At 70.1% G+C, this 57671-nt stretch carries 39 protein-coding genes and 4 pseudogenes (1 of these 43 cut by a window edge); 12 read left to right on the forward strand and 31 right to left on the reverse strand.

Going from position 1 to position 57671, the window contains the following annotated elements:
* Positions 1-40: 40 nt before the first annotated feature.
* From rpsR to rpmB, 4 genes are read right to left on the reverse strand one after another with little or no spacing between them, the layout of a single operon-like run.
* Entirely contained in the window at positions 41-289 is a 249-nt protein-coding gene (gene rpsR, locus ACXIZN_RS13750; RefSeq protein ID WP_126732084.1) for a 30S ribosomal protein S18, read from the reverse strand.
* Complete coding sequence (gene rpsN / locus ACXIZN_RS13755) at positions 286-591, reverse strand: 30S ribosomal protein S14 (protein WP_457954783.1); 306 nt, start codon at positions 589-591, stop codon at positions 286-288. The genes rpsR and rpsN overlap by 4 nt, the downstream gene beginning before the upstream one ends.
* Entirely contained in the window at positions 591-758 is a 168-nt protein-coding gene (gene rpmG / locus ACXIZN_RS13760; protein ID WP_016334057.1) for a 50S ribosomal protein L33, read from the reverse strand. The genes rpsN and rpmG overlap by 1 nt, the downstream gene beginning before the upstream one ends.
* Positions 758-994, reverse strand: a complete 237-nt coding sequence (gene rpmB / locus ACXIZN_RS13765; RefSeq protein ID WP_005149951.1) for a 50S ribosomal protein L28 — start codon at positions 992-994, stop codon at positions 758-760. Before rpmB ends, rpmG begins: the two co-directional genes overlap by 1 nt.
* Positions 995-1078: 84 nt before the next feature.
* Here rpmB and mrf point away from each other — a divergent pair, with 84 nt between their 5' ends.
* The 4 genes and pseudogenes from mrf (at position 1079) to ACXIZN_RS13785 (ending at position 3813) form a co-directional block, all read left to right on the forward strand.
* Positions 1079-2332 (forward strand): ribosome hibernation factor-recruiting GTPase MRF, encoded by a 1254-nt coding sequence (gene mrf / locus ACXIZN_RS13770; protein WP_457954785.1) that lies wholly within the window; start codon positions 1079-1081, stop codon positions 2330-2332.
* Positions 2329-2586 (forward strand): type B 50S ribosomal protein L31, encoded by a 258-nt coding sequence (locus ACXIZN_RS13775; protein ID WP_034306403.1) that lies wholly within the window; start codon positions 2329-2331, stop codon positions 2584-2586. The genes mrf and ACXIZN_RS13775 overlap by 4 nt, the downstream gene beginning before the upstream one ends.
* Entirely contained in the window at positions 2586-2744 is a 159-nt protein-coding gene (gene rpmF / locus ACXIZN_RS13780; protein ID WP_005149940.1) for a 50S ribosomal protein L32, read from the forward strand. The genes ACXIZN_RS13775 and rpmF overlap by 1 nt, the downstream gene beginning before the upstream one ends.
* Positions 2741-3813 (forward strand): annotated as a pseudogene (locus ACXIZN_RS13785) (GTP-binding protein). Before rpmF ends, ACXIZN_RS13785 begins: the two are co-directional and overlap by 4 nt.
* A 312-nt stretch (positions 3814-4125) precedes the next feature.
* Here ACXIZN_RS13785 and ACXIZN_RS13790 read toward each other — a convergent pair.
* The 13 genes from ACXIZN_RS13790 to ACXIZN_RS13850 form a co-directional block, all read right to left on the reverse strand.
* Positions 4126-4422 (reverse strand): hypothetical protein, encoded by a 297-nt coding sequence (locus ACXIZN_RS13790; protein WP_457954786.1) that lies wholly within the window; start codon positions 4420-4422, stop codon positions 4126-4128.
* Between the two features lie 53 nt (positions 4423-4475).
* Positions 4476-5327, reverse strand: coding sequence for an LLM class flavin-dependent oxidoreductase (locus tag ACXIZN_RS13795; RefSeq protein ID WP_457954788.1), 852 nt, complete (start codon positions 5325-5327; stop codon positions 4476-4478).
* Positions 5328-5376: 49 nt separating this feature from the next.
* On the reverse strand, positions 5377-6792 hold the full coding sequence (locus ACXIZN_RS13800; protein ID WP_457954790.1) for a class I adenylate-forming enzyme family protein: 1416 nt from the start codon (positions 6790-6792) through the stop codon (positions 5377-5379).
* Positions 6793-6813: 21 nt separating this feature from the next.
* Positions 6814-7506, reverse strand: a complete 693-nt coding sequence (locus ACXIZN_RS13805) for a DUF899 domain-containing protein (RefSeq protein ID WP_457954792.1) — start codon at positions 7504-7506, stop codon at positions 6814-6816.
* A complete protein-coding gene (locus ACXIZN_RS13810; protein ID WP_457954793.1) occupies positions 7503-7952 on the reverse strand; it encodes an SRPBCC family protein in 450 nt (149 codons plus the stop codon). Before ACXIZN_RS13810 ends, ACXIZN_RS13805 begins: the two co-directional genes overlap by 4 nt.
* A complete protein-coding gene (locus ACXIZN_RS13815) occupies positions 7949-8284 on the reverse strand; it encodes an ArsR/SmtB family transcription factor (protein WP_034306386.1) in 336 nt (111 codons plus the stop codon). The genes ACXIZN_RS13810 and ACXIZN_RS13815 overlap by 4 nt, the downstream gene beginning before the upstream one ends.
* Positions 8274-8705, reverse strand: coding sequence for an SRPBCC domain-containing protein (locus ACXIZN_RS13820; RefSeq protein WP_457954795.1), 432 nt, complete (start codon positions 8703-8705; stop codon positions 8274-8276). Before ACXIZN_RS13820 ends, ACXIZN_RS13815 begins: the two co-directional genes overlap by 11 nt.
* Before the next feature lie 75 nt (positions 8706-8780).
* Positions 8781-10181, reverse strand: a complete 1401-nt coding sequence (locus ACXIZN_RS13825) for a pyridoxal phosphate-dependent decarboxylase family protein (protein WP_457954796.1) — start codon at positions 10179-10181, stop codon at positions 8781-8783.
* Entirely contained in the window at positions 10178-11482 is a 1305-nt protein-coding gene (locus tag ACXIZN_RS13830) for an MFS transporter (protein WP_457954798.1), read from the reverse strand. Before ACXIZN_RS13830 ends, ACXIZN_RS13825 begins: the two co-directional genes overlap by 4 nt.
* 34 nt (positions 11483-11516) lie before the next feature.
* Positions 11517-12476 carry a sphingomyelin phosphodiesterase gene (locus ACXIZN_RS13835; RefSeq protein ID WP_457954800.1) on the reverse strand — a complete coding sequence of 320 codons (960 nt, stop codon included), beginning with the start codon at positions 12474-12476 and terminating at the stop codon, positions 11517-11519.
* Between the two features lie 17 nt (positions 12477-12493).
* The gene (locus ACXIZN_RS13840; RefSeq protein ID WP_457954802.1) at positions 12494-14509 is read right to left on the reverse strand and encodes a neutral/alkaline ceramidase; all 2016 of its coding nucleotides are present in this window, start codon (positions 14507-14509) and stop codon (positions 12494-12496) included.
* Positions 14510-15009: 500 nt separating this feature from the next.
* Positions 15010-16035: an LLM class F420-dependent oxidoreductase gene (locus ACXIZN_RS13845; RefSeq protein WP_457954804.1), complete on the reverse strand. Its 1026-nt coding sequence runs from the start codon at positions 16033-16035 to the stop codon at positions 15010-15012.
* Between the two features lie 12 nt (positions 16036-16047).
* Positions 16048-16968 (reverse strand): oxygenase MpaB family protein, encoded by a 921-nt coding sequence (locus tag ACXIZN_RS13850; protein WP_457954805.1) that lies wholly within the window; start codon positions 16966-16968, stop codon positions 16048-16050.
* 90 nt (positions 16969-17058) lie between these two features.
* Here ACXIZN_RS13850 and ACXIZN_RS13855 point away from each other — a divergent pair, with 90 nt between their 5' ends.
* The gene (locus tag ACXIZN_RS13855; RefSeq protein WP_457954807.1) at positions 17059-17652 is read left to right on the forward strand and encodes a TetR/AcrR family transcriptional regulator; all 594 of its coding nucleotides are present in this window, start codon (positions 17059-17061) and stop codon (positions 17650-17652) included.
* Here the strand turns inward: ACXIZN_RS13855 and dmpG are convergent.
* Together dmpG and ACXIZN_RS13865 are read right to left on the reverse strand one after the other, a co-directional pair.
* Complete coding sequence (gene dmpG / locus ACXIZN_RS13860; RefSeq protein ID WP_457954809.1) at positions 17643-18677, reverse strand: 4-hydroxy-2-oxovalerate aldolase; 1035 nt, start codon at positions 18675-18677, stop codon at positions 17643-17645. The genes ACXIZN_RS13855 and dmpG overlap by 10 nt on opposite strands.
* Complete coding sequence (locus tag ACXIZN_RS13865; protein WP_457954811.1) at positions 18674-19576, reverse strand: acetaldehyde dehydrogenase (acetylating); 903 nt, start codon at positions 19574-19576, stop codon at positions 18674-18676. Before ACXIZN_RS13865 ends, dmpG begins: the two co-directional genes overlap by 4 nt.
* A 41-nt stretch (positions 19577-19617) precedes the next feature.
* Between ACXIZN_RS13865 and ACXIZN_RS13870 the strand changes: the two genes are divergently transcribed.
* A complete protein-coding gene (locus tag ACXIZN_RS13870) occupies positions 19618-20385 on the forward strand; it encodes an IclR family transcriptional regulator (protein ID WP_457954813.1) in 768 nt (255 codons plus the stop codon).
* Positions 20386-20390: 5 nt separating this feature from the next.
* On the opposite strand, the gene ACXIZN_RS13875 is transcribed toward ACXIZN_RS13870, so the two are convergent.
* From ACXIZN_RS13875 to ACXIZN_RS13885, 3 genes are all read right to left on the reverse strand, one after another.
* Complete coding sequence (locus ACXIZN_RS13875; protein WP_457954814.1) at positions 20391-21494, reverse strand: LLM class flavin-dependent oxidoreductase; 1104 nt, start codon at positions 21492-21494, stop codon at positions 20391-20393.
* Positions 21495-22107: 613 nt separating this feature from the next.
* Entirely contained in the window at positions 22108-22818 is a 711-nt protein-coding gene (locus ACXIZN_RS13880) for an MBL fold metallo-hydrolase (protein ID WP_457954816.1), read from the reverse strand.
* Positions 22819-22835: 17 nt separating this feature from the next.
* Positions 22836-23360, reverse strand: coding sequence for a DinB family protein (locus tag ACXIZN_RS13885; protein WP_457954818.1), 525 nt, complete (start codon positions 23358-23360; stop codon positions 22836-22838).
* A gap of 134 nt (positions 23361-23494) precedes the next feature.
* Between ACXIZN_RS13885 and ACXIZN_RS13890 the strand changes: the two genes are divergently transcribed.
* The gene (locus ACXIZN_RS13890) at positions 23495-24346 is read left to right on the forward strand and encodes a hypothetical protein (RefSeq protein ID WP_457954820.1); all 852 of its coding nucleotides are present in this window, start codon (positions 23495-23497) and stop codon (positions 24344-24346) included.
* Here ACXIZN_RS13890 and ACXIZN_RS13895 read toward each other — a convergent pair.
* Positions 24327-25364, reverse strand: a complete 1038-nt coding sequence (locus ACXIZN_RS13895; RefSeq protein ID WP_457954821.1) for a FecCD family ABC transporter permease — start codon at positions 25362-25364, stop codon at positions 24327-24329. The genes ACXIZN_RS13890 and ACXIZN_RS13895 overlap by 20 nt on opposite strands.
* A gap of 23 nt (positions 25365-25387) precedes the next feature.
* Entirely contained in the window at positions 25388-26431 is a 1044-nt protein-coding gene (locus tag ACXIZN_RS13900; RefSeq protein WP_457954823.1) for a FecCD family ABC transporter permease, read from the reverse strand.
* A 105-nt stretch (positions 26432-26536) separates the two neighbouring features.
* Between ACXIZN_RS13900 and ACXIZN_RS13905 the strand changes: the two genes are divergently transcribed.
* The 3 genes from ACXIZN_RS13905 to ACXIZN_RS13915 all read left to right on the forward strand — a co-directional run bounded on the left by ACXIZN_RS13905 (position 26537) and on the right by ACXIZN_RS13915 (position 31175).
* Positions 26537-28222 (forward strand): ABC transporter ATP-binding protein, encoded by a 1686-nt coding sequence (locus ACXIZN_RS13905; protein ID WP_457954824.1) that lies wholly within the window; start codon positions 26537-26539, stop codon positions 28220-28222.
* Positions 28219-29976, forward strand: coding sequence for an ABC transporter ATP-binding protein (locus tag ACXIZN_RS13910; RefSeq protein WP_457954825.1), 1758 nt, complete (start codon positions 28219-28221; stop codon positions 29974-29976). The genes ACXIZN_RS13905 and ACXIZN_RS13910 overlap by 4 nt, the downstream gene beginning before the upstream one ends.
* 113 nt (positions 29977-30089) lie before the next feature.
* Entirely contained in the window at positions 30090-31175 is a 1086-nt protein-coding gene (locus tag ACXIZN_RS13915; RefSeq protein WP_457954827.1) for an ABC transporter substrate-binding protein, read from the forward strand.
* A gap of 99 nt (positions 31176-31274) precedes the next feature.
* Here ACXIZN_RS13915 and ACXIZN_RS13920 read toward each other — a convergent pair whose 3' ends face one another.
* The 7 genes and pseudogenes from ACXIZN_RS13920 to ACXIZN_RS13950 form a co-directional block, all read right to left on the reverse strand.
* A complete protein-coding gene (locus ACXIZN_RS13920) occupies positions 31275-32300 on the reverse strand; it encodes a metallophosphoesterase family protein (RefSeq protein ID WP_457954829.1) in 1026 nt (341 codons plus the stop codon).
* Between the two features lie 102 nt (positions 32301-32402).
* On the reverse strand, positions 32403-32612 hold the full coding sequence (locus tag ACXIZN_RS13925; protein ID WP_007029404.1) for an MbtH family protein: 210 nt from the start codon (positions 32610-32612) through the stop codon (positions 32403-32405).
* Complete coding sequence (locus ACXIZN_RS13930) at positions 32609-41905, reverse strand: amino acid adenylation domain-containing protein (RefSeq protein WP_457960515.1); 9297 nt, start codon at positions 41903-41905, stop codon at positions 32609-32611. Before ACXIZN_RS13930 ends, ACXIZN_RS13925 begins: the two co-directional genes overlap by 4 nt.
* A 175-nt stretch (positions 41906-42080) precedes the next feature.
* Positions 42081-49268, reverse strand: a pseudogene (locus ACXIZN_RS13935) (amino acid adenylation domain-containing protein); the annotation flags it as partial.
* A pseudogene (locus ACXIZN_RS13940) lies at positions 49254-53678 on the reverse strand (amino acid adenylation domain-containing protein); the annotation flags it as partial. The pseudogenes ACXIZN_RS13935 and ACXIZN_RS13940, both read right to left, overlap by 15 nt.
* Positions 53679-53858: 180 nt before the next feature.
* A pseudogene (locus tag ACXIZN_RS13945) lies at positions 53859-55070 on the reverse strand (condensation domain-containing protein); the annotation flags it as partial.
* A gap of 43 nt (positions 55071-55113) precedes the next feature.
* Positions 55114-56457 (reverse strand): lysine N(6)-hydroxylase/L-ornithine N(5)-oxygenase family protein, encoded by a 1344-nt coding sequence (locus ACXIZN_RS13950; RefSeq protein WP_457954831.1) that lies wholly within the window; start codon positions 56455-56457, stop codon positions 55114-55116.
* 137 nt (positions 56458-56594) lie between these two features.
* On the opposite strand from ACXIZN_RS13950, the gene ACXIZN_RS13955 reads away from it, so the two are divergent.
* Together ACXIZN_RS13955 and ACXIZN_RS13960 are read left to right on the forward strand one after the other, a co-directional pair.
* Positions 56595-57542: a methionyl-tRNA formyltransferase gene (locus tag ACXIZN_RS13955; protein WP_457954833.1), complete on the forward strand. Its 948-nt coding sequence runs from the start codon at positions 56595-56597 to the stop codon at positions 57540-57542.
* A 33-nt stretch (positions 57543-57575) separates the two neighbouring features.
* A protein-coding gene (locus ACXIZN_RS13960; protein WP_457954835.1) for a PPOX class F420-dependent oxidoreductase crosses the window boundary here: on the forward strand, positions 57576-57671 show its 5' end (the start). 342 nt of this gene lie beyond the right edge of the window; the window shows 96 of its 438 coding nt (coding positions 1-96); its start codon is at positions 57576-57578; the stop codon falls past the right edge of the window.

Raw genomic sequence — 57671 nt, forward strand, 5'->3', positions numbered from 1 at the left:
GGGGGCGGGGGGGCGCGCCCCCCCCCCCGCCCCGGCGGCGTCAGCGCCCCGCGTTGGGGTAGGGCAGCAACGCCATCTCGCGGGCGTTCTTGATCGCCGTGGCGACCTGCTTCTGCTGCTGGGGCGTCAGCCCGGTGACCCGGCGGGCGCGGATCTTGCCGCGGTCGGAGATGAACTTCCGCAGCAGGTCGACGTCCTTCCAGTCGACCTCGGTGATCTTGTTGGCGTGCAAGATGTTCGTCTTGCGCTTGAAGGGACGGTCGCGGCCTGCCTTGCCCATCGCGCTCACCAGCTCGACTTCGTGAGGCCGGGCAGTTCGCCGTTATGCGCCATCTGCCGCATCCGGACCCGCGAGAGTCCGAACTTCCGCAGGTAGCCACGCGGGCGGCCGTCGGCGGTGTCGCGGTTGCGGATCCGGGTCGCGCTGGCGTCGCGCGGCATCGCCTGCAGGGCCGACACGGCCGCGGCCTTCTCCTCGGGCGACGCGGCGGGCGAGGCGATGGTGGCCTTCAGCTCACGCCGTCGTTCGACGTAGCGGGCGGCGATCACCTTGCGCTGCTCGTTCTTGGCGATCTTCGACTTCTTGGCCATCAGCGCTCCTCCTTGAACTCGACGTGCTTGCGCGCGATCGGGTCGTACTTGCGCAGCACCATGCGGTCCGGGTCGTTCCGGCGGTTCTTCTTGGTGACGTAGGTGTAGCCGGTGCCGGCGGTCGAGCGGAGCTTGATGATCGGCCGGATGTCGGTGCTCTTGGCCATCAGAGCTTCACCCCTTTCGCGCGGAGCTCGGCCACGACGGCCTCGATCCCCCGCTTGTCGATGGTCTTCATGCCCTTCACCGAGACCCGCAGCCGGACCCAGCGCCCCTCGCTCGGCACGAAGTACCGCTTGGCCTGCAGGTTCGGCTCCCAGCGCCGGGACGTGCGCCGATGCGAATGCGACACCTGCTTCCCGTAACCCGGTTTGCGGCCGGTGACCTGGCACACGGCGGACATACACCCTCCCAAGTTGATATCGGTTGTCGTTTTCATTTACTCTACACAGCCGAACCCGAACGCCCTCGACGCCCCGGAGCTTCAGTGACCGACAACCCCCGCGTGCCCCTCGTCCTGATCAGTGGCCTCGCACCGGGACCGAACGCCGACCTCGCCGAGCGGCTGCGCCTCGCCGAGCCGGGTACCGCCGTCGTGCATCACGACCTGAGGCAGATCCACTCCGGAGTGGTCAGGCGGCGGATCCGGCTCGGCGACCGCGACCAGCTGACCGTCCTCGAACTGGCGCACGGCTGCGTCTCGTGCACACTGCGCGAAGACCTGCTGCCGCTGCTGCGCAAGCTCTCGCAGATGCCTCAGGTGCGGCGCATCGTGGTGCGTCTCGACGAGGCGATGGAGCCCGAGCCGGTGAGCTGGGCGCTGCACAACGTCCTCGTCGGCGAGCGGGCGGTGATCGAGGACGTCGACCTGCGGGCCGTGCTGACGGTCGTCGACTGCGCGGGCTGGCTGGGCGACTGCACCGGCGACGACACCCTGGCCGAGCGGAACCTGCGGGCCAGCCCCGAGGACGAGCGCACCGTCGCGCAGGTCGCGCTGTCCCAGGTCGAATTCGCCGACCTGCTCGTCCTCGCCGGCGCGGCGACCGATGCCTGGTCCGCTGCGAAGGCTTCGGCCGTGCTCGACCGGGTCGCGCCGTCGATCCCGCGCGTCGAGTTGTCCACTGTGGACGGGGAGACCGTGCTCGACGCCGTCCCGTCCGACGCCCGGCGCGGTGAGGTCACCGACATGCACGGGCCGCTGTTGCGCGGCCAGCCGCCGTTGCACACCGACTGCGGCATCGGGCTGCTCACCTTCACCTCGCAGCGCCCGTTCCACCCGGAACGCCTCCACGACGCGATCGATGTCCTGCTCGACGGCGTCGTCCGCACCCGGGGGCGGCTCTGGGTGGCGAGCCAGCCCGACATGGCGCTGTGGATCGAGTCCGCGGGCGGCGGTCTCGGCGTCGGGCACGCCGGGCCGTGGCTCGCCGCTCCCGACGGTCCGGACTGGGCCGACGTCTCCCCCGAACGCCGCACCCTCGCCTCCCTGCGCTGGGACCCGTTGTTCGGCGACCGCGCGCAGGAACTGGTCGTCGTCACGGATCAGGCCACGCCGGACGAGATCGAAGCCGCACTGAACGGGGCGCTGCTGACCGAGGAGGAACTCGCCGCCGGCGAGCAGGAATGGCTCCGATACCCGGATCCGTTCGGCGAGTGGCACGAAGAACCGTGTGAGGACACGGAAACCGACCCTGAGAAGCACGACGTGAACGCGTCGAACCGAAAGGACGAAACGCAGTGAAACCGGGAATTCACCCCGACTACCACCCGGTGGTGTTCAAGGACCTCTCCACCGGGGACGCCTTCCTGACGCGCTCCACCGCCACCTCGGAGCAGACCATCGAATGGAGCGACGGCAACACCTATCCGCTGGTGAACGTCGAGATCAGCTCGTGGTCGCACCCGTTCTGGACCGGCAACCAGCGGATCATGGACAGCGCGGGCCAGGTCGAGAAGTTCCACCGCCGCTACGGACGCCGCGGAGGGTCGAAGTAATGGCCGTCCCGAAGCGGAAGATGTCGCGCAGCAACACCAGGTCCCGGCGTTCGCAGTGGAAGGCGGCCGTACCGGATCTGGTGCCGATCAAGGTGAACGGCGAGACGAAACTCGTGCCGCGCAAGCTGATGAAGCATTTTCACCAGGGTGGGGAATGACGACCCCGGTCACGGTGCTGTCCGGTTTCCTCGGGGCGGGTAAGACGACCGTGCTCAACCACGTCCTCGCCAACCGCGACGGGCTGCGGGTGGCGGTGATCGTGAACGACATGAGCGAGGTCAACATCGACGCCGCGCTGGTGCGGGACGGGAACAGCCTGTCCCGCACCGAGGAACGGCTCGTCGAGATGACCAACGGCTGTATCTGCTGCACCTTGCGCGACGACCTGCTGGAAGAGGTCTCACAGCTGTGCGAGGACGGCCGGTTCGACTACCTGCTCATCGAATCGAGCGGGATCTCCGAACCGATGCCCGTGGCGGCGACGTTCTCGTTCCTGGACGCCGCGCGGCTCGACACCATGGTGACCGTGGTCGACGCGGTGAACTTCGAGCGGGAACTGGCGGCCGGGGACGCGCTGACCGAACGCGGGCTCGACCAGTACGACGGGGACGAGCGGACGGTCAGCGACCTGCTGATGGACCAGATCGAGTTCGCGGACGTCCTCCTGCTGAACAAGGCGGACCTGGTCCCGGCCAGCTCCCTCGACCGGCTGACGGCGGTGCTGCGGCGGCTCAATCCGGCCGCCGACGTCGTCGTCTCGACGCACGGCCGGGTCCCGCTCGACCGGGTGCTCGGCACCGGGCGTTACGACGTCGAGCGGGCGCAGGAGGCACCTGGCTGGGTGGCGGAGCTCAACGGCGACCATGTTCCGGAGACCGAGGAGTACGGGATCTCCAGCGTGGTCTTCCGTGCCGCGCTCCCTTTCGATCCGGAGCGGCTGTGGGACTTCGTCGGGCGGCTCGATACCGGGGAGTTCGGGACGGTCCTGCGGTCGAAGGGGTTCTTCTCGCTGGCGTCGCGGCCCGGGGTGACCGGGCTGTGGTGCAGGCGGGTTCGGTCGCCCGGTTCGAGCCGCAGGGTGTCGAGGAGGCGCCACGGCAGGAACTGGTATTCATCGGCGTGGGGCTGGAGGAGGACGCTCTGCTGGACTCGCTGCGGTCGTGTCTGGCCGCCGGTCCGGCCGGGGCGGATCCGTTCCCGGAGTGGGAAGCGGTGCACGTCCACTGAGCAGTACGCCTCGTGAGTGGTAAGGACGGTTCTAACCCGTCGGTGTCTCAGGTACGTACTGGCTTCCGGCTGCGGTTGTCCCAGGGGTCACGGACAGCACCGGCCTGGGGTTCTGGAGGTGGTGTCGCGAAAGCCACTTTCGGGACACCAGACGTCTCGAAAGTGGCTTTCGCGACATGCGCACCAGGGCCGTGGCCAGGCCCGGCGCCCCTCATGTACTCGGACAGGCGCGAAACACCGGTACCGGAGGGGTCAAGTCTCGTGAGTGGTAAGGACGGTTCTAACCGTCCTTACCACTCACGAGGACGAGGGTCAGTGGTCGTCGTAGTGGTCCCCGTGCGCGGCGTGGCGGTGGCCGTCGTGCAGGTAGTCGACGTGGTCTCCGTGCGGCACCGCGACATGACCGCAGCCCTTGCCGTGCGCGTGGTCGTGACCCTGGTGCGGGATGTGGTCGCTGGTCTCGCACTCGTCGAAATGCCCGTCGTGAGCACGGTGCAGGTGCCCGTCGTGCACGTAGTCGACGTGGTCTCCGTGGGGTACGGCGACGTGGCCGCATCCTTCGCCGTGAGCGTGCGTATGGCCGGCGTGTTCGGTGTGCGCGGCGGTCATGACCGGGTCCTTCCTGAGCGGAAATGCCTGATCAGGCGGACCGTAGCACCGGTCTACGAGCTCAGCAGCGCTCTCACCCGACCGAGTGCCCGCACCTGGTCGGCCCAGCGCGGGCCCGCCAGCCCGACGACGATGTGGGCCGCTCCAGCCTCCCGGTACGCCGCCAGCCGCTCGGCGACGGCTTCGGCGGAACCGGTCAGGGGCAAGGTGAGCGCCTGATCGAGCGGCATCCCATAGACATCGTTGATCCCTGTCGCCAGGTCCGCCGCTGTCGGCAGATCCGCGCCTCCGCCCAGTGCGCCGGTGGCGCCGACCGCGATCACCGGGTTCGCGACGCCGAGATCCGTCAGCCGTCGCCGTCCGTCGGCGACGGCGTCCGGCGGCAGGAGCGACGGGAACCACCCGGTGCCGTGCTCCGCGACGCGCTGGAGCACGAGCCTGCCCCGATTTCCGACCCAGATCGGCGGGACCGCCACCGCCGGCGCCAATTCGACGACGGCGTCGCCGATCCGCACCTCATTGCCCGCCAGCAGATCCGGCAGCAAGCGGAGCGCCTGGTCGGTGCGCGGGCCACGTTCGCCATACGGCACCCCTGCCGCGGCGAACTGGGCTTCTCCCCCGCCCGAGCCGATGCCGAGGATCAGCCGTTCGCCCGACACCTCCTGCAGCGTGGCGATCTGCTTGGCCGCCCACGCCAAGGGCCGCATCGCCGGGACGAACACGCTCAGCCCGATCCGGATCCGGGTCGTGACCGCGGCGGCGCCCGCCAGCCCGACCGTGCTGTCGAGCGACGGACGGCCGGTCATCAGGTGATCGCCGAGGAACACACTGTCGAGGCCCGCGTCCTCGGCCCGCCGGGCGGAGACGCGGAGGTCGCCGGCCGGGAGGATCACACCCAGTTTCATGAGCCCATCGTGCGACCTCCACTCGGCTGGAGGTCAAGGCGCGGACCGGTCAGGCGATGCGGCGGTCGTGCCCGGCCCAGAACGGTTCCCGGAGCGCCCGCTTGTCCACCTTGCCGATCGCCGTCAGCGGCAGTGTCTCGGCGAAGTCCACATCGGACGGTACGAAATGCTCCCGCCCGAAGAACTCCCTGGCATATGCCCGGACTTCTTCGGCCGAGAGCGCTCCCGAGGCGACCACCACGGCGTGGACCCGCTCGCCCTCCCCGCCGTCGCCCGGCACGCCGAACACGGCCGCGGAACGGATCAGCGGATGCCGTGCGAGCGCGTTCTCGACCACGGTCGAGTACACCTTCGTGCCGTGCTCGCCGGTGATGATGACGTCGTTCGCCCGGTCCAGCAGGTAGAGGTACCCCTCGTCGTCGAACCGCCCGAGATCACCGGTCCGCAGCCAGCCGTCTCCGATCGGCGCCGACCCGTGGTACCCGACCATCATGGACAGTCCGCGCACCAGGACCTCCCCGTCGTCGATCCTGGCCTCCATACCCGGCACGATCCGGCCCACGGACTCGAGCCGCTCCGGCCGCCCGTCGAGTTCCGCCGCGGAGATGCTCGCGATCATCGGCGCCTCGGTGAGCCCGTAGCCCTGCCCCACCACGGGCCCGAACACGTCGAGCGCCTGAGCCAGCCGTCTCGGCGGTAGCGGGGCGGCACCCAGCGAAAGTTGCCGCACACTGCCGACGTCGGCCGACGCCATGCCCGGATGGTCGAGCACTTCGGCCAGGCGCGCGGGCGTGAGGGACAGCGCGGTGATCCGGTGTTCCACGATCGCGTCCAGCACGGCGCCCGCGTCGAAGCCCCGCAGCAGCACGACACTCTCCCGCCGCAGGATCGCCCCCAGCACGGTGGCGTTGCCGGTCATATGCGTCATCGGCGCGATCAGCAGCGTGCGCCCCGGCCCTGCCGGATCCGGCGCGAAGATATGCGCCATCCCGTCGTAGATCCCGCTGTGGCGGATGAGTTTCGGCGTTCCGGTCGTGCCTCCGGTGGGGAAGACGACGGTGACCGACTCCGGCAGTCCGGCCGGGTCGGTCCCGTCGCGGTCCATCAGTTCGCCGAGCGTGATCACCCGGGCGCCGACGGCGGGCCAGTCCGACGGCCGCTCGGTCACCAGGGTCGTGACCCCGGCCGCCTCGACCGCGGCGACGCGATCCGGCGAACTCGCCGACGCGGCGACGAGCAGCACCGTCGCACCCCGCAGCTGTGCGGCGATCTGCAGGAGAACGGTTTCGGGCCGGTTGCCGGCGTCGATGGCGACCACCCCGCCCTCGGGCAGTCCCGCGTACATCCGGCGCACCAGGTCGAACGCCTGCGCGTAGCCGGTCTTCACGCCGTCCTGGACGAACAGCACCTGGTCGCCCCCGGAGCGCAGCGCGTCCAGCACCCGGGTCAAGAACAGACTCTCCACCGGCCGGACCCTAGCCCAGGGTCACGACCCCGAGCAGCACCCGCCGCCGGACGAAGCGGCGCCCTCATAGGCATCGTGCCAGTCCCACCACTCGTACGGGGGTGTCTGCGGATAGCCCTCCGGCGAGTCCTCCCACTCCTCCTGCCGTCCCAGCGCGGTGATGTCGAGGTAGCTCCACGTGCTCCCCATCGCCTCGTCGCCGCGATCGTTGACGAAGTAGGTCCGGAACACCTGGTCACCCTCGCGGATGAAGGCGTTGGTGCCGTGCCACTCGTCGACGCCGAAGTCGACGTCGAAATCGCCGGCGATCGTGTACCACGGCATCGTCCAGCCCATCCGCGCCTTCATCCGCGCGATATCCGATTGCCCGCCCCGGGAAACGAAGGCCAGGGTGGTGTCGCGGGCGTTCAGATGCGCGACGTGCGCGACCTGGTCGGCCACCAGCGAGCAGCCTTTGCAGGCGTGGTGGGGGAAACCTTCCACGCCGGGATCGAAGAAGGCCCGGTAGACGATCAGCTGACGGCGTCCCTCGAACAGGTCGAGCAGGTTCACGGGGCCGGACGGCCCCTCGAACTCGTACGCCTTCTCGACGGGGAGCCACGGCATCCGGCGCCGCTCGGCGGCGAGCGCGTCGCGGGCTCGGGTGAGCTCCTTTTCCTTCACCAGCAACCGAAGGCGCGCTTCTTCCCATTCGGCCGCGGTCACCGTGTTCATCGCGCCAGCTCCGCGGGCAGGGCGCTTTGCCGGTTCGGCTGTCCTTCCCCGGTGGTGATCAAATCGCGCAGGCTGGTGCCGACATAGAAGCCCCACGCCTTGCGGCAGACGTCGAAGCATTCGTACTCCGGGACCAGCCCGTGATGGGTGAAGCGCGCTTCGGTCTTGCCGTCCTTCTCGGTGATCTCGAACGTGATCGTGGTGCCGACCCATTCGGTCTCGTCGCGGGTGAAGTCGAAATGGTTTTCCAGCACCAGCCAGGAGACCTTGCGGCCGGGCACGGATTCGGTGATCCGGATCCGGCAGCGGTGCTCCTCTTCGTAGTGATACTCGAATTCGTCCCCGGTGAACTCGATCTCTTCCGACCACCACCGGCGGACGTCGGTGAAGGCGTCGAAGACCTGCCTCGGCGTCTGGTCCACGGTGAAACTCGTCGTGAAGCTCATGATGAACCCTCCAGATGGTCTTTCAGAGCCGCGAGCGGCCCGTCCCAATCCCGGGCGAGCGCGGCGAGGAATTGCTGGGCGACCTGCATCGGGGCCGAGTGCAGCCGGTAGCGGACGCGGCGCCGCTCCCCTTGCTCCGGGATCACCAGCCCCGCGTCGGTGAGCAGCGCGAGGTGCTTGGCGATGGCCTGCCGCGTGATCGGCAGCCGGTCGGCCAGGTCGGTCGCCGTGGCCGGGCCGCCCGAGGCGAGGACGGCGAGAATGCTCCGCCTGCTCGGGTCGGCCAAGGCGACGAAGACCTGTTCGGCGATCGTTTCGTTGTCAGGCGGCATCGAGGTATTCGATCAGTTCGCCCAGCTCGGCCGCCCACCCCTTCGTGTTTCCTTCGAACGCGACCTGGTGTGCCTCGTCCGGCAGCTGGGAGAAACCGGACTCGACGACGGTGAGCCGCGTGCCGCCATCGTTCGGGACCAGGGTGAACTCGACGTAGGTGCGGCGAGGGTCTTCGTCGGGCAGACCGTAGATGTTCCAGGTGAAGCCGAAGATCTCCGGCTCTTCGACGCGCTCGACGCGCATGTTCGCCTTGTGCCCCTCGTCCCATTTCATCTCGGCCGTACCTCCAGGCCGCAGGTCGATACTCGCCTGGTTGCCGAACCAGGTGCCCAGGCCCTCGGCCGTGGTCAGCGCGGCCCAGACCTTCGCGGGCGGGTGGGCGATTTCGACGGTGCGTTCGATCCGGTCGGGGAATCCCACGACAGCCTCCTCAAATAGCAATCAATCGGTTGCTATAACTTTGTATAGCAACCGACTGATTGCGTCAAGGGTGGATCAGGAAGCCGTGTACAGCGCGCCGAGGAACTCCAGCAGCAGCCGCTCCCGCAACGGACCGGGTGCCGTGGCCAGTAACGCGTTGATCTCAGCCATCCGGGTGGGCAACCCGGCCGCGCCGCCGAGACCCGCGGCCGCCAGCAGCCCGGCGAACTGCTCCGGCGTCAACGTCGCCGGGTCCAGCGCCGCGACGAATACGGCCACCTGCGGATCGACGACGACCGGTCCCGCTTCACGGGCGGCTGCGGCCGACGCGGCGAGATCGGCGAGGAAGTCCTCCTCACTCCCCCGGTTCGCGGCCGTCACGGTCAGATGCAGGTTCGCGGGCGACGACTCGTGGGCGAACTGCGGCTGGACGTACCAGCCACGCTCGCGCATTTCGTCCGCGACGGTGAACAGGTCGAACCCGGCGCCGTCCGCCACGGTGAACGCGAGCAGGGTCGACACCGGATCGCCGAGGACACGCAATCCGTCCAGCGCCTCGATCCCGGCGCGGATCTCGACGGCCGCCTCCCGCGCCGCCGAAGCCAGCTTCACGTAGCCCTCGTCGCCGACATGGCGCACCACGGCCCACGCCGCGGCGAGCGGGCCACCGGACCGCGTGCTCTGCAGCGTGGTGTTCAGCATCGTGTAGCCGGGCCAATCGGCGCTGGCGAAGTACTGCGGACGGCGAAGTTCGGCGTTGGCGTGCAAGAGGACCGACACGCCTTTCGGGCAGTACGCGTACTTGTGCAGGTCCACCGAGACACTGGTGACGCCCGGGACGTCGAAGCCGAACGGGCCTTGCCCCAGGTATGGCAGCACCCAGCCGCCGATGCAGGCGTCGACATGGAACCGGACGCCGTCCAGCAGCGCGGCGATCTCGGGGATCGGGTCGAGGACGCCGTGGGCGTACGACGGCGCGCTCGCGACGACGAGCACCGTACTGTCGTCGACCGCGGCGGCCATCGCCTCGGGGACGGCGCGGAAGGTCACCGGATCGACGGGTACCGAGATCACGCGGACACCGAAGAAATGCGCCGCCTTGTGGAACGCCGCGTGCGCGGTCGTGGGCAACACGATGTTCGGCGTGGCCACCTCGCGACGCGCGTCGCGGGCGGCCAGGACGGCGAGCATGCACGACTCCGTGCCGCCAGAGGTCACCGAGCCGACCGTCTCGTCCGTCCCACCCAGCAGACGCGCGGCGGTACCGACGAGGTCGTTCTCCATCCGCAGCAGGCTCGGGAACGCCGTCGGGTCGAGCCCGTTGGCCGACGACGCCAGCGCGTGCGCCGCCGCGCCGAGTTCGTCCACTTCGGACAGACCGCTGTCGTAGACGTACGCGAGGGTCCGGCCCCCGTGCGTCGGCAAGTCCCCCGCGCGCAGCTCCCGCAGTTCCTTCAGGACGTCCTCGGCGGTCACGCGCGGCGCTCCAGCACGGACCTGCGCAGCAACGGGATGCCCAGCACGATCAGCACGGCCGGGAGGATCGACGCGCCGAGCAGGATCGCCGTGAGCGCGCTGTCCGGCTGCGCGACCTTGGCGTCGAGGCTGGACTGGTAGCCGCCGAACTGCAGCACCAGCCCCCACAGCCCCGGTCCGAGCGCGAGCCCCAGCGTCTCCGACGCCGTCCAGACGCCGGCCGCGACCCCGGCCCTGGTCTCGCCGGTCCGCTCCTCCTCGTCACTGATCAGATCCGGCAGGATCGCCAGCGGGAACACCGAGATCCCCGCGTAGCCGACCCCGCAGAAGGCCACGAACACCATCGTGACGGCGAACGGGAACACCTCGGCGCCGAGAAGCCCCAGCAGGCCGACGCCGAACGCGGCGGTCGCGATCCGGAACCCGGCCAGCTTCCCGACGCTCGCCCCGAGGCGAGGCCACAGCGGCATGGTCAGCAGCGCCGGTCCGACGAAACCGACGAACAGGACCGTCGAGTAGCCGGAGCTGCCGAGGATCCGCTCGGCGAAGAACGGGATCGCGGCCAGCACCGTGCCGATGCCGAGCGCCTGGATGAAGTAGACGCCGAGCAGCCAGCGGAACGGACGCCACTGCGCGAGTGTCCGGAGCAGTTCGCGCGGGCTGACCGTGTTCGGCCGCAGCGCGCCGACGGGAGCGTCCTTCAGCCCGAAGTACACGCCGAGCGTCGCGAGCAGGATGACCACCGCGATGAACAGACCCATGACCCGGTAGCCGGCGACACCGCCGATGAGGTCGGTGATCGCGGGCGCGCCACCGCCGGAGACCAGGATGGCGACCGCGAGGAAACCGATCCGGACGCTGGTCAGCTTCGTGCGCTCTTCGGCCGAGTCCGTCAGCTCGGCGGGCAGCGCGTTGAACGGCACCTGGAAGAACGCGTACGCGGTGGCGCACAACAGGAACACGACGACGACGTAGATCGCGTCGGGTACCGGGCCGCCGAAGCCGGGATGCGCGAACAGGGCCGCGAAAAGGACGGAAACGCCGATTCCGCCGTAGAGCAGGAACCGGCGGCGGCTGCCGGTGCGGACCATGTCCGCGTCCGACAGCCTTCCGGCGATCGGGTTGAACAGCACGTCCCAAGCCTTGGGCACGAACACGATCAGGCCGGCCACGCCCGCCGCGACGCCCATCGTGTCGGTGAGGTACTTGAGGAGGAGCAGGCCGGGAACCGTGCCGAAGGCGCCGGTGACGAACGAGCCGAGCGAGTAGCGGTACCTCGTCCGTGCTGGCAGCGATGCCATGATCCTCCTCGAGGCGGTTCTCCCGATGAAGGCCTCAGTATTGGATCTTGGCCACCACCGGGTAGTGGTCGGAGGGAATCGTGCCACCGTCGTAATGCACGAGCTGTACCGGGCCGACAGCGGCGCGTGGACGCCCGCCCGCGTGCACGGCGCCGACGTAGTCCAGCGAGTCACGGTAGGTCGCCGGAACGGACTTCGCCGCGTTCGGGTTCGTGGCCGCGTCGAAGGTGTACGCGCCTTCGCCCGTCGTGCGCAGGACGCCGCCGAGGAAGGCTTCGCCCTGCTGGACCTGGGTCCGGCCGAGGGAGTCCTTGCGCGCTTGCCCGGCCCAGTACTCGATGTTCAGGTCGCCCGCGATGACCACCGGCTCGCTCGCGGGGGCGTATTTCGTGACCAGGTCCCGGATCTCGCCGAGCTGCGCCATCCGGATCTCGTGCGCCTTCGGCAGCGTCTCCGGTCCCTCGTCCGCCTGCATGTGGGTCCCCGCGATCCACACCGGTTTGCCGTTGACGACCAGCCGGGCGAGCGCGGCGCCCTTGTTGGACAGGTAGTCCGCGGTGCCGGAGTAGGAATTGCGGAAGACCAGCTGGTGCTGTTCGGTCACCGGCGCCTTGCTGAGCACGGTGACCCCGCCGTTGACCACGATGGGGGAATTCGAACAGTTGCCGTTCACCGTGGTCCAGCCGGGTGACGTGCCGCAGTACTGGCCGACGAGCGGGGTCTGGTGCGGCCAGAAGTCCTTCAGCCGGTTCCGCAGTTCCTCCGCCTGGGCGCTGAAAGCTTCGTCCAGGACGACGACGTCGGCGTCGTTGGCGCGGATGACGTCCTCCGCCGCGCGGGCCCTGGCCTGTTTGTCCGAAGTGTTCGGGCTGGCGATCCAGGGCAGCTGCCAGATGTTGAACGCCATGATCTTCACCGAGACCGCCGCTTGGGCGGGCACGGCGGTTCCGGCGAACATCGCGGCGGCGATGGCGAGTACGGCGAGCTTCCGCACGAAAGACCCTTCCGGTGTCAGGAGACGACGAATGTCCGCGAAGTCCCGCTGAACGCGGAGATCGCCCCGTTCCAGCCGTTCTTCCAGTTTCCGAAGTGGATCACGCGATATTTGCCGATCGGGGCGTTCGCGGGGATCTTCCAGTGGACGACGGCTTTCGATTCGGCGACGAACGTCCGCGACCAGTGGTACTTCGTGTCCCAATCGCCGTCGTCGGCGTGGCGGACCCACTTGCCGTCGACCAGTCGCTGGATCTCCAGGAAGGTGCCGCCGCGCCGCAGGTCGTTCTTCGGATGCCCGGTGACGAACTCGACCGCGACCTGTTCGCCGCGCGCGTAGGTGCTCTTCGCGTCGACAAGGACGTCTCCGAAGTTCTTGAACGCGGGCGGGCTGTCGAAGACGACCCCGGGCTGGAAGTTGACCAGCTTGCCGCGCAGGTCCCGCGGCGTCGGCCCGTGCGGCACCGCCGTGCCCGCCTTCATCGCGGCCGCGAGTTTGGCGAACTCCTGCTGGTACGCCGGAAGCGTGTACCGGCCGTACAGGGTCGACGCGCCTTCGTACTGCTGCGAGTCGTACTCCTCGGGCGTGGTGACGTACTGGCTGTACGCGTTGGCATACCCCTGGATGAGCACGTTCTCCAGCGGGACACCGAGTTCCGCGGCGACGGTCCGGCGCAGGCGCAGCCCGGCGACGATGGTCAGCTCGGCGGGCACGGCCACGAGATGCAGCTGCCCGATCCGGACGAGCTGCAGCGGCAGCACTTCCGGCGTCCACGGGTACGGCTTCATCGCGCCGAACGGCACCGCGATCACCTTCGGCGCGTGCGCGTCGGCGAGCGCCTGCGGTATCGGCGCGTCGATGCCGCCGAGCCAGTCGATGAACGGGTTCTTCACGCCTTCGGGGAGCGGCAGGCCGGGGCCGTCCTCGCGGCTGCCCGCGAGCATCGACACCCCGATAGCGGCTGTGCAGGTGCGCTGCGGCCGCCCGTTCGGGGTGTACTTCGCGTCGACGGCGACGTCGGAAATGTCCACGTAGCACATCCGGTGGTCGACGCCGCCCGTCACGGCCTCCGCGGCGGCGTCGAAAGCGCTCTTCGCCGCGCGGAACTGGAGATCGCCGATGGTGCGGGTGTTCTCGAACTCGGTTTCGGGCGTGCCGGGTTCGAGGTTCAGGTTCGGGCTCATGTCGCCGGTGTTGGTCTGCGGGAAGGCGGCGACGAACCGCGGGTTCCCGTCGAGGTACCGCACGCCGGCGTGGTCGTGCTCCCACTCGTAGGCGGCGTAACCCTTGTTGTCGCCGCTGATCAGGTGGTTGCCGTTGCTCATCGACGTCCCGTGCGTGGCGAACCAGCTGATCGCGCCGACGTCGACGCCGTTCTGGCTGAACCGCAGCACGGTGACGGCCGGGTCGATCGCCTGTGGGAAGTGGTCCTTGTCCGCCCGCGGGTTCAGGTCGAAGGCCTTGCGTGAGCGGTTGACGCTGGCCTTGGTCAGTTCGGCGCGGCCTAGCCGGATCGACCCGGGCGCGAGGTTGGCGTGCGCCCGGGCGATCGCCTCGAAGATCCCGTCGACGTGCGCGTCGTACACCTGCTGCTGGAACCCCAGGATCGCCAGATCGTAGGCGGCGTAATGGGAATCCCCGCCGCACGCGGAGTGGGTGTGAGTGGCGTTGAGGAGGACGTTCTGCTCGGTGTAGAGGTCGCCGTACGCGGCCTGGAGCTTGCGCAGCACGCCCTGGTGGACGGACTGGAAAAGTGCGCCGAGGTCTGCGGTGACGAAGGCGATCCGCTTGCTGCCATCGTCGACCACGAAGGCGCGCGCCCGGGTGCGCAGGTGGATGCCGGCGGTCTGCTGCTGCGGCATCGAGTAGCCCATCATGCCGTTCTCGGCGGCCGGGCCGGTGACGTCGGAGATACCGGCGCCGACGCGGAAACCCCGTGCCGGAGCCGCTTGCGCCTGCTGGGCGCCGAGCACGCCCGCCGCGACGGGCAACGCCGCCGCGCCCGCGAGAACCCGCCTCCGGCTCACCGTCATGAGTCGCACCTCCCGGCCACGAACATGAACCGACTTCATGTTCGTGGCCGGGACGCTACGTGATGGACCTCACTGCCGCAACCCACGAAAGGCGTGAAGGCTTTCCCGCATCGCGCGCGGCGAAGAGCGCTTTCGCCGCGTTGCATGCGGAGAGAGCGCCCTTTGGTCGTCAACCGCGAACCGGGCCGTCGAGCGCTGGCGCTCAAGGCATGGTCGAGCGAAGAGACGGCGTTGCGAAAGCCACTTTCGCAACGTTGAAGGTTGCGGAAGTGGCTTTCGCAACCTTCAACGGCGCCCCGCTGGCTCAATGCATGAGAGCGAGTCCAGATACGAGAGGGACCCGGCCACGACCGCCGCCCCGCCGGTCACCCACCAAGTGACGCGAAAGCCACTTTCGGGACACCAGACGTCGCGAAAGTGGCTTTCGCGTCATCACTTCCGACCGGATTCCTCGTGAGTGGCAAGGACGGTTCTAACCGTCCACTCACGAGACCAGGCGACTACGCGAGGGTTTCCGCGACCTTCGTGAGCGTCGCGGCATCTCCCCGCAAAAGCAGCGTGGTCACCACGGTCTCCTCCCACGCCGCGAGTTCGTCACGGATCTTTCCGGCAGGCCCGATCAGCGAGGTGTCCTCGACCAGTGACGTCGGGATCGCGGCGGTCGCCTCGTCCTTGCGGCCGGCCAGGTATAGCTCCTGCACTTTGTCGGCGACCTCCTCGTACCCCATCCGGGCGAAGACGTCGTGGTGGAAGTTGACCGATTTCGCGCCCATGCCACCGATGTACAGCGCGAGCGACGGTTTGATCCAGCTCGCGGCCTCCTCGACGTCGTCGTGGACGAGCACCGGCACGGACGCGGCGACCTCGAAATCGTCGAAACCGTGCCGGGCGCCGTGACGCGAGAAGCCCTCCTGCAGCGCTGTCCGGTAGAAGGCATCGCTCTTGGGCGAGAAGAACAACGGGAGCCAGCCATCGCAGATCTCCGCCGACAGCGCCACGTTCTTCGGCCCTTCCGCGGCGAGGAAGATCGGGATCTCCTTGCGGAACGGGTGCACTGTGGACTTGAGCGGTTTGCCGAGCCCCGTTCCACCCTGCAGCGGCAGCTGGAAGTGCTGCCCGTCGTGGGTCACCGGCGCCTCGCGCGCGACGACCTTGCGCACGATGTCGACGTACTCGCGGGTGCGGGCGAGCGGCTTCGGATACGGCTGCCCGTACCAGCCTTCGACCACCTGCGGCCCGGACGCGCCGAGCCCGAGCACGAACCGCCCGCCGGACAGGTGATCCAGCGTCAGCGCGTGCATGGCCGTCGCGGTCGGGGTGCGTGCCGACATCTGGACGATGTTGGTGCCGAGTTTGATCCGGCTGGTCGACGCGCCCCACCAGGCGAGCGGGGTGAACGCGTCCGAGCCGTAGCCCTCGGCGGTCCACACGGAGTCGAACCCGAGTTCTTCGGCCCGCAGAACCGCGTCCAGCGCGCCCTCCGGCGGGCCGGACGACCAGTAACCGAGGTGGTAACCCAGCTTCATCGAGGCTCCTAGTCAGACGTTCGGTGAGTAGTGCTCGGGTTTGCCCCGCTCCGAAAGCGGCGGAAGGTTCCTCGCGGGAGTCTCGACCAACGGCGCGTCGGGGGCCAGTTCGCCACGCTCGCGGCGCCAGCCCGCCCTGGCCCGCGGGTGGTAGCGGCGATCGCGTGGAACCAGCTTGAACGCCGCGTTGATCAGCTTGCCCGCCCGGCGATGCCGTCGCTCGTCGCGTTCGGTCCAGGTGTAGCCGAGCCGCTCGCGGATCGGCGGGTCGTACAGGCCGACCGTCAGCCACACGAAGTTCCGCGCCACCTGCCCGCGGACCAGGTTCCACGCGAAATCCGGCAGCCAGGGCAGGAAATGCGGTTTGGCGATGTCGTGGATCTCGAGGACGTCGCGGGTCGCCTTGTTGTCCTCCAGCACGTCCTCGCACATGCGCTTCCAGTAGAGCTGGAAGTCCTCCCACGACTCCGGCACCGGGCGCATGCTCATGCCGTACATCTCGTACCACTGGACGTGCTCGTCGAACAGCTTCCGCTTCTCGGCCTCGCCGATGCCGCCGCAGAAGTTGTCGGCGATGAGGATCGCGCTCACGAAGAACGTCGAATGCGCCCAGTAGAAGGTGTCCGGGTTGAGCGCGTGATAGCGCCGCCCGTGTTTGTCGACGCCCTTGATCCGATCGTGGTAGCCGCGCACCTCCAACGCGGTCTGCCGGGCGCGCGGACCGTCGTAGATCACTCCCCCGATCGGGTACAGCGAGCGGAACAGCCGCTGCCAGCGCTCCTCGAAGAATCGCGAGTGCTCCTCGACGCCCGCGCCCAGCTCGGGGTGCATGTTCTGCATGGATCCGGCCCAGAGCGCGATGAGCAATCCGCGCCAGTCGCCGAAGTACTTCCAGGTCAGCGAATCCGGTCCCAGCGGCCGCGGCTGTGTCATCCCCGGTCTCCTCAATGAGCTGGTTAAATTGACCACAACTGTTGTCAGGTTAAAGTTGACAACGGCCGTAGTCAACAAGAGGAGCCGATCATGGCCGGCCGCAGCTGGGCAGGCACGACCCTGGACGACCGCAAGGCCGCGCGGCGGGGACAACTCGTCGACGCGGGCCTCGACCTGCTCGGGACCCAGGGCAGCTCCGGGGTGAGCGTCCGCGCGGTGTGCCGTCACGCCAAGCTCACGGAGCGGTATTTCTACGAGAGCTTCGCCGACCGCGAGGAACTCGTCGTCGCGGTCTACGAGCACATCGGCGAGCAGGCGCGCCAAGCCCTGGTCGACGCGGTCAGCGACACGGCCGAACCCGCCGAACGGGCGAAGGCCGCGGTCCGCGCCTTCGTCGAATTGATGCTCGACGATCCCCGCAAGGGCCGCGTGCTCCTGCTCGCGCCGATCACCGATCCCGCGCTGACCACGCGCGGGATCGCGCTCCTCCCCTCGTTCGCCGAGCTGGTCAGCGGGCAACTGTCCCACGGTGACGCGGCCGAACGGCAGATGACCTCGATCGGGCTGGTCGGCGCGCTGAGCAACGTGTTCATCGCCTACCTCGACGGCTCGCTCAAGGTGAGCCGCGAGCGCCTGATCGAGCATTGCGTCCGCCTCGTACTCGGGGCCGACCGTCAGCCCTGACCGCGTTCGGCGACCAGTTGCAGGGCGATGTCGATGATCATGTCCTCCTGCCCGCCCACGTATTTCGCGGCGCCGACGCGATAGAGGATTTCGTGTGCCGGGACGCCGTACCGCTCGGCGGCGCGCTCGGCGTGCAGGAGGAAACTCGAGTACACCCCGGCGAACCCCTGCACGATCGACGACCGGTCCATCACCGGCAGCCGGGTGATGTAGGGCTTCACGACGTTCTCGGCCGCGTCCATCAGCACGTCCTTGTCGACGCCGGTGCGGATCCCGAGCCGCTCGAACGTCGCCGCGAGGACCTCGGTCGGCGAGTTGCCCGCGCCCGCGCCGAGCGCCACGAGCGAACCGTCGATCTGCCGGGCGCCCGCGCGATAGGCGAGTACCGAGTTCGCGACGCCGAAGCTCAGGTTCTGGTGCCCGTGGTAACCGACCTGCGCCTCGTCGCCGAATTCCGCCACCAGTGCGGCGACGCGCTCACCGGCGTCCTCCAGGATCAGCGCCCCGGCGGAGTCGACGACGTACACGCATTGGCAGCCGGCGTCGACCATGATCCGGCCCTGCTTCGCCAGCGCCTCGGGCGTGGACATATGCGACAGCATCAGGAAACCGACCGTCTCCAGCCCGAGTTCCCTAGCCGCGCCGAAATGCTGGACGGAGACGTCGGCCTCGGTGCAGTGGGTCGCTATCCGGACCGCGCCCGCGCCGAGGTCGGCCGCCACGCGCAGGTCGCCGACCGTGCCGAGGCCCGGCAGCAGCAATACCGCGATCCTCGCGTGCCGCGCCTCGTCGACCGCCGCCTCGATCAGCTTCCGTTCGTCCACAAGGGAAAAGCCGTAGTTGAACGTCGAGCCGCCGAGACCGTCGCCGTGGCTGACCTCGATCAGCGAGACCCCGGCGTCGTCCAGCGCCCGGACGGTGTCGCGCACGTTCTTCTCGGTGAACTGATGCGCCATCGCGTGGCTGCCGTCGCGCAGGCTCGTGTCGACGATCCGGACCTGCCGGCTCACGTCGTCCCAGCTCATGCCGCCACCTCCTGAGTGGCCAGCAGATCGCCGACGCGGGCGGCCGCGGCCGTCATGATGTCGAGGTTCCCGGCGTATTTCGGCAGGAAGTCCCCGTTCCCGGCGACCTCCAGGAACACCGCGACCCGCGCTTGCCCGCTCCATCCCGGCCGCGGTGGGTCGTATTGAGGGTCCGCCTTGAGCGTGTAACCCGGCACGTAACCCTGGACCGTCTCGACCATCCGGTGGATGGATTCGCTCACCGCGTCGAAGTCCGCGTCCGGGTCGATCGCGCAGAACACCGTGTCGCGCATGATCATCGGCGGTTCGACCGGATTGATGATGATGATCGCCTTGCCGCGGCTCGCTCCCCCGACGAGTTCGATCCCGCGCGCCGTCGTCGCGGTGAACTCGTCGATGTTCGCCCGGGTTCCTGGGCCCGCGGAGCGCGACGAAACGGACGCGACGATCTCCGCGTAGGGCACCGGCGTCACCCGCGACACCGCGTGCACGATCGGGATCGTGGCCTGGCCGCCGCAGGTGATCAGGTTGACGTTCGGCACGTCGAGCCGGTCGGGAAGGCCCACGGCGGGGCAGGTGAACGGGCCGACCGCGGCCGGGGTCAGGTCGATCGCCCGGATCCCGGCGGTCGCGTACCGCGGCGCGTTCGCCAGGTGCGCCTTCGCCGAGGTCGCTTCGAAGACCAGGTCCGGCAGCTCGTCGCGCGACAGCAGCCAGTCGACGCCGCCGGCGGAGGTCTCCAGTCCCAGTTCCGTGGCTTTGGCCAGCCCGTCCGATTCCGGGTCCACGCCGACCATGTACCGCACCTCGACGTGCTCGCTGCGCCTCAGCTTCGCGAGCAGGTCGGTGCCGATGTTCCCGGGACCGACGATCGCGGCCACCGCTTTCCGTTGCGCCATGCCAGGTGACGCTCCCCGAGGGGATAGGGCACACTCAACCCATGCGTGCCGCTGGGCGGAACGACGACCCGGAACGAACCGGAGCGGACGGCCTCGTCGCCGCCCGGATCTCCGCGCTGCTCTCGGCCTTCCGCCCCGGTGACGACGCGCTCGGTGTTTCGGAGCTGGCGCGGCGGACCGGCCTGGCGAAGTCGACCGTCCACCGGCTCACCGGGCACCTGATCGCGACCGGCCTGCTCGAACGCGAGGGCGCGGCGTTGCGGCTCGGGCTGAAACTGTTCGAGATAGGCCAGCTGGCGGTACGGCGCCGGGGGCTCGTCGAGGCGGCGCGGCCGTATCTCGCCGATCTCCGCGAAGCGACCAGGAACACCGTGCATCTCGCGGTCCTGGAAGGCACCGAGGTCGTCTACCTCGACATCCTCCGGGGGCCCGACGCGCCGTCGTTGCCGTCCCGGATCGGTGGCCGCTTTCCCGCGCACGCCACCGGCGTCGGCAAGGCGATCCTCGCGTTCTCGCCGGAATCCGTGGTGTCCCAAGTGATCGACGCCGGTTTGCCCCGCGTCAGCGTCCGGACGATCACCGCCGCGGGCCTGTTGCGCCGTCAGCTCGCCAAGATCCACGGCGAGGGAATCGCTTTCGAACGCGAGGAATCCGGCGTCGGCGTCGTCTGCGCGGCGAGCCCGCTACTCGACGCGCAAGGGGTGGCGGTCGCGGCGTTGTCGATCTCAGGCTGGTCGAATCGCATGCACACCAACCGGGTCGCGCCCGCGGTTCGAACCGCCGCTTTGGCTCTTTCCCGGACTCTGTAAGGCTTTTAGGCGACGAGCCCGCGCCGGACCAGTTCCGGACGCACGCCCTCGCCGAACCAGTACGCCTCCTCCAGATGCGGATAGCCGGAGAGGACGAACTCCTCGATGCCGTGCGCGTGGTACTCCTCGATGAGGTCGGCGACTTCGCCGTGACTGCCGACGAGGGCGGTGCCCGCGCCACCGCGCACGAGGCCGATCCCGGCCCAGAGATTCGGGTACACCTCCAGCCCGCGGACGCCACCGTCGGTCTTCCCGCCGTGCAGCGCGGCCATCCGCTGCTGGCCCACGGATTCGCTGGCGGACAACTGTTTCTGGGTGTGGGCGATCCGCTCCGGGTCGATCGCGTCCAGCAGTTTTCCCGCCTCCGCCCAGGCTTCCGCCGACGTGTCACGCGAGAGGGTGTGCAGCCGGATGCCGAACCGGAGCTTCCGTCCCTGCTCCTCGGCGAGCTCGCGAACCTTGGCGATCTTCTCGGCGACCTGCGCGGGCGGCTCGCCCCACGTGAGGTAGACGTCGGCATGCCTCGCCGCGACCGGCAGCGCCGCCGCGGACGAACCGCCGAAATAGATCGGCGGAACCGGGTCGGGCGCCGCGCGCGTGGTCGCGCCCACGACTTTGAGGTGCTCGCCGTCGAAGTCGAAAGGCTTGCCGCTCCACACCCCGCGCACGATCTCGAGGAACTCGCCGGTGCGGGCGTAACGCTGATCGTGGTCGTGCCAGTCGCCGAACCGGCGCTGCTCCACCGTGTCGCCGCCGGTGACGACGTTGAGCAGCACGCGCCCCTGCGAGATCCGCTGGAACGTGCCTGCCATCTGCGCGGCCAGCGTCGGCGACACCGTCCCGGGCCGGAACGCGACCAGGAACTTGAGGGTACTCGTCTCGCGGATCAGAGCGGCCGTCGTCAGCCAGGCGTCCTCGCACCAGGTGCCGGTCGGCGTCAGCACGCCTTCGAAACCGTTGGCCTCGGCGGCGCGGGCGACCTGCGCGAGATAGTCGAGGCTCGGCTCGCGGGCGGCGGACGCCCCGGCGGCGCGGCTGGCGTGGAAGTGCTCCACGATCGTCCGGCCGTCACCGGTGGTGGGCAGGAACCAATGCAGCTTCGGCGTCACGGTTCCGAGCTTCGGCTCCCCGCACCGGGCTGGTCAATCAGCGAGCCTCGCGTCCCGCGATCTGGACGCGTTCAGTCCTCTGAATGCGGATACGGGGCGCGGTGGGAAGGACGTGTCGCGAAAGCCACTTTCGGGACATCTGATGTCCTCAAAGTGGCTTTCGCGACACGCCGACCGGGGCTCAGGCGAGCGGAGGACGCTAAGCCCTTCCGCGTTTATTGAGGGGAAGTCGAGTGTGGCGTGGCGGTCTCCCCTGGTCACGNCACTTTCGGGACATCTGATGTCCTCAAAGTGGCTTTCGCGACACGCCGACCGGGGCTCAGGCGAGCGGAGGACGCTAAGCCCTTCCGCGTTTATTGAGGGGAAGTCGAGTGTGGCGTGGCGGTCTCCCCTGGTCACGGCCGCGGCTGGCCGTGAAGGCCTCCTTGACTACCCTGACGGTAGGAAAGGGCCCTTCACTACCCGTCGATGTGATCCCTGGTGACGCTGGGACAGTGGTGACGTCGCGTCCCGCTCTGATGTCCGCGAAGGCCTCCTTACGAGGCTCTGGGTCCCTCAAGGAGGCCTTCACGGACATCAGGACGACACGACGCGTTTAGTCCTCTGAATGCGGTCAGCCGCCGAACATCAGCCGCCATTCGTCCAGCGACTTCGGCCGGAACACGAAGTTCGTGTCCTTCACCCGAGACAGGTTCGCCGACGGCTCCGCCGAGTACTGGTGTCCCGGATAGACGACCGGATCGCCGTCCAGCCCGGCCAGCCACCGCAGGCTCCGGTAGATGGCTTCCGCGTCACCGCCGGGGAAATCGGTCCGGCCGCAGCCTTCGAGGAATAGCGTGTCGCCCGAAACGAGCTTCCCGTCGACCAGGAAGCACTGGCTGCCCGGAGTATGCCCCGGCGTGTGCAGCAGCCGGATCGGCACCGCGCCGACCTCGACGACGTCGTCGTGCTCGTGCGACCGCAGATCGGTTCCGGAGACGCCGGTGATCCGGCGGACCCACTCGGCCTCCGCGCCGTTGACGTGGATCGGCACCTGGACGCGTTCCAGCAGTTCCGCGATCCCCGGCAGCGAGAAGCCCATCATCTCGCCGCCGACGTGGTCGGGGTGGTGATGCGTGGCGAGGACGCCGGTCAGCCGCATGCCGTCGGCCTCCAGCAGGTCCAGCAGATCGCCGACGGCGTACGCCGGGTCGACGACGACGGCCTCGTTCGTCTCCCGGTCGCCGATCAGATAGGCGAAGTTGACCATCTGCGTCGCGACGGGATCCCCCACCGCGAAGTCACGGCCCGCGAGCAATTGCCGGAAGTACAGCCTGTCAGCCATGCGGACACCTTACGGCGCTACTCCCCCGTCGTTCCGTCGGCCAGCTCCCGCAGGATGTCCAGATGCCCGACGTGCCGCGCCGTTTCCTGGACGACGTGCGCGAGCACCCAGCGGACGGTGAACTTCCCCGACCCGCGCGCGCGATCGTCCGCCGAGACCCCGGCCAGCGACGACTCCGACAAGGCCCACTCGGCGCGGTACGCCTCGACGACCGAACGCGGGTCGTCGTCCTCGGTCAGGTCCCAGCTCGGATCCGGTGAGCCTTCCCACAGCGAAGGCAGATCCGCGCCGCCCGCCTCGATCGAGAGCCACCAGCGCTCCACCGCGGTCAGATGTTTGAGCAGCCCCAGCGCGCTCATCCGCGGGGACGACGGCAGTGGTGTCGCGGCCGCCTGCTCCCTGGTCAGCCCGGCGACCTTGTTCACCGCCGTCGCGCGGAGGAAACGCAGGAAGTCCCACTGGAGCCCGGCTTCGTCCTCGGCGATCCCGTCCGGCCAGGCGCGCGCCACCGGCTCCGCCGCACTCGAACCCGTGTTCGACATGTCGGTCACCCTACACATACGGCGAACTCACGTGCTCGAAGGCGTAACTCGCGTGATTGGGCGCGTAACTCGTGAGTTACGTGCCCGATCACGCGAGATCTCCGGTGGTCACCGCAGGGCTAGGCTCACCGTTCATGTGGTGGGGTTTGGTGTGCGCGTTCTTCGCGGCCTGTGCGTACGGCGTCGCTTCGGTGATGCAGGCGATCGCCGCGAAAGCGACGTCGGGCGCGGAAGACCGCGTCGATCCCCGCCTTCTGGTGCGTGTGCTGCGGCAGTGGAAGTTCGTCGCGGGTCTCGCGCTCGACGTCGTCGGGTTCGTCGCCCAGGTCGCCGCGCTACGGGTGCTGCCGCTCTTTGTGGTCCAGGCGGCGCTGGCGGGAAGCCTCGCCGTGACGGCGGTGGCCGCGCGGACGCTCGGAGTCCGGCTCGGCCGTCGCGAGTGGACGGCGGTCGCGGTCGTCTGCGCGGGGCTCGCGTTGCTCGGGATGTCGGCGGAGAGCGAGGGCTCGGCGTCGACCGGGCTGGGTTTCCGGCTCGTGCTGATCGGCGCGGTCGTGGTGCTCGGCACGGCGGGGATGTTCGCCGGGCGGGCGTCGCGCCGGATCCGGACGCCGGCGCTGGGCCTGATCGCCGGCCTGTGCTTCGGCGTGGTCGCCCTCTCCGGGCGCGCGCTCACCAGTCTCGCGCCGCTGGGCCTGCTGGCCGACCCGGCGACCTACACGCTGGGCGTGGCGGGCGCGCTGGCGATGTTGTTCTACGCCACCGCGTTGCAGCGCGGCAGTGTCACGACCTCGACCGCGATGATGGTCATCGGCGAGACCGTCCTCCCGTCCCTGGTCGGGGTGCTCGTACTGGGCGACACCACGCGACCCGGGTTCGCGGTCGTCGCAGGGGTCGGGTTCGTGCTCGCGGTCTCGGCGGCGCTGGCGCTGGCCCGCTTCGGCGAGCCCGCGCCGATCGAACCGGTCAGCGCGCAGCCCGGCTGACCCCGCGCCGGGACACCAGCAGCCAGGCCAGGTACACCCCGCCGATCGCCCCGGTCACGAGGCCGACGGGCAGGCCCGCCAAGAACCGCTGGGTGATCAGGTCGCTGGTCACCAGCAGGAGCATGCCCATCAGCGCGGCCGCGGCGAGCCCCGGCCCCGAAGACCGCGTGAGCCGCTTCGCCAGCTGAGGCGCGGCGAGCGCCAGGAACGCGATCGGGCCGGCGGCCGCGGTCGCGATCGAACACAGCCCGACGCTGACCCCGAGGAGCACGACCCGGCTCCGCTGCACCGGCACGCCGAGTCCCTTGGCCGAGTCGTCCCCCATCTCCAGCAGGGAAAGCCTTCTGCCGTAGACGAGGGCGGGCGGCAGCAGGACGGCGATGGCGATGGCGACCGGGACGACGTGCTCCCAGCCGCGGCCGTTGAGCCCGCCGACCAGCCACGCCTGCGCCGCCAGGCCGTCCTGCCAGGAGGCCCTGGTGATCAGGTAGGAGTTGAACGCGAGCAGCATCGCGTTCACGCCGATACCGACGAGGATCAGGCGGAACGTGTGCACGCCGCCCTTCAGCGCGAGCAACGCGATCAGGCCCGCGGTCACGACGCCGCCGACCAGCGCACCCAGCGATACCTGGAGCATGCCGCCGTGCACCACGATGATCGTCAGCAGCGCCCCGGCGGCCGCGCCCTCGGTGAAGCCGATGAAGTCGGGGCTGCCCAAGGGATTCCCGGACAGGCTCTGCAGGATCGCGCCGCTGACCGCGAGCGCGCCGCCGACCAGCAGCGCGGTCAGCAACCGGGGCAGCCGCAGGGTGGTCACGATGAACTCGGTGCTCCGGTCGCCGAAGCCGAACAGCGTCTGGATGACCTCGCCGACGGACAACGGGTAGTCGCCGGTGGTCATGCTGACGGCGCCGAGGAAGAACACGGCGATGGCCAGCAGCGCGACGACGATCGCGGCCCGCGGGGTGACGCGAAGGGAAAGTCCGCCGCCCGGGGTGCGCAGGACGCGGGTGCTCATCCGTGGGTGCTCCTTGATCGCGGTCACAGCCTGGCCAGCTTCCTGCGGCGGCAGAGCGCGATGAACACCGGCGCGCCGAGGAACGCGACGACGATGCCCGCCTGCAGTTCCTCCGGCGGGTTCAGCACGCGGCCGACGACGTCGGCGCCGATCAGCGCGATCGGCGCGAGCAGCATCGAATACGGCAGGACCCAGCGCTGATCGGGGCCGACCAGCATCCGCGCGGCGTGCGGCACGGCGAGCCCGAGGAAGACGACCGGCCCGATGGCCGCGGTACCCGCGCCGCAGAGCAGGGTCACCACGATCGCGCCCAGCACCCGGGTGCGGCCGACGTGGGCGCCGAGCGCCTTGCCGGTCTGGTCGCCGAGCGCGAGGACGTTGAGCGGCCGGGCCAGCAGCAGCGCGATGATCGCGCCGACCGCCACGAACGGCGAGTTCTGCCAGAACACGTCCCATTTCCGGCCGCTGAGCGAACCGACGTTCCAGAAGCGGAACTGGTTGAACGTCTCGGGCATCAGCAGCAGGATCCCGACGATGTAGGCCTGGAGCACGGCCATGACTGCCGAACCGGCGAGTACGAGCCGGTCCGGCGTGGCACTGCGGCCCGCGGAGCCGAGGACGTAGACCACGACCGACGCGATCGCCGCCCCGGCGAAGGCGAACCAGATGTAGCCGAGCACGCCGGTGACCCCGACGAACGCGATGCCGGAGACGACCGCGGCCGAGGCGCCGGTGTTGACCCCGAGCAGGCCCGGGTCGGCGAGCGGGTTCCGGGTGAGCGCCTGCATCACCGCGCCGGCCAGGCCGAGCGCGACGCCGACGACCACCCCCAGCAGGGTCCGCGGGATGCGGAGGTCGTGGATGATCACCGCCTCGGTCGAGCCGTCGTTATGCCACAGCACCGACCAGGTGGAGGTGAACGGGATGCTCTTCGACCCCACCCAGATGCTGAGCAGGAACACCAGCGCCAGCAGGGCGAGCCCCACCAGCAGTCCGCCGGCGCGGAACGTCCGTGCCGCCGCGCTGGGCGCGGACGCCACAGCGGACGGGCGTTCGGTGACGACCACGGAACCTCCTTCGAGTGAGGCGAGGCTAACCGAACGCCGGAGTTCACCTCAACGAGCTACCTACTTAGACTAGCCTTACCTTCCCCACCACGAACGGAGGCGCCGGTGACCGCAACGGCCACCACCAGCCGGAGTGTCCTGCGGCAGGCGATTTCCGGGCAGCGACGGCGGGTCACACTCGCGTCCGTGCTGGCCGCCGGCCACCAGGGCGGTGAAGCGCTCGTCCCGGTGATCATCGGCGTGGTGATCGATCAGGCGGTCGACGGCGGCTCGGTGGGCACGCTCATGTTCTGGCTCGCCGTGCTCGGCGTGATCTTCGCCGGGCTGTCCTACAGCTACCGGTTCGCCGCGCGCGCCGCCGAAGGCGCGTCCCTGCGCGCGGCGCACGACCTCCGCATCGCGATCAGCCGCCGGGTCCTGCATCCCGGTGGCGGCGCCGACAAGGGCAAGCTGGCGGGCGAACTGGTCAACATCGGCACCAGCGACGCGCAACGCGTCGGGGTGGTCAACGCGGCGTTGCCGTTCGGGATCGCCGCGCTCGCCGGGGTGCTGGTCAGCGCCGTCGCCCTCCTGCGGATCTCGCTTCCGCTCGGGCTGCTCGTCCTGCTGGGCACGCCGCCGCTGCTGTATCTGGCGCATCTCATCGGCAAGCCGCTGGAGCGCCGTAGCGAAGCCGAACAGGAACGGTCCGCGCACGCCTCGGGCGTCGCCACGGACCTGGTGTCCGGACTGCGGGTGCTCAAGGGCATCGGCGCCGAACCCGCCGCGGTCGCCCGTTATCGCGACACGAGCCAGAACTCGCTCAAGGCGACTTTGCGCGCCGCACGGGCCAAGGCCTGGCACGACGGCGCGGTGCTCGCGCTGACCGGCGTCTTCATCGCGGTCGTCGCCCTCGTCGGCGGGCATCTCGCGTCGTCGGGATCGATCAGCGTCGGCGATCTCGTCGCCGCGGTGGGGCTGGCCCAGTTCCTGCTCACGCCGTTCCTGATCTTCTCGTGGGTCAACGGCGAACTGGCGCAGGGCCGCGCGTCGGCGGCCCGGGTCGCCGATCTGCTGACCACGCCGGTCGCCGTGGACTCGGGGGACGGCGAACTCCCGTCGCCTGCCGGCGGGAACGTCCGGTTCACCGATGTCTCGTACGGCAGCCTCCGCGGCGTCGACCTCGAGATCCCGGCCGGGCAGCTGATCGGCGTCGTCGCCGCGGATCCCGCCGCCGCGACCGATCTGCTCGACTGCCTCGGCCGCGCGGGAGATCCGGCGGAGGGCAAGGTCCACGTCGACGGCGTCGATCTGTCCACTGTGGACCCGGAACGGGTACGGGAGGTCGTCCTGGTCGCCGCGCACGACGCGGATCTGTTCGAAGGAACGCTGGCGGAGAACGTCCACGCGGACGGCCGGTCCGCCGACGAGGCGCTGGCCGCGTCGGCGGCGGACGAGGTCGCGGCGGCCTTGCCGGACGGCACGGCGACCGCGGTCACCGAACGCGGTCGCTCCCTCTCCGGCGGCCAGCGGCAGCGGGTCGCGCTCGCCCGCGCGCTCGCCGCGGACGCGCCGGTGCTCGTCGTCCACGACCCGACGACGGCGGTCGACACGGTGACCGAGGCGAAGATCGCCACCGGGCTCGCCCGGTTACGACGAGGACGGACCACGATCCTGGTGACCACGAGCCCCGCCCTGCTCGCCGCCGCCGATCGCGTCGTCGTCCTCGACGGCGGGCGGATCACCGGCGAAGGCGGCCATGCCGAACTCGCCCGCGACCGCGCCGACTACCGCGCGGCGGTGCTGTCATGACCCGCGAACTCCTCCCCACCGCCGACGGCAAGCGGATCCGCGCGGTCCTCGGCGAATTGCTCCGCACCTCGAAGGCCCGCGCCGCCGGCGCGCTGGCGATGCTCGTCGGCGCGACCGCGATCGGGCTGCTCACCGCCCGGCTGCTCGGCCACATCGTCGACCTGGTCATCGAGAAGCGGCCGGCGACCGAGCTGACCACCCCCGTGGTGGCGCTCGTTCTGGTCGCCGTCGCACAGGCCATCGCGACAGCGTTGGGTGTCTCAGTCACCGCCAAGCTCGGCGAAACACTGCTCGCGGAACTCCGCGAACGGTTCGTCGACCGGGCGCTGGGGCTCCCGCTGGAACAGGTCGAACGCGCGGGTTCCGGTGACCTGACCGCCCGGGTCACGAACGACGTCACGGTGGTCGCGAGGGCGGTCCGCGAAGCGCTGCCCGAACTGGGCCGCTCGGTGCTGACGATCGTGCTGACCCTCGGCGCGCTCGCCGTCCTCGACTGGCGTTTCCTCCTGGCCGCGCTGCTCGCGACGCCGATCCAGCTGCACACCGTGCGCTGGTACGTCCGCAACGCCGTGCCGTTGTACGCGAAGCAGCGGATCGCGACGGGTTCGCAGCAGCAGCAACTGCTCGACACGATCGGCGGCGCGAAGACCGTCCGCGCGTTCCGGCTCGCCGACGCCCACGTGGAGCGGGTCCGGCAGCGGTCCGAGGGCGCGATGGACCTGATGCTGCGCGGTGTCCGGCTGATGACGAGGTTCTTCGCCCGGCTCAACCTGGCCGAGTTCGTCGGTCTCTCGGCCGTGCTCGCGGCCGGGTTCCTGTTGGTGGGAGCCGACGCCGTGACCGTCGGCGCGGCGACCGCGGCGGCGTTGTACTTCCACAGCCTCTTCGGTCCGATCAACAGCGCGCTGGCGCTGGTGGACGACGCGCAGGCGGCCGCCGCGAGCCTCGCCCGGCTGATCGGTGTCGCCGATCTGCCCGCGCCGCGCGAACCCGAACGGCCCGCGAAACCCGTCGACGCCTCGGTGAAGGCGGCGGGCATCTCTCATTCCTATGTGGACGGTCACCCGGTGCTGCGGGACGTCGACCTCAGCCTCTCCCCCGGCGAACGGGTCGCGCTGGTCGGCGCGAGCGGGGCGGGCAAGACGACGCTGGCCAAGCTGATCGCCGGGATCCACACCCCGGCTTCGGGAACGATCTCCGTCGGCGGAGTGCCACTCGACGAGCTCGGGCCGTCAGCCACGCGGCAGGCGGTCGCGCTGATCAGCCAGGAGGTGCATGTCTTCGCCGGTTCGCTGGCGGACGACCTCCGCCTCGCCCGTCCCGGGGCTTCCGACGCGGAACTGTTGGCGGCACTGGAAAAGGTCGGTGCGCGTGACTGGGCGGAGGCGCTGAGCGAAGGGCTCGCGACCGTGGTCGGCGAGGGCGGGCATCGGCTGACGGTCACCCAGTCCCAACAGCTCGCGCTCGCGAGGCTGGTGCTCGCCGATCCGCCGATCGCAATCCTCGACGAGGCGACCGCCGAAGCCGGGAGCGCGGGCGCGAAGACCCTCGAAGCCGCCGCGGCCGCGGCGCTCGAGGGCCGGACCGGCCTGGTCGTCGCGCACCGGCTGACGCAGGCGGCGGCGTCGGATCGCGTCGTCGTGCTCGACGCGGGCGTGATCGTCGAAAGCGGGACGCACGACGAACTCGTGGCCTCCGGCGGTCAATACGCAACGCTTTGGGCGGCCTGGTCGGACAACCGCTCACAGACGTGACCCGGGACGCACCGTCACCGGTTGCAATCGACCGGCCAGCGTCTTAGGTTAGCCAAACCTGATCCTCGATTAATCCGGCATGCCGCCGGACAGCCGATCAAGAAGGACGGACGATGGCCCGAATCCCCACCCTCTCCGCCGTGCGCGGGCGCCTGAAGACCGCCGGCCTGCTGGCGTCCACCCTGGTGCTGGCCGCCTCGCTCACCGCGTGCGGAGGAGGCGGCGAGTCGGCCACCCCGGCCGCGCAGAATTCCGCCGGCTCGGCGGTCGACGCGAACGCGTTCCCGACCACGATCGAGCACAAGTACGGCAGCACCACCATCACGCAGGAGCCCAAGCGCGTCGTCACGGTCGGCCTGACCGAGCAGGACGCGCTGCTCGCGCTCGGGGTGGTCCCGGTCGGTGTCACGGAGTGGCTCGGCAAGTTCCCCGGCACCATCGGCCCGTGGGCGACCGACAAGCTCGGCGGCGCCGCGCTGCCCGAGGTCCTCAAGGACGTCGACGGGCCGCAGTACGAGAAGATCGCCGCGCTCAAGCCGGATCTGATCATCGCGCTGTACTCCGGGCTCACCAAGGAGCAGTACGACAAGCTGAGCCAGATCGGCGTCCCGGTCGTCGCGCAGCCGAAGGAGTACAACGACTACGGCATCCCGTGGAACGAGGCGACCAAGAAGGTCGGCCAGGCCGTCGGCCGCTCCACCAAGGCGAACGAACTGGTCAAGGGTGTCGAGGACAAGTTCGCCCAGGCCCGCAAGGACCACCCGGAGTTCGCGGGCAAGTCGGCGCTGATGGCCTCGACCTACGAGGGCTACTTCGTCTACGGCAGCCAGGACGGGCGTTCGCACATCCTCGAATCGCTCGGTTTCAAGCTGCCGGCCGACCTCGACGCCGCCATCGGTGACAAGTTCGGCAAGAGCCTCAGCGCCGAGCGGACCGACCTGCTCGACCGCGACGCGCTCGTGTGGCTCATCGACACCCCGGCCAAGGCGCAGGAGATCCTCGGCAAGGACGCGCTCTACAGCGGCATGAAGGTGGCGAAGGAGAAGCGCGAGGTCTTCATCGAGAACGAAGGCACCTACGGCAGCGCGGTCTCCTTCGTGACCGTGCTGAGCCTGCCGTTCGTGATCGACCGGATCGTCCCGCAGCTCGCCGCCGCGGTCGACGGTGACCCGAAGACCGAGGTCAAGCCGGCCAACTGACCTCGTGCGTGGCCGGTCCGTGAAGGCCTCCTTGCCTACCCTGAAGGTAGGGAAGGAGGCCTTCACGTACCACGCAGGGCACGCTGTACCGCCGCCCGCTCAGTGCGGGAATCCCCAGGAGTCGTGCAGCGGAACGGTGATCTGCTTCAGCCAGGTCTTCGTGGTGAAGTCCCGGGCCTTGATGACCACCGAGAACGGCGAGACCTCGACCTGCAGTCCCTGGTTGAACGCGCCGCCGAGGGACACTTCGCCGCCCTTGCCGTCGTCCGTCCAGCCGGTCTGCACGGCGGCGGTGTTGACGACGGTGAACCCTTCGAGGTTGCCGGTCCCCGGCACCACCCGGCGGACCACCCAGTCCGACAGGTTCAGATCCCAGTGCGTGTGCCCGGAGAACAGGAACACGTCCCGGTGGCGGCCGAGGATCGAGAGCAGCCTGTCGGGCTGGAGGTAGTCGGACCGGTAAAGCTTGTTGTGCGTGCCGGAAACGGTGTTGGGCAACGGATGATGGGTCAGCACCATCACCGGGCTGCGCCGGTTCGACCAGTACCGGAGGCGTTGTTCGAGCCAGGTGAACTGGCGGTCGCTCATCCAGACCTCGTCCCACAGCTTGGGGTCGTGGTACTTCGCGTACCGCTCGGTGCCGAGGCAGAGCACCGGAACGCCGCCGAACGACGTCTCGTTGTAGACGGTGTTGCGGCCCGCGAACCGGTAGAAGCTGCGGAAGAGGGAGTCCTCGGTCGTCCCGTTGGGCCAGGTCTCCTGGGCGAGCGTGTCGGGATCCCGCCACTTCGGGACGTAGAACTCGTGGTTGCCGATCGCCCACGCGACCTCGCGCGGATGCGGGTGCTTGTCGAAGGTAGCGCGAAGCTGGGCGTACTCGAAGTCGTAGCCGCGCGGAGTGAGGTCACCCGCGATGCCGAGCCCCGCGCTGCGCGGGTTGATCGCGTGCAGGTCGTCGAGCGCCTTGCCGAAATCGGTGAGATCGCCCTGGATGTCACTCAGGATGTTGAAGCGGACGACCGGCCCGTGCGGGCCCCGCTTCCCTTCCGCTTCCGCTTGCCCCGGCAGCATCGCCGCCCCCGCCGCCGCACCACCGGCGGTCACCATGAACGCTCTTCGATCCATAACCCGAACGCTACTCACGTTTTATGGCCGGATTCGGTCGTGCTTCTGAACAACGCAAGTCCGTGAAGGCCTCTCGAAGAGACCTTCACGGACTGCAGCGCGTCAGGACTCCATGGCCTTGACGAGCGAAGCGGGCCGCAGGTCCGTCCAGTTGGTCTCGACGTATTCGAGGCACTCCGGACGCGACGCGGGGCCGAACTTCGTCGTCCAGCCCGCCGGGACCTCGACGAACTCGGGCCACAGGCTGTGCTGGCCTTCGTCGTTGACCAGCACCAGGTACGTGCCGTCGGGGTTCTCGAACGGGTTCGTCATTCCTTGTTCTCCTTCTTCGTGGCCGGTGAATCAGCCCGGCGGATGAGCGCGTCCAGTGCGAGGAACCAGCCTTCCGCGAGTTCCCGAACCGAGTCTTCGGTGAGCACGGCCTCCGGCCAGGACCAGTGTGCGCCCAGTTCGGGGCCGCCGGGGCGGTCCTCGGCCAGGACGTTGACCGTGAGCGCGTGCGAGACCGGCATCCCGTCGTCGGGGCCGAGTTCGGCCGCTTCGGCCTCCGCGGCGTACGACCAGTCCGTCGCCTCGGGGACACCGATCCGGCCCAGGTAGTTGAACTCGATCTGCGGTTTCGCGAACTTCGCGACCTCCAGGCCGGTGCGCGGGTCGAGATAACGGAGCAGACCGTGCCCGATACCGCCGTCCGGCAACCCGGCGAGATGCGCCCGGACCCGTTCGAGCGCCTCCCCGGCGGCGGCACCGCCGGCGAACGCGTCGTCCAGGTCGAGGTCGCCCAGGTCCAGGCAGACCGGGACGACGCTGGTGAACCAGCCGACCGTCCGCGAAAGATCCGCGCCGCCAGCGAGTTCCTCCTCGCGGCCGTGTCCTTCGACGTCGACCAGCACCGCCCGTCCCCCGTCCCGGCGCCACCGGGTGACGGCGAGGGCGAGACCGGTGAGCAGGACGTCGTTGACGGTCGCCCGGTACGCCGACGGCACCCGGGACAGCAGCGGGGCCGTCCGCTCGGCGGGCAACGTCAGCGATACCTTCTTCACGGTCGCCGCCACGTCCCGCGCGGGGTCGAGCGGCCGGACCAGCGGGATGGGCTTCCCGCCTTCCAGTACCGACTTCCAGTGGTCCAGCTCGCCGGAACGATCCTGTGTGGACAGGGCCCGCGACCATCGCCGGAACGAGGTGTCCACCGAGGACAGCTCCGGCACCCCGCCGTGTGCGACCGCGTCCCAGGCGGTAACGAGGTCCGGCAACAGGATCCGCCACGACACACCGTCGACGGCGAGATGGTGGATCATCAGCAGCAGCCGTCCGGGCTCCGACGGCCCCGCGTCGAACCATGTCGCGCTCAGCATCACGCCGGCGTCCGGGTCCAGCCGGGCGCGGGCCGGTCCGGCGTGCCGCTCGATCAGCGCGAACAGATCACCGTCCCCGACGTCGACGCGGTCGATGTGCACGTCCGCGGATTCGGCCACCCGGAGCGCCCAGCCGTCCACCGACCGGTCGAGCCGCGCGCGCAGCATGTCATGCCGCGCGACGACCGCGCCGAGCACGGTCTTCAGCTGGTCACCGGTCATCCCGGACGGCGTCCGCAGCAACGCCGCCTGGTGGTAACCGTCGATCGGGCCGCCGAGTTCGCGCAGCGCGTGCATGATCGGCGTGAGCGCGACCGTGCCGTCGTCCTCGATCCTCTCGGCGACCTCGGCCAGCGCCTCGACGGTCCGGCGTGCGAACACGTCGTGCGGGGTGATCTTCAGCCCGGCCGCGCGCGCCCGGCTGACCAGCCGCATCGCGACGATGCTGTCCCCGCCCAGTGCGAAGAAGTCGTCGTCGGCGCCGAGCTCCGGTACGTCGAGCACCTCGGCGAAGAGCGCGCACAGCGCCTTCTCCCGTTCGGTCTCGGGCGCCCGGCCGCCTGCCAGTTCCGTGTAGTCCGGCGCGGGCAGCGCCTTGCGGTCCAGCTTTCCGTTGGACAGCACGGGAAGCGCGTCGAGCGAGACGAACGCCGCGGGCACCATGTAGTCCGGCAGCGCCTCGGCCGCGAACCGCCGCAGCTCCTCCCGGTCCACAGCGGACACCACGTACGCCACCAGTTGCTTGACCCGCGGACGGTCCTCACGCACGAGGACGACCGCCTGCGCGACGTTCTCGTGCCGTTCGAGCACGGCCTCGACCTCGCCGGGTTCGACCCGGAACCCGCGGATCTTCGCCTGGTCGTCGGCGCGCCCGCCGAAGTCCAGCCGGCCGTCCGCGGTCCAGCGGGCGAGGTCACCGGTGCGGTACATCCGGGCTCCCGCCGGGCCGAACGGATCCGCCACGAACCGCTCCGACGTCAGCGCCGATCGCCCGAGGTAGCCCCGGGCGAGCCCGGAACCGGCGAGGTACAGCTCCCCGGTGACTCCGGGCGGCACGGGCCGCAGTGCCGCGTCCAGTACGTAGGCGCGGGTGTTCGCGACCGGCCTGCCGACCAGCGGCTCGTCGCTGTCGCCGATCCTCGCGACGAGCGCGTCCACTGTGGACTCGGTCGGGCCGTACAGGTTGAAGGCCTCGGTTCCGTCCAAAGTGGCCAGGCGACGCCACAGACTCTCGGGCACCGCCTCACCGCCGACACCGATCACGGCGAGCGGGCACCGGTCGCCGTCGAGCAGCCCCGCGTCCGCCATCTGCGCGAAGAACGACGGGGTGACCTCGATGAAGTCGAAGCCGTCCCGCTCGATCATCGCGGCCAGCAGTTCGGGGTCGCGCCGGGTCTCCTCGTCCACGATGTGCACGGCGTGCCCGTCGAGCAGCCACAGCTGCGGCTGCCAGGAGGCGTCGAAGGAGAACGACCACGCGTGCCCCACCCGCAGGTGCGGTTTGCCGGTGGCCTCGACCGCGGGCCGGTGCAGGGTGGCGCGGTGGCTGTGGAACAGGTTCACCACGCCGCGATGCGGGACGACGACCCCCTTGGGTGTCCCGGTCGAGCCGGACGTGTAGATCACGTACGCCGGATGTTCCGGGTCGAGCGGGCGGACGCGGTCACGGTCGGTCAGGTCGTGCGCCTGCCGGTCCTCGGTGACGAGCGCGCACAGCGCCAGCGTCTCGATCTCGGTCCGGGGCAGCGACTCCAGCAGCTCGGGCTCGGTCAGGATCACCTTCGGCCGCGCGTCGGCGAGCATCGCGGCCAGCCGCTCGGCCGGGTAGTCCGGGTCGAGCGGCAGGTACGCCGCCCCTGCCTTGTGGACCGCGAGGATCGCCAGCAGTACGTCCGCGGAACGCGGCAACGCCAAGGCGACGAAGTCCTCGGGCCCCACGCCGTGGGCGACCAAGGCCCTGGCGAGCCGGTTGGCGCGCTCGTTGAGTTCGGCGAAGGTCAAGGCGACCTCGCCCGACACCACCGCCGTCGCGTCCGGCGAACGCCGCACCTGGACCTCGAACAGACCGGCCACAGTGGACGGTTCGACGGCGAGCGCCGTGCCGTTCCAGTCCCGCACGATGAGGTCGAGGTCGGCCTCGGCCAGGATGTCCACCCTGCCGACCTGGGTGTCCATATCGGACACCATCGCGGCGAGCACGCGTTCCATCGCCGGGAGAAGCCGTTCCGGCAGACCGGCGTCGAACAGGTCGGAGCGGTACTCGGCGGTGAGCTTCAGCCGCGTGCCGGGTTCCACCGCCCAGGTGAGCGGATAGTGCGTGGAGTCCTCGTGCCGCACGATCTCCCCGCGCAACCCGGCACCGGTCTCGTCCTCGTCCGCGCCGGGGTAGCTCTCGAACACCATCAGCGTGTCGAACAGCTCCCCCAGCCCGGCGACGCGCTGGATGTCGGCGAGCCCGAAGTGCTGGTGCGCCAGCAGACCGGACTGCTCGTCCTGGACCCGGTCGAGCAGGTCGCCCAGTTTTTCGGCCGGGTCGAGCGCGATCCGCACCGGGACCGTGGTGATGAACAGGCCGATCATCCGCTCGACGCCCGCCAGTTCGGGCGGGCGTCCGGCGACCGTCGCGCCGAACACGACGTCCGGCAGTCCGGTCAGCCTGCCGAGCACGATGCTCCACGCGGTCTGGACGAGCGTGTTCAGCGTCAGACCCCGCGATCGGGCCACTGTGGACAGTGCCTCGGTCGCCTGCTCCGGCAGCTCCAGCGACAACCGGTCCGGTAAGGCCGGGATCCGCTGCGGGTCGTGCGGGACGAGATGCGTCGGCTCGGTCAGGCCGTCGAGCGCCTGCCGCCACGCGGCTTCGGCCGCCTCCCGGTCCTGCTCCCCGAGCCAGCCGAGATGGTCGCGGAACTGACGCGCGGGCGCCTGCTCGGCCCCGGCGTACAGCTGGGACAGCTCGGCGAACAGCTGCGGCACCGACCACCCGTCGAGCAGGACATGCTGATGGGTGAACACCAGGCGGTGCCGGCCGTCCGGCAAGGCCAGGAGCAGGAACCGCAGCAGCGGCGCGGCGGCCGGGTCGAAGCGGCGCCGGTCGTGGGCCAGCTCGGCCTCGGCGTCGTCGGCCGAGGCCACGTAACGCCACGGAACGGTGACAGAACGCGCCACCAGCGCGACAGGGCGGCCGGACGCGAGGTACCGGTAGCCGGTGCGCAGGATGGCGTGCCGGTCCACGAGCGACTGCGCGGCGTCCCGCAGTCGCGCCGGATCGAGCGGCCCGTCGAGGTCGAAGGACACCTGGACGGTGTAGACGTCGGGTCCGTCGCCGTCCATCGTCGCGTGGAAGAGCAGCCCGGCCTGCAACGGCGTCAGCGGCCACACCTCGGCCGTGTCCGGCGCGACGTCGAGGATCTCCGCCTGTTCGGCCGCGTCCAGCTCCACCAACGGCTTCCTGGACGCGGGCGCGTCGAGCCGCACCGAGCTGACCTCGGCCAGGGCCGCGACGGTCCGGTGCCGGAAGACGTCACGCGGGCTCAGCAGCAGCCCGGCGCTCCGCACGCGGCCGACCAGCTGCATCGCGACGATGCTGTCCCCGCCGAGGCGGAAGAAGTCGTCGTGGATACCCACCTTGTCCAGGCCGAGCACACCGGCGACGAGCGACGCGAGCAGTTCCTCGCGTGGGGTGCGCGGGGCGTCACCGATGACCTCGCCGGAGAAGTCCGGCGCGGGGAGCGCCTTGCGGTCGAGCTTCCCATTGGGGGTCAACGGGTACGCGTCCAGCACCACGAACGCCGACGGCACCATGTACTCCGGCAGAGTGGCCTCCGCCAGCCGCCGGGTCTCCTCGACGTCGGCCCCGCTGGTCAGGTACGCGACGAGCCTGCCGTCGCGCAGGACCACGCGTGCGGAGAGCACGGACTCGATCTCGCCGAGCTCGATCCGGAAGCCGCGCAGCTTGACCTGGTCGTCGGCGCGGCCGAGATAGTCGAGCGCGCCATCGGACCGCCACCGCGCGAGGTCGCCCGTGCGATACATCCTCTCCCCGGCCGCGAACGGGTTCGCCACGAACCGCTCGGCGGTCAGCCCGGCCCGGCCGAGATACCCGCGCGCGAGTTGCGTGCCCGCCAGGTACAGCTCCCCCGCCACGCCCGGCGGAACCGGGCGAAGCCGGGCGTCGAGCACGTGGACCTGGGTGTTCCACACCGGACGTCCGATGGGGACAGTGTCGTCCACGACCTCCCACGAGGTCACGTCCACCGAAGCCTCTGTCGGCCCGTAGAGGTTGTGCAGCGGGACGTCCACGCGCGCCGCCAGCTCCGGCGGCAGGGCCTCGCCACTGCACAGGACGCGGCGGACGCCATGCCACGACGGCTCTTCGGCGAGGAACGCCTCCAGCATCGATGGGACGAAATGCAGGGTCGTGATCCGCTGGTCTCGGATCAGCGCTTCGAGATACGCCGGATCGCGGTGGCCGTCCGGTTTGGCGACCACCAGGGTCGCGCCGGTGATCAGCGGCCAGAAGAACTCCCACACCGACACGTCGAAACTCGACGGTGTCTTCTGCAACACCCGGTCATCGGCTGTCAGGCCGTACTCGTCCTGCATCCACAACAACCGGTTCACGATGCCGGAATGCGGCACCACCACACCCTTCGGGCGCCCCGTCGAACCCGACGTATAGATCACGTACGCCGGGGACGACGGATCCACGCCCCGGCCGAGGCTCTCGCCGGAATACCCGTCCAGCGCGGGCAGCTCATCGAGAACGACCGCGGGCGCGGCGTCTTCGAGCATGAACGCCAACCGGTCGGCCGGATAGTCCGTGTCGAGCGGCAGATACGCCGCGCCCGCCTTGTGCACGGCATACAGCGCGACCACGAGATCGAGCGACCGCGGCAACGACACCGCCACCACCGACTCCGCACCCACACCCCGCTCGACCAGCCACCGCGCCAACCGATTCGCCCGCGCGTCGAACTCCGCATACGACAACTCGGCGCCCTCGAACAGCTCGACCAGCCACCGCGCCAACCGATTCGCCCGCGCGTCGAACTCCGCATACGACAACTCGGCGCCCTCGAACACCACAGCGGGAGCGTCCGGCGTCCGCGCCACCTGCGCCTCGAACACCGCATACGACAACTCGGCGCCCTCGAACACCACAGCGGGAGCGTCCGGCGTCCGCGCCACCTGCGCCTCGAACAGCTCCGGCAGTGTGGTCGCCGGGACGTCGTGCGCGGTGTCGTTCCAGCGCCCGAGCCGGGCGCGCTCGTCCTCGCCGAGGACGTCGAGCTCGCCGACCGGGATCGCCGGATCGGCGGCCACCTGGTCCAGGACGGCGACCAGCCGCCGCGCGAACGACTCGGCCGTGGCGTGGTCGAACAGGTCGGCGCTGTACTCGATGGCGCCCGAGATCCCGCCAATGTCACTGCCGTTCTCCAGGAACCCGAACTCGAGGTCGAACTTGGCGACGCCCTGCGCGAACTCCTCCTGCTCCGCGCGGAGGCCGGGCAGCTTCAGCGAGTCCTCGGCTTCGGGAAGGTAGACCACCATCACCTGGAACAACGGGTGCCTGGCCAGCGAACGTTCCGGGTTGACCGCGTCGACCAGGCGCTCGAACGGCAGGTCCTGGTGTTCGAAGGCGGCGAGGTCGGTCGCGCGCACCCGGGAGAGCAGGTCGCCGAACGCCGGGTTCCCGGACAGGTCGGTGCGCAGCACCAGCGAGTTGACGAAGAAGCCGATCAGCGGCTCCAGCCGTTCGTCGACGCGGCCGGAACTCGGCGCGCCGAGCGGGATGTCGTCCCCGGCGCCGAGCCGGTGCAGCAGGGCCGCGACCGCGGCCTGCGCCAGCATGAACATGCTGACGTCGTGCTGCCGGGCGACGGCACGCAGCCGCTCGGTGAGCCCGCCGTCGATCGGGAAGGTGACGAGACCACCGCGGTGGCTCGACTCCGCCGGACGGGGACGGTCGGCGGGCAGGGCCAGCTCGTCCGGCAACCCTGCGAGCGCCTCTCGCCAGAAGCCGAGCTGCTGAGGCGCTGTCGAGTCGAGCAGTTCGCGTTGCCACAGGGCGTAATCCGCGTACTGGACCGGCAGGTCAGTCCACTGTGGAGCGATACCCGCCGTACGAGCCTCGTACGCCGTGGCGAGGTCCGCCATCAGGGGTCCCTGTGACCACTCGTCGGTCGCCACGTGATGGATCACCAGCAGCAGGACGTGTTCCCGCGGCGAGACGGCGAAGACCGTGGCCCGGATCGGGAGTTCCTCGTCGAGCGCGAACCCTCGGCCGGACTCGGCGGACAACTGCGCCGGAAGGTCACCGGCTGCTTCGAAACGGACCTCTGGACGCGCGTCGGTCAGGATCCGCTGCGCCGCGACACCGTTCTCCTCGGCGAACACGGTCCGGAGTGGTTCGTGCCGCTCGACGAGATCGCCGATCGCCGCACTCAGCGCCTCCCCGTCCAGCTCGCCGTGCAGGCGCCAGGCGAGCGGTATGTTGTAGGTGGCCGTGACCCCTTCGAGCCGGTACAGGAACCACAACCGTTGCTGCGCGGGCGAAAGCGGCAGCACGTCCGGCCGGTTCCCCGCGCTCAGGACCGGTTGTGCGGACGGGTCCGAGAGTCGTTCGGCCAGCGCCGCGACGGTGGGGGCATCGAAGACGTCACGGACCGACACCGTGGCGTCCAGGCTCGCCGAGATCCGGCTGACCAGGCGCATCACCAGCAACGAATGCCCGCCGAGGGCGAAGAACCCGTCGTCGATCCCGACCCGCTCGACACCGAGGACGTCGGCGAACAGCGCGCACAGGGCCTCTTCCCGCGCGTTCCGCGGCTCGCGGCCTTCCGCGGTCGCGAACTCCGGCGCGGGCAGGGCCTTGCGGTCGAGTTTGCCGTTCGGGGTCAACGGGATCTCGTCGAGCACGACGAACGCCGACGGCACCATGTGCTCCGGCAGTTTCGCCGCCACCGCCTCCCGCAGGCCATCGGTGGACCCGACGACATAGGCCACCAACCGGTCTTCGCGGGCGACCACGACGGCTCGCGAGACAGTCCCGGACGCGGTCAAGGCGGCCTCGACCTCCCCGAGTTCGACCCGGAAGCCGCGGATCTTGACCTGGTCGTCGACGCGGCCCAGGAACTCCAGCACGCCGTCGTCCGACCAGCGCGCGAGGTCGCCGGTGCGGTACATGCGCTCCCCCGGACCTCCGAACGGATCGGCGACGAACCGCTCGGCGGTCAGCCCCGGCCTGGCCAGGTACCCGCGCGCGAGCTGCACGCCGGCGAGGTAGAGCTCACCCGGGACACCCGGCGGCACCGGGTTCAGCCGCGCGTCCAGCACGTACGTCCGCGTGTTCCACACCGGACGTCCGATCGGGACGGACGGCGTCGTCTCGGCACCTGCCCGCCAGGCCGTCACGTCGACGGACGCCTCGGTCGGGCCGTAGAGGTTGTACAGCGGGACGTCCACGCGTGCGGCCAGCTCGGACGGCAGCGCCTCGCCACTGCAGATCACCCGCCGCAGGCCAGTACATTCGGCGGTTTCCAGGAACAGGGCGAGCATCGACGGGACGAAGTGGACGGTGGTGATCCCAGCGGTGCGGATCAGCTCCGCGAGGTACGCCGGGTCCTTGTGTCCCTCGGGTTTGGCGACGACCAGCGTCGCGCCGGTGATCAGCGGCCAGAAGAACTCCCACACCGACACGTCGAAACTCGACGGCGTCTTCTGCAGGACCCGGTCATCGGCCGTCAGACCATACTCGTCCTGCATCCACAGCAGGCGGTTCACGATGCCGGAATGCGGCACCACCACACCCTTGGGGCGACCGGTCGAACCCGACGTGTAGATCACGTACGCCGGAGACGACGGATCCACGACCCGCCCCAGGGTTTCCCCGGCGTAGCCGTCCAAATCAGGCAGTTCGTCGAGAATGACCGCGGGCGCGGCGTCTTCGAGCATGAACGCGATGCGATCGGCCGGATAGTCACGGTCGACCGGCAGGTAGGCGCCACCGGCCTTGTGCACGGCGTACAGCGCGACGACCAGGTCGAGCGATCGCGGCAACGACACCGCCACCACCGACTCCGCGCCCACACCCTGCTCGACCAGCCACCGCGCCAACCGATTCGCCCGCGCGTCGAACTCCGCATACGACAACTCGGCGCCCTCGAACATCGACCAGCCACCGCGCCAACCGATTCGCCCGCGCGTCGAACTCCGCATACGACAACTCGGCGCCCTCGAACACCACAGCGGGAGCGTCCGGCGTCCGCGCCACCTGCGCCTCGAACAACTCCGGCAAGGTCGCGACCGGGACCTTACGAGCCGTGCGGTTCCACTCGGTCACCCGCGCGAGTTCGTCGCCGACGAGGACGTCGAGCGCCGCGACGGGGCGCTCCGGTTCGGCCGTGACCTGCTCCAGCAGCGACGTCAGGCGGGTCAGCAGACGCTCGGCCGTCGTCTCGTCGGCGAGATCCTCCGCGTACTCCAGCATCAGCGTGGCGGTGGTGCCGTCGTCGACCATCGTGAAGTGCAGGTCGAACTTCGCCATGCCGGTGTCCATCTCGAACCACTCGGCGGGCAGCCCGAGCACGTCGCGCGCGTCGCTCTGCCGGTGGTAGCCCACCATCACCTGGAAGAGCGGGTTGCGTCCCGGCACCCGCGGCGGGTTCAGCTCCTCGACCACGCGCTCGAACGGCAGATCGCCGTGCGAGAACGCGGCGAGGTCGGCCTCACGCACCCGGTCGAGCAGGGCGGCGAACGTCGGCCCGCCGGACAGATCGGTCCGCAGCACCAGCGTGTTCACGAAGAACCCGACGAGGTCGTCGAGCGCCGCGTCGGTGCGTCCGGCGATCGGGACACCCAGCGGGATGTCGTCCCCGGCGCCGGTCCGGTGCAGCAAGGCGGCCACCGCCGCCTGAAGCACCATGAACGGGCTCGCACCCGCCTTCGCCGCCAGGTCGCGTACAGCGGCCGACAGTTCCTCCGACAGCGGGGACTTGACCTTTCCTCCCTTGCCCGTCGGCTGCGGCGGACGGGCGCGGTCCAGCGGCAAGGTCAGCTCGTCCGGCGCCCCGCGCAGGGATTCGGCCCAGAAAGCGACCTGAGCGGCTCCGCGCTGGTCGAGGAAGTCCCTCTGCCACAAAGCGAAGTCGGCGTACTGCACCGGGAGGTCCGTCCACACGGGAGCCTCACCCGCCTGCCGGGCTCGATAGGCCGAGGTCAGGTCGTCCAGGAACGGCCGGTCCGACCATTCGTCGGTCGCGCTGTGGTGCAGGACCAGCGAGATCACCTGGTCACCGTCGCCGAGTCGCAGCACCCGCAGCCGGACCGGAATTTCCGTCGCCAGGTCGAACGGCGTCCGCGAGAGTTCGGCGATCCGCGCGGCCAGGCCGTCCTCGTCACATTCTTCGGCGGCGAACGGGATCTCCGGCGCGTCGAGAACGCGCTGATAGGGCTCCCCGTCATGCTCGGCGAGGACGGTCCGCAGGACCTCGTGCCTGCCGATCACGTCGCCGAGCGCCGCGCGCAGGGCTTCGAGGTCCAGGTCACCGTGCAACCGGAAGGTCAGCGGGAAGTTGTACGCGACCGCGTTCGCCTCCATCCGGTTCACGAGCCAAAGGCTGCGCTGGGCCGCCGAAAGCGGGATCCGTCCGGGGCGTTCGGCACGGACCACCGCGGGCCGCGCCGGTTCGCCGCCGCCCGCACGAGCGGCCAGCTCGGCCACCGTCGGTGCCTCGAACAGGTCACGGATGGCCAGTTCGGCGCCGAGTTCGGTCCTGGCCCGGCTGATGAGCCGGGTGGCGAGCAGGGAATGGCCGCCGAGATCGAAGAAGTTGTCCTCGACGCCGACCCCTTCCACACCGAGGACCTCGCCGAAGAGCGCGCACAGCGTCTCCTCCTCGTCGGTCTCGGCCGGGCGGCTTTCGGCGAGCCGCACCGTCTGCTCGGCGTCCGGGAGCGCCCGGGTGTTGAGCTTGCCGTTGTCGGTCAGGGGCAGGGCGCCCAGCGTGACGAAGGCGGCCGGGACCATGTAGTCCGGCAGCTCCGTCTTGAGCCTGTCCCGCAGGCGCTGCACCAGTTCACCGCCGCCACGGGCCGCCGTCGGGCTCGTGGCGTACTTGGCCAGGTTCGTGCCGAGCGAGATCGGCTGATGCACGCCGGTGACCAGCGCTTCTGCCTGTCCCTTGTGGACGAAAACGGCCTCGAACGCGCCATCGGCCGACCAGGTGCAGTACACCCGGAAGCCGAGCCGGTCGCCGAGTTCGTGCACGTCCTCGGGCTCCACACCACGAGAGGCACGGAACAACGCGAGGACGTCGATCAGCGGCGCGCCGGCGTCCAGCGCACGCGTCGCCTCGACCTCCGGAGCCTGCCGGGCGTCCGGGATCCGGCTCACCCGCAGCGTTTCCACGCCGGGAAGACGCTTCTCCAGTGCGGCCAGGGAACCCACTTCATCCCATGACAGGCCTGGCGCCTGAGCGACCGACACCGTCTCGGCGGGTTCCTTGACGAGCACCGCGTCGTAGCGGTACCGGCTCAGCTCGTTGTGCAGCCGGGCCCGTTTGATCCGGACCTGCGCGGCGACGTCCGGCATCCGCCCCGCGAGCGCGGTGAAGTAGTCCGGGTCGATCAGCAGTTCCTTCTCCAGCGCGGCACCGCGTTCGATCGCGCGCCGCACCTGGGCGACGTCGGAGGTCGCGTCGGCGCGGGTGAGCTGGATCGCGGTGTGGAAGGCGCGGGCGAGCCGCAGGTTGCGGACGTCGCCGACGAACAGCGCGCCGCCGGGAGCGAGCAGCCCGATCGCCTTCGTGATCACGTCGGTCAGGTAGTCGACGCTCGGGAAGTACTGGATGACGGAGTTGATCACGATCGTGTCGAACCGGCCGGCGGGCAGGCCGTCGAACACGTGCGCCGGCTGGGCGCGCAGATTCACCTTGGCCGCGAGCGCGGGATCCTGTTCCAGCTCGCGGTTCAGCTTCGCGATCACCGGCGCGGCGAGGTCGGTGCCCCAGTACTCCTGGACCAGCGGCGCGATCTGCCCCATGAGCAGACCGGTGCCGACGCCGATCTCCAGCACCCGTTCCGGCTTCAGCTCGGCGATGCGGTCGACGGTCGCCCGCCGCCATTCCCGCATGTGCTCCAGCGGGATCGGTTCGCCGTCGTAGCTGGAGTCCCAGCCCGCGAAGTCCTCGGTGAACAACGCCGTCGGGATCTCGGTGTACTCGTCGGAGTAGATCTGCTGCCATTCCCCGACCTGGTCGGCTTCGGCCTCCGCGCGCGCGTCCCCGCTCAGCTCGGCCGGGACGACGTACCCGATGAGCCGTTGCAGACCGGGCGCCGACGGGTCCGGCCGCGCGATGACGGCGGCCTGCGCGACCTCCGGGTACCGGCTCAGCGCGGTCTCGATCTCGCCGAGTTCGACGCGGTAGCCCCGGATCTTGACCTGGTCGTCGGTACGGCCGAGGAAGTCGAGATTCCCGTCCGGGCGGCGGCGCACCAGGTCGCCGGTGCGGTACATCCGCCCGCCACCGGGGACGAACGGGTCGGCGACGAACCGTTCGGCGGTCAGACCGGGACGGCCGAGGTAGCCGCGGGCCAGGCCCTCGCCCGCGATGTAGAGCTCACCCGCGACACCGTCGCGGACCGGCCGGAGCCACGCGTCGACGATGTAGGCCCGCGTGTTCCAGATCGGCTTGCCGACGGTCGGGGTGTCGCTGTCGGTCGTGCCGCCGCCGAGCGTGTTGATCGTGTATTCGGTGGGGCCGTACAGGTTGTAGCCGTACGTCCCGTCGGTGTCCCGCAGCCGGTTCCACACCGACTCGGACACCGCTTCGCCGCCGAGCAGGACCAGCGCGGGCCGGTGCCCGGCCAGCAGCCCCTCCTCGATGAGCAGGTGCGCATACGTCGGCGTCACGTTGACGACGTCGACCTCGTGCTCGTCGCAGTGCGCCACGAGCGCCCGCGCGTCCCGCCGCAGTTCCTCGTCGCAGACGTGGACCTCGTGCCCTTCCACGAGCCACAGCAGCTCTTCCCACGACATGTCGAAGGCGAACGACACGGTGTGGGCGATCCGCAGCCGCCGTCCGCCCGCCGACGCGATGGCCGGGGCGAAGATGGCGCCCTGGTGGTTGAGCTGCATGTTCGTCAGGCCGCGGTACGGCGTGACCACGCCCTTGGGCTTGCCGGTCGAGCCCGACGTGTAGATGACGTACGCCGGGTGCTCCATGCGGTCCGCGCGGCCGCGCGCGAACAGCGGGCGTTCGGCGTCGGAGATCGGGCCGTCGCCGAACGCCCTGTCCTCGTGGTCGTCGACGAGGATCCGCGGCGTGGTGCCGGGAATCGTCGCCGAAACGTCCTTTGTGGACACCAGGCACAGCGGCCTGGCGTCCTCCAGCATCACCGTGAGCCGGTCGACCGGGTAGTCGAGTTCCAGCGGCAGGTACGCCGCGCCGGTCCGCAGCACGGCGAACAGCGCGACGACCATGTCGATCGACCGCGGCAGCCCGAGCGCGATCACCTGTTCCGGCGCGGCGCCCTTCGCCAGCAGCAGGCGGGCCATCCGGTTGATGCGCGCGTCGAGTTCGGCGTAGGTCAGCTGCTCCTCGCCGAACACCAACGCGGTCGCGTCCGGGGTCCGCTCGGCCTGGACGGCCAGCAGGTCCGCGATCGTGTCCTCGACCACGGGATGCTCGGCCTCGGCCCAGCCCGCCTCCAGTGCGGCACGATCCTCGGCGGACACCGTCGTCAGCGCGGCGACCGGTTTCGCCGGGTCGTCGACGATCTGCGCGACCAGTGACGTGAAGCGGTCCAGCACCGACGCGGCCTCGGCGGCGTCGATCACGTCGTCCCGGTAGGACACCGTGATCCGGATCTCCTCGCCCGGCGTGACCACCAGCGTCAACGGGTAGTGCGTGGCGTCGATGTTCAGCAGGCCGGTGATGCCGTGCCGGTGGCGCAGGCCGTCGCGCCGTTCGTCGCCGTCTGCGTTGCGCAGCACGAAGAGCGTGTCGAACAGGACGCGGTGTCCGGCTTCCCGTTGCAGGACACCGAGGCTCATGAACTCGTACGGTGTCAGGTCCATGCGCTCGGACTGCAAGCGCCGCACGAGGTCCAGGACGGATTCGGCCGCGTCGAGCCGCACCCTGGTTGGCACGGTGTTCAGGAACAGGCCGATGGTGTTCTCGATCTCGGGTACGGCGGCGGGCCTGCCCGCGACCGCGGCGCCGAACACGACGTCGGTGCGCGCCGTCATGGTCGAAAGGACCAGGCCCCAGGCCGCGTTGAGCACGGAGTTGACGGTCAGGCCGTGCCTTCTGGCCTGCTCACGCAACCCACGTCCCAGCTCCGGCGGGAGCACGGCGTCCAGGTTGACCGGGGTCGCCGGCACCAGGTCCCGGCCTTCCGGTCCGATGACCGTCGGCTCCGCGAGACCCGACAGCGCCTCGCGCCACGCGTTCGTGGCCGCCTCGATGTCCTGCCGGTCCAGCCAGCGCAGGAAGTCCACATAGGACCCGGCGGCGGGGAGGGCGCGGTCGTCGCCGCCGAGGTCGTACAGCGCGAACAGCTGCTCGATGAAAAGCCAGGCGGACCAGCCGTCCCAGAGCAGCAGATGCCGGTTCAAGACGACACGGTCGCGTCCGTCACCGAGCCGCACCAGCTTCAGCCGGAACAGCGGCGGGGCACCGAGGTCGAACCGGGTCGCGCGGTCCTCGGCCATCAAGGCGTCAAGGCGTTCCCGCTGTTCGTCTTCGGGCAGCGCCGAAAGGTCCACTTCGGACACTGGGGGTTCGACCTCGGCCGCCACGAACTGCACCGGCCCGCGCAGCCCCTCGCTGGTGAACCCGGCACCGAGACTCGGAACCCGCCGGAGCAACGCGGAGACCGCCGCCCGCAGCCGGGCGGCGTCCAAGCGGTGATCGAAGTCGATGGCCTCCTGGATCGTGTAGATGTCGACCCGGTCGGAGTTGTAGCTGGAGTGGAAGAACAGGCCTTCCTGCAGTGGCGACAGCGGCCAGACGTCGGCGACCGGCACCGGGCTGACCCGCTCGACGCGAGCGATCTCCTCCTGCGTCAGCGACACGAGTTCGAGGTCGGACGGCGTCAGGCCCACCGGCGCGTCCGTGTCCACCGCCGCGAGATCGACCAGGGCGGCGGCCCAGCGTTCGGCGAGCGCGGCGCCGGTCCCCGCGAATGTCGCCGTCAGCCTCGGCCCCTCCGGGGTCTCCTGGCAGGCGACCCCGATGCGGAGGTCGTGGTCTCCGGACGGCGGCACGGCCGTGTGCCCGGCGACCTGCCACTCCCCCGGCCCGGCCGGGATCCGGCCGTCGTAGCGCAGCGCGATCCGCGGCTTCGGGAGCCCGGCGAGCAGCGGGCCGGTCTGGACGTTGAGGTACCGCAGCGGACCGTAGCCCTGGGGCGTCTTGCGGACGGTCTCCTTGACGGCCTTGAGCATCGCGAGCGGTTCGCCGGTGGCGGTGATCCGCACCGGGCGGACCGACGTCAGCGCGCCGACCGTGTCAGAGGTGTCCACCCTGCCGTGGAGATCGACGAGGAGGTCGCCGCCGACGGCGATTTTCAGCGCCGTCAGGAGGACGTCGGTCACGTCGCCGTGCACGGCCGCCGGGAGTGCGCCGACCAGCGTCCGGGTGTCCTCAATGGACAGAGCGACCCGACGTTCGGCGCCGTCGCCGGGAATCTCGGCGGAGCCGGGCGCCAAGGTCTCGGCCCAGTGCTCGATCTCGCCGAGCAGCGCGGGATCCTGCGCTTCGTCGGTGATCCGGCGGGCGATCGCCCGCAGCGACGTCCGCGCCGGGGTGAACACCGGCGGGCGCCCTTCGGTCACGGCCTGCCAGGCGATCGCGAGGTCGGCCGCCAGCTTCGTCCAGCTCCGCGCGTCCAGCAGGACCGGATGCGCGACCAGGAGCAACCTGCCCGGCTCGTCGAACCAGACGGCCTGCAGCAGGGTGTCCGCAAGCCTCGCCACGGCGTCCCGGTACTCGTCCTCCAGAGAACCGGTCGCGTGCCGAAGCAGATCCGCCGCCTGCACCGTCCCTTGTGGACGAATTTCGAGCGACCACAGCACCGAGGCGACCCGCGACAGTTCGAGCCGCAGGCCGTCGTGGTGGTCGAGCACGAGTTGCAGGGCGGCGGCGAGTGTCTCGACGTCGGCCCCGGCGGGCGCGTTCAGCAGCACGGACTCCGGCTGGATCGCGTCGCCGAGTTCCCGCAGTCTGAGCACCTCGGGAAGGAGAGGCAAGGCGCCGACACCGTCGGCGACGGCCGGCTCGGAAGGTGCGCCGGAGGCGGCGAGCGCGGCCGGGGTCCGGAGCTCGAAGACGTCCTTGGGGCTCAGCTCGAACCCGGCCCGCCGGGCGCGGCTCGACACGGCGATCGACGAGATGCTGTCGCCGCCCAGCAGGAAGAAGTCGCCGTCGGCACCGACGGAGTCCAGGCCGAGGACGTCCGCGAAAATCCGCGCGAGGGTCCGTTCCCGGTCGTTCCCGGTCGCGGCCGCGGGCCTGACGGCCTCGGGCGCGGGCAAAGCGCGGACGTCGAGCTTTCCGCTGGGGGTCAAGGGGAACTCGTCGAGCACGACGAAGGCCTGCGGGACCATCGGCGACGGCAGCGCTTCACTGACGGCGGCACGCAGCCGCTCCGGGTCCGCATCGCCGACGACGTAACCGACGAGCGCGCCGTCCTTCGCGACGACCGTGGCGGCCGTGACCTCCGGCAACGCGACGAGGACCGCTTCGATCTCGCCGAGTTCGATCCGGTTGCCGCGGATCTTCACCTGCCGGTCGGTGCGGCCGAGGTACTCGATCTCTCCGTCTGCGCGGCGCCGCACCAGGTCACCGGTCCGGTACAGCCGCTGCCCGGGTTCGCCGAACGGGTCGGCGACGAAACGTTCGGCGGTCAGGCCGGGCCGCCCGTGGTAGCCGCGGGCCAGCTGGACGCCGGCGAGATACAGCTCGCCCGCCACGCCGTCGGGCACCGGACGGAGACAGCCGTCGAGGACGTGCACCCGCGTGTTCCACACGGGGCGGCCGATGGGCACGGTGGCGCCCTCGGTGCCTGTGCCGGCGAAGAAGGTGACGTCGACGGCCGCCTCGGTGGGGCCGTAGAGGTTGTGCAGCGGGACGCCGGTGAGCGAACGCCACCGCGCGGCGATCTCGCCGGTCAGCGCCTCGCCGCTGGAGAAGACCCGGCGCAACGACCCGAGCTCGCCGGTGACCTCGTCGCTGCCGAGGAACGCGGCGAGCATGGACGGGACGAAGTGCAGGGTGGTGATCCGCCGTTCCCGGATCACCCGGGCGAGATACGCGGGGTCGCGGTGACCGTCCGGTTCGGCCAGGACCACCGCGGCGCCTTCGCACAGCGCCCAGAAGAACTCCCACACCGACACGTCGAAACTCGACGGGGTCTTCTGCAGCACGCGGTCATCGGCCGTGAGCCGGTATTCGTGCTGCATCCACGCGAGCCGGTTGACGATCGCGCGATGCGTGACGGCCACGCCCTTCGGCCGTCCGGTCGATCCGGAGGTGTAGATCAGGTAGGCGGTGTTGTCCGGTCCGGCGGCCGCCCCCGGGACGTCGTCGACGGGTTCGCCGGTGACGGGGACCCGCGTGAGCCCGGCGACGACCGGGATCCGCTCGGCCGTCCCGGGTTCGGAGAGCACGAAACGCGCGCCGGAATCGGCGAGCATGTACTCGAGCCGGTCGGCCGGGTAGTCGAGGTCGATCGGCAGGTAGGCGGCCCCCGCCTTGAGGACACCCAGCAGCGCGACCATCAGCTCGGCCGACCTCGGCACGGCGACGGCGACGACCTCTTCGGGACCGGCGCCCAGGGCACGCAGCCTGCGAGCCAGGTTCTCGGCGCGGGCATCGAGGTCCGCATAGGACAGTTCGGTGTTCCTGAAGATCACCGCCGTCGCGGCCGGCGTCTTGGCGACCTGCTCGGCGAAGGCCTCGGCCAGTGTCCGCTCGGGCACCGGATGCGAGGTCGCGTTGAGCTCGGCCAGGCGGCCGCGTTCGGCGGGCGACAGCAGGTCGAGGGCGGCGACCGGCAGTTCGGGGTTCGCGGTCAGCGTCTGCAGCAGGCGCGCGAACCGCTCGGCGAGCTGACCTGCCGCGACCGCGTCGATCCGCGCGGCGTCGAACTTGAGGCTGAACTCCAGGTCTTCACCCGGGGTCACGATCAGCGCGACCGGGAAGTGCACCGCGTCGGTGACCTCGACGCCGGTGAGGCGGACGGTTCCGGACGCGCGTTCGTCGTCACGCGGGAAGTTCTCGACGACCACGAGGGTGTCGAACAGTTCTTCCTGCGCCGCACCGGCGATACGCTGCAGTTCGCCGAGGCCGAGATGCTGGTGATCCAGCAACGCCGCCTGCTCGTCCCGCAACCGCCGCAGCACGGCGGCGACGGTCTCGGATCCCGACCAGCGCAGCCGCACCGGCACCGTGTTGATGTAGAGGCCGACCGCCGATTCGATACCGGCGGCACCGCTGTCACGACCGGAAACCGTGCTGCCGAACAGCACGTCGTCACGGCCGGTGAGCCCGCCGAGCAGGAGACCCCACGCGCCGTGCAGCACGGCCCCGAGGGTGAGCCCGTGCGCGCGAGCCATGTCCGACAACGCCTTCGTCGCCTGCTCGCCGAGGTTCAGGTGCAGCCGCGACGGCTGTCTCGCCGCTCCGGCCCCGCCATCGACCAATCGGGTGGGTTCCTCCACTCCGGACAGTGCCGCGCGCCAGGCCTCGCGCGAAGCCTCGTGATCACGGGACGCGAGCCTCCGCAGGTGGTCGGCGCGGGTGTCCTGCTCCGGGAGCGCGTCCGCTCCTTCGTAACCTGCCAGCAGTTCGCGAAGCAGCACCACGACGGACCAGCCGTCGGCGATGATGTGGTGGAACGTCAGCGCCAGCTTGGCGTGACGCTCGTCGAGCCGGGTGAAGGTGGCCCGCAGCAACGGCGGCCGGGCGAAGTCGAACCGGCGCGCGCGATCGGCTTCGAAGGCCTCCGCGGCGTCCTCGGCGGCCACCTCGCGCCACGGCAGTTCGGCGTGCCGGGTCACCGTCTGGACGACCCGGCCGCCGTCGAGCTGCCGGAAACCGGACCGCAGCGACGAATACCGTTCCAGCAAGGCCTGTGCCGACCGGCGCAACGCGGCGGCGTCGACGTCACCTTCGAGGTCCAGCACCTCCTGGACCGTGTAGATGTCCGCGGCCTGGCCGCCTTCGAACTCCGCGTGGAAGAAGAACCCTTCCTGCAACGGCGTCACAGGTAGGACGTCGGCGTACTCGGCGAGTGACGCGCGCTCCGTGTCGGTCAGCTCCAGCAGCGGTCGCTCGTCCACAGTGGACTCGACGGCGACGGCTTCCGCGCAGGCGGCGAGCGCCTCGGGAGTCCGGTGCTGGAACACCTGACGCGGGGTGATGGCGAGACCATGTTCCGCCGCGCCCAGAACCAGGCGGATGGACAGGATGCTGTCACCGCCGAGCGAGAAGAAGTCGTCGTCGGCACCGAACGAAGCCAGACCCAGGACTCGCGCGGCGACGTCGCACAGGATCCGTTCCCGCTCGGTACGCGGCGCGCGCCCGGTGGCGGCGGCGCCGAAATCCGGCAGGGGCAAGGCGCTGCGGTCGAGTTTGCCGTTCGGCATGATCGGCAGCCGGTCGAGGTCCACGAACGCCGACGGCACCATGTAGTGCGGCAGCGCCGATTCGGCGTGGGCTCGCAGATCCTTGAGCAGCGTCGGCGATCCGTCCGGGGCCGGGACGACGTACGCCACCAGCCGCCGGTCGCCCGGCTTGACCTCGCGGGGCACGACGGCGATCCGTTCAACCCCGGTGAACGTGGCGAGCGCGGACTCGACCTCCCCGGGTTCGATCCGGAACCCGCGGATCTTGACCTGGTGATCGGTGCGGCCGAGGAAGTCCAGATTCCCGTCCGCTCGCCAGCGGACCCGGTCGCCGGTGCGGTACATCCGCGCGCCGCCGCCGGCGAACGGGTCGGCGACGAAGCGTTCGGCCGACAGTCCCGGACGGCCCGCGTAGCCCCGCGCGAGACCACGCCCGCCGACGTACAGTTCGCCCTCGACGCCGACCGGGACCGGCCGCAGCGCCGTGTCGAGGACATAGCAGCGGGTGTTCGGATCCGGGACGCCGATCGGGATCGGCCCGGTCCAGCCGGGCTGGGCCGCCCACAGCGTGGAGTTCACCGTCGCCTCGGTCAGCCCGTATGCGGCGACGACCCGCAGGTCTTCGGCCCAGCGCGCGATCAGTTCCGGCGGCACGGTCTCGGTGCCGACGATCAGCACCGCGCCCTTCGGCAGTTCGCAGTCCGAGGGCAGTGCCGCGACCAGCGACGGCGGCAGGATCATGTGCGTCGCAGCGTTGTCCGCGATGTAGCCGGTCAGTTCGACGCCCGCGACGCGGCGATGCGACGGGACCACGATCAGCGTCCCGCCGACGCACAGCGACATGACCAGATCCCAGACCGTCACGTCGAAACCGGTGGACGCGAACTGCACCACCCGGCTGTCCTCGCCGATGCCGATCCGTTCGGTCGCCGTGCTGATCAGGCTGCCGATCCCGTCGTGGGAAAGGACCACGCCCTTCGGCTTGCCCGTCGAACCCGAGGTGTAGATGACATACGCGGCCTGGCTCAGCGCGATCCCGCTGACGTCCACTGTGGACGAGTCGAGCGCCGCGAGCTCTTGGACGGTCTCGGGATCGTCGAGCAGGATCCGCTCGACGTCCACTCCGGACGGAAGCTGCGCGGATTCCTCCACAGTGGACAACACGAGTTCCACGCCCGCGTGCGAAAGCATGTAGGCGAGGCGATCCTCGGGATGGTCGAGGTCGAGCGGGAGGTACGCGGCTCCGGCTTTCATCACGCCGAGCAGCGCGACGATGAGATCGGCCGACCGCGGCATCGCCACGCCGACGACGTCCTCGTCAGCGACACCGCGCCGCCGCAGCAGGCGGGCGAGCCGGTTGGCGGCGGCGTCGACCTCGGCGTAGGTCATCCGGACGTCCTCGCAGACGACCGCCTCCGCGTCCGGTTTCCGCGCCACGACCCGGGCGAACGCCTCGGGCCAGGACACCTCCGGCGACTCCGCGACCGCCGTCCCGAGCGCCAGGACCCGGTCGCGTTCCGCGGCGGAGAGCAAGTCGATCGCGGCCAGCGGCAAGTCCGGTCCCGCGACGAGAGCGTCCAGCACCGCGGCGAACCGGCGGCGGTGATCGGCGAGTTCGTCGTCGGAGGACACGGCCTGGTCGGCGTCGAAGTCGAAGCGAAGCCCGCGGCCCTCACCGGCGTCGTACACGGCGATGGCCACGTCGCTGATCGGCCCGAGTTCGAGGTTGTGCACCGTCGCGCTCGCGTCGCCGAACGCGAGTTCGCCGTCCACGGCCATGTAGTTCACGCTCAGCCCGACGAGTTCGTGCACCCCGCCGCTCGCACCGAGCTCGCGCGCGAGGTCCTCCCCGCGGTACCGGCTGTGCTCCAGCAGCGCGGAGACCTTCTCCGCGACCTGGGCGACGAGCTGCGCCGACGTCGTCTCCGGGCGCACCGTGAGCCTCAAGGGCAGGACGTTGGAGACCATGCCGGGCTGCTCACGCAGGGCGCGGGTGGTCCGTGCGGTGACCGGCAGGCCGAGGACGAGGTCTTCGGCGCCGGTCACCCGATGGGCGTACGCCGCCACCGCGGCTATCGCGACACGGGACAGCCTCGTTCCCGCGTCGAGCGCGAACTTCCGCAGGCGACCGGCGTTCGCCGCGGGCAGCTCCCACGAATGCCGCCGGAGCCGGATCCGGCCGGACGACGCGCGGCCGAGCAGCCGCACCGGATTCGGCCTGCCCGCGAGTTCACCGAGCCAGTGGTCGCGATCGGCTTTCGCGTCGTAGTCAGCCTCGGCCAGCCCGGAGAGCGGCCAGGAGACCTCCTCGGCGGTACCCGAATAGTGCGCCGCCGCGCGACGGGTCAGGACGGCCTGGCCGTGCGCGTCCATCACCAGATGGTGGTAGCGCTGGAACCAGCGGACCCGGTCCGCGGCGAGGACGAGCAGCGTGTGCGCGGTGAGCGGCCCTCGGGCAGGGTCGATCACCACGGCCAGCTCGGCCCGCGCCCACTCGTCCGCGGCCAGCTCCGGATCCGGCTCGCCGGTGAAGTCGAGGACCGCGACCTCACCGGGGGCGACCGGACGCTGGACCGGCGTGTCGCCGTCCAGCTCGACCGTGACGTGGAGGCATTCCGCCTCCGCGACCGCCCGCCGGACGGCTTCACCCAGCCGGGCGATGTCGACGTCGCCGCGAAGTTCGGCGACCCAGCCGATCGTGTAGACCGGGTCGGCCGGGTCGAGCTGCTGCGCGAGCCAGATCCCCTGCTGTGCCGGGGTCAGGGGAAAGCCGCGGTTCATCGGGTCGCCTCCACCGTTCAGAGCTTTCGGGATCGTCCGCGCCTCAGGCGGGGCCGGTCCCGCTCACCGCGTACTCGGGCCGGGACGCGCCTGCCGCCCGGCGATCCACAATGGACTGAAGGATCTCGCCGACCCGGACGGCGGTGTTGGACAGCAGCGACGACGTGATGCCGTGCGTGTGCTCGGTGCCGCCCTGGAGGTAGATCCCGCCGTCCAGCGGCGGCTCGGTGACGATCCGGTAGTCGCGTTCGACCCGGAGCCTGCCCGCGTCGTCGCGCAGGCAGGCCGACGCCAGCTCACCGAGCATCGGTGTCGGGTCGGCCGGGCTGTACCCGGTGGCGTACACGACGAAATCGGCGTCGAGCCGGGTCCGCTCCCCCGTCTCCAGCGCTTCGACGACGACCCGCACTTCGGAGCCGGTGTCGGTGACCTCGGTGGGACGGGAGACGTTGATGAGCTTCAGCCGCTCGATCCCCTGCACCTTCTCGCGGTAGACGCGCCGGTACAGCTCGTCGATGAGTTCGATGTCCACGGCCGAATAGTTGGTCGCGCCGTGGTAGCGCATCAACCGGTCCTTGACCGCTTCCGGTGCTTCGTAGAACCGCCCGACCGCCTCGGGATCGAAGATCCGGTTCGCGAACGCGCTGTCGTCGGCCGGGCTGTAGCCGTACCGCGCGAACACCGCGCACACCTCGGCCCGCGGGAAGCGGTCGTGCAGCAGCGCGCTCACCTCGGCCGCGCTCTGGCCGGCGCCGACGACGACGAAGCGCTTCGGTTCCTCGGCGGCCATCCCCTCCAGCCGGTGCAGGAGTTCGCTGTTGTGCCAGATCCGTGTGCCCGGCGTCACACCTTCGGGGAGATTCGGCCGCAGCCCGGTACCCATCACCAGATTGCGGGCGCGCAGGTTCACCAGTTCGCCGTCGGTGCGGGCGTGTACGTCGAAGAACACGATCTCGTCGCCGTCGAACACCGGCGTGACGGAGAGCACTTCGGTGCCGTAGGAAACCAGGTCGTCGACCTTTTCCGCCGCCCATTCGAAGTAGTCGTGGAACTCGATCCGCAACGGGAACAGGTTCTTGTGGTTGATGAAATCGACCAACCGGTCCTTGCTGTGCAAATACGACAGGAAGCTGAACGAACTCGTCGGGTTCCGCATCGTCGCCAGGTCCTTGAGGAAGGAGACCTGCATGGTCGCGTTGTCGATCAACATCCCGCGGTGCCAGCCGAAACGCGCCTGGCGCTCGAGGAAGTGGGCGGTGACGGTCTCGGCCCCCGGCGCGGCGTTGTGCTCGGTGACCGCGATGGCGAGCGCGAGGTTCGAGGGACCGAACCCGACCCCGACCACGTCGTAGACCGGAACCCGTTCACCGACCACTGCTCGTGCCATCTTGAACCCCTAGCGCGGCTCAGCCGCATCTCGGTACTTCGCTACAAAGACCAGGGAACCCTAACCTAAGTTAGGTGAGGCTCAACTAGTACTTTCAGTGGTGATGTTCATCCCTCGACCAGGAGGAGGCCGGTCCCATGCGGGTCGCCATGTTCGGATACCAGACCTGGGGACACCGCACCCTGCGGGCGTTGATCGACGCGGGCCACGATGTCGCCCTCGTCGTCACCCACCCGAAGAGTGACCACGCCTACGAGAAGATCTGGTCCGATTCCGTCGCGGACCTCGCCGAGGCCAACGGGATCCGCGCACTGCTTCGGCAGCGCCCCGACGACGCGGAACTGCTGGCGGAGCTGAAGGAAGCCGATCTCGACCTGATCGTCGCCAACAACTGGCGCACCTGGCTGCCGCCCGAGATCTTCGAGATGCCGCGGTACGGCACGCTGAACGTCCACGACTCGCTGCTGCCCGCCTACGCCGGCTTCTCGCCGCTGATCTGGGCGCTCATCAACGGCGAGAAGGAGGTGGGCCTCACCGCCCACATGATGGACGCCGACCTCGACGCGGGCGACATCGTGCTCCAGCGCTCCGTGCCGGTCGGCCCCAAGGACACGACGACCGATCTGTTCCACCGGACGGTCGACCTCATCGCGCCGATCACGACCGAGGCCATCGAGCTGATCGCGAGCGGGGACTACACGCCGGTCAAGCAGGACCGGTCGAAGGCCAGCTTCTTCCACAAGCGCGCCCTCGAAGACAGCCTGATCGACTGGTCCTGGCCCGCCGAGGAGATCGAGCGGCTGGTGCGCGCGCAGTCCGACCCGTACCCGAACGCGTTCACCTACCACCGCGGGAAGCAGCTGCGCGTGATCCGCTCGTCCGTTTCGGTGGGTCACTACGGCGGCACCCCCGGCCGGATCTTCATCCGTGAGGGTGAAGGTGTCGTGATCGTCGCCGGTCCGGAGGCGCGCCGGGGCAGGTCGCACGGCCTCGTCGTCGAGCGGGTCCGGACCGAGGACGGCACCGAACTGGCCGCCAACGACTATTTCCGCTCGATGGGTGGTTATCTCACCTCGCGGCCCTAGGGTGTACCCACGGTTCGACCTGGAGGGAACGTCATGCCGGAGAAGATGACCGACGACCAGCGCCGCGCCTTTCTCGCCGAAGGCACCCGCACCGCCGTCTTCGCGACGGTCCGCCCGGACGGCAGGCCG

This window comes from Amycolatopsis sp. TRM77291 (assembly GCF_054166285.1).

Bases quoted from the DNA above. Each gene is read 5' to 3' on its own strand.
- ACXIZN_RS13830 (WP_457954798.1), bottom strand. From the start codon at position 11,482: ATGGCATCGCTGCCAGCACGGACGAGGTACCGCTACTCGCTCGGCTCG.
- ACXIZN_RS13845 (WP_457954804.1), bottom strand. From the start codon at position 16,035: ATGAAGCTGGGTTACCACCTCGGTTACTGGTCGTCCGGCCCGCCGGAG.
- ACXIZN_RS13810 (WP_457954793.1), bottom strand. From the start codon at position 7,952: ATGAGCTTCACGACGAGTTTCACCGTGGACCAGACGCCGAGGCAGGTC.
- rpmB (WP_005149951.1), bottom strand. From the start codon at position 994: ATGTCCGCCGTGTGCCAGGTCACCGGCCGCAAACCGGGTTACGGGAAG.
- ACXIZN_RS13915 (WP_457954827.1), top strand. From the start codon at position 30,090: ATGGCCCGAATCCCCACCCTCTCCGCCGTGCGCGGGCGCCTGAAGACC.
- ACXIZN_RS13950 (WP_457954831.1), bottom strand. From the start codon at position 56,457: ATGGCACGAGCAGTGGTCGGTGAACGGGTTCCGGTCTACGACGTGGTC.
- rpmF (WP_005149940.1), top strand. From the start codon at position 2,586: ATGGCCGTCCCGAAGCGGAAGATGTCGCGCAGCAACACCAGGTCCCGG.
- ACXIZN_RS13910 (WP_457954825.1), top strand. From the start codon at position 28,219: ATGACCCGCGAACTCCTCCCCACCGCCGACGGCAAGCGGATCCGCGCG.
- ACXIZN_RS13850 (WP_457954805.1), bottom strand. From the start codon at position 16,968: ATGACACAGCCGCGGCCGCTGGGACCGGATTCGCTGACCTGGAAGTAC.
- ACXIZN_RS13795 (WP_457954788.1), bottom strand. From the start codon at position 5,327: ATGAAACTGGGTGTGATCCTCCCGGCCGGCGACCTCCGCGTCTCCGCC.
- ACXIZN_RS13865 (WP_457954811.1), bottom strand. From the start codon at position 19,576: ATGGCGCAACGGAAAGCGGTGGCCGCGATCGTCGGTCCCGGGAACATC.
- ACXIZN_RS13870 (WP_457954813.1), top strand. From the start codon at position 19,618: ATGCGTGCCGCTGGGCGGAACGACGACCCGGAACGAACCGGAGCGGAC.
- ACXIZN_RS13895 (WP_457954821.1), bottom strand. From the start codon at position 25,364: ATGAGCACCCGCGTCCTGCGCACCCCGGGCGGCGGACTTTCCCTTCGC.
- ACXIZN_RS13955 (WP_457954833.1), top strand. From the start codon at position 56,595: ATGCGGGTCGCCATGTTCGGATACCAGACCTGGGGACACCGCACCCTG.
- ACXIZN_RS13790 (WP_457954786.1), bottom strand. From the start codon at position 4,422: ATGACCGCCGCGCACACCGAACACGCCGGCCATACGCACGCTCACGGC.
- ACXIZN_RS13815 (WP_034306386.1), bottom strand. From the start codon at position 8,284: ATGCCGCCTGACAACGAAACGATCGCCGAACAGGTCTTCGTCGCCTTG.
- rpsN (WP_457954783.1), bottom strand. From the start codon at position 591: ATGGCCAAGAAGTCGAAGATCGCCAAGAACGAGCAGCGCAAGGTGATC.
- ACXIZN_RS13920 (WP_457954829.1), bottom strand. From the start codon at position 32,300: ATGGATCGAAGAGCGTTCATGGTGACCGCCGGTGGTGCGGCGGCGGGG.
- ACXIZN_RS13885 (WP_457954818.1), bottom strand. From the start codon at position 23,360: ATGTCGAACACGGGTTCGAGTGCGGCGGAGCCGGTGGCGCGCGCCTGG.
- ACXIZN_RS13855 (WP_457954807.1), top strand. From the start codon at position 17,059: ATGGCCGGCCGCAGCTGGGCAGGCACGACCCTGGACGACCGCAAGGCC.
- ACXIZN_RS13880 (WP_457954816.1), bottom strand. From the start codon at position 22,818: ATGGCTGACAGGCTGTACTTCCGGCAATTGCTCGCGGGCCGTGACTTC.
- ACXIZN_RS13840 (WP_457954802.1), bottom strand. From the start codon at position 14,509: ATGACGGTGAGCCGGAGGCGGGTTCTCGCGGGCGCGGCGGCGTTGCCC.
- dmpG (WP_457954809.1), bottom strand. From the start codon at position 18,677: ATGAGCTGGGACGACGTGAGCCGGCAGGTCCGGATCGTCGACACGAGC.
- ACXIZN_RS13890 (WP_457954820.1), top strand. From the start codon at position 23,495: ATGTGGTGGGGTTTGGTGTGCGCGTTCTTCGCGGCCTGTGCGTACGGC.
- ACXIZN_RS13925 (WP_007029404.1), bottom strand. From the start codon at position 32,612: ATGACGAACCCGTTCGAGAACCCCGACGGCACGTACCTGGTGCTGGTC.
- ACXIZN_RS13805 (WP_457954792.1), bottom strand. From the start codon at position 7,506: ATGAACACGGTGACCGCGGCCGAATGGGAAGAAGCGCGCCTTCGGTTG.
- rpmG (WP_016334057.1), bottom strand. From the start codon at position 758: ATGGCCAAGAGCACCGACATCCGGCCGATCATCAAGCTCCGCTCGACC.